This window comes from Mucilaginibacter sp. BGA-UO-ETr-C110 (assembly GCF_059567985.1).
On record NZ_JCAQPB010000002.1, the window covers coordinates 1,094,593 to 1,152,263 of the forward strand.

The window sequence follows — 57,671 nt, forward strand, 5'->3', positions numbered from 1 at the left end:
AAGCGGTTGCCCGCGGGGCCAGGGTTTTATTGGGAGGTAAACGCAAGGGGGCTTTGTTACAGCCTACCGTGATCGTGGATGTTCCGCGGGATGCACAAATGGTTGTTCAGGAATCCTTTGGACCTTTGGCACCCATTCTTACTTTTACAGATATTGATGATGCGATCTCTTTATCAAACTCTACCGCATTTGGTTTATCATCTGGTGTGGTTACTACTAATATGGATCATGCTATCCGCTTTGTGAAGGAATTAAAAGTAGGTACGGTCAATATTAATGAAGTCCCTGGTTATAGGATAGAGAGTTCGCCTTTTGGTGGTGTTAAAGACTCCGGCCTTGGAATAAAGGAAGGCGTGATAGAAGCAATTAAGTGCTTCACTACTGTAAAAACATTTTCAATGCCCTGGTAAAATCATTATGAATAACTCATCAACATACGATTTAATTGTAATTGGCTCTGGTATACTGGGTACATTTCATGCCCTGCATGCTGCACGTTTAGGGAAAAAAGTACTGCTGACCGAAAAAGATCAGTACCCGATAAGCGCAACGGTTAGAAACTTTGGCCAGGTAGTAACCTCGGGCATGTCTTCAGACTGGCTTCCTTATGCTATCAAAACCGCAGAGCTTTATAAAGAGATCCAGCAGGAATTTGATATCAGCGTGCGTAATAATGGTAGTGTTTACCTGGCGTCTGATCCGGAAGAATTGCAACTGGCACATGAATTAAAAGAGCGGATGGATACTTTTGGCTATCAGGCAGAGTTACTGTCGGCAAAAGATTGTCTTACTAAATGGCCAGCTCTGAATGATCAGTATTGTAAGGGCGGGATATTCTTTCCGCAGGAATTAAGTGTGGAGCCGGATAAGCTCATCTATCGTTTAATTAAATATGCTATAGCGAAATATCCGCAGCTCACATATAAACCAGCTACAGCTGTTGTTGATTGCGAGGTTATCGGAGATCACGTGGAAGTGACAACCTCAACAAAGCAAAAATTTACCGCTGATAAGGTTGTCATATGTAATGGTGGTGAATACAAATTGCTCTTTGCCGATCATTTTAAAAATAGCGGTATCATCTTGTGTAAATTACAAATGATGCGAACGGTTCCGATGCCGGAGGTGCAGTTAGAAGGGAATATATTAACCGGATTGTCTATCCGCAGGTACGAATCATTCCAGGAATGCCCTTCATTTGCCCAACTGACAACTCCCGAACATTATGCTGAATTAAAAAAATGGGGTGTACACATCCTGTTTAAAAAAGCTGTGGATGGATCAATCATTATTGGCGATTCGCACGAGTATGCAGATGTAAATCATTCCGACGATCTGAGTTTTGACATTAATAATCATATAAATCAATTGATGTTAAAAGAGGCCCAGAATATTGTGGGCTTTGATGTAAGCAAAATAGCATCCACATGGGCCGGTGTTTATCCTCAACATAACAGCAAACACGTGGTGGAGCTGGATATAGAAAGCCGGATACATATCCGTACGGCCATCGGTGGTAAAGGAATGACCTGCGCCGGTGGATATGCCGAAGCCAGCATACATGAAATATATCATTGATCATTAGTCAGTTTTATCGCCATCATATGAAGCAAATAAATAAGCTGCTTGCCCAATCAAAAATTTTCTTCATATGCTGGTGTATGCTGGCGGCTTTTGGCACTTATTTCTGTATGTATGCTTTCCGCAAGCCATTTACGAGTGGCACGTACACTGGTTTGGTGCTTTGGGATATAGACTATAAAGCTGTTTTGATCATCGCCCAGGTGCTGGGTTACATGGTATCAAAGTTCATTGGTATTAAGATTATCTCAGAGCTTAAAGCCTCGGGTAGGGTAAAGCTTATTATTAAACTCATTGTTTTTGCCGAACTATCCCTCATTTTATTCGGCCTGGTTCCGTATCCTTATAACTTCTCTTTTTTATTCCTGAATGGCTTACCACTGGGGATGGTATGGGGAATTGTTTTCAGTTATCTCGAAGGCCGCCGCTTTACCGAAATGCTGGCTATGGGGCTAAGCATAAGTCTTATTGTATCATCAGGTATTTTAAAAACGGTTTACTTTATGATTCATGGATGGTTGCCTTCCATTCCTGAGTTTTGGATGCCGGGTGTTATAGGTCTCATCTTTATGCCCTTATTTCTAACGTTTGTATGGATGTTATCGGTAATACCAGATCCTACGGAAACTGATAAGCTACTGCGGGTTGAACGTGTAGCCATGACCAGAGACGATAAGCGCAGTGTTTTAAAAGAGTATGGAATAGGGATAATAGGTATCGGATTGGTATATACCATATTAACCACCATGCGGGATTTTAGGGATAATTTCTCAGTAGAAATATGGAATGAAATAGACCCGCACTGGGATAAGGCTGTTTTTTCTATAACCGAAGCTATTTCCGGAGTTATTGTATTGATGGCTATCGGCTGTCTTTCATTCACCCGCAACAATATTAAAGGTTTCTGGGGGACGCAATATTTGATAGCCTTGGGTTTGTTGTTGAGTGGGGGGAGCACCTTGCTTTTTCACCTGCATATACTAAGCCCATTTTGGTGGATGCTCCTGGTAGGTATGGGCATGTTTTTAGCCTACACGCCAATTCAGGTTGTTTTGTTTGAACGGATGATCGCTTTATTTAAAGTAAAAGCTAATGCCGGATTCTTTGTTTATATATGTGATTCTGTTGGTTATTTGGGTAGCGTTGGCTTGTTGCTTTACAAAGAATTTTTCATGAAGAATTTAAGCTGGGTTAAAGTCCTTATGCAATTTAGCTATCTGCTTACCATTGTATGTATTATATTATTGGTGCTTGTAGCGATATTCTTTAACCGAAAGCTCGGCATCAAGGGTTTGGTCACCGGTGCATTGGACAAGAGCGTTTGATTTATCACAGCATTTTTTGATTTTCATACGGAGACGACATATTTCAATAAAATCGAAAGGACGTTTTATTGAAATATTCAGTTATAAATACTTTTGTATGTTTATCGTCTAAAATGATGCTATTCGGGTATAAATAGCCCTTTTCTCTTTAATACTTGAATCTGTTGAGTCGAAAGGTCATTAATGGCAATTGCATTGATGTTTCATAATAAACTACATAATCTATAGATATTATAGAATTAATTATATATTTGTCAACCACCTGTTCTTTATCAAATTTATCCAGAAAAAGCAAGGAAGAGACTTGGAATGTTTGTAACATGTAACTTCAACGCCCGATAAAAGAACTTCAATTCCTTTCAGAGATAGATATTAGTTAATACTTAAGTTGTTTTTTATTGAAAAATAAAATTGGCATATAAATTAATGTCAATTGCCTGTTATTTTCTAATCGTTTTCTAATAACTATAAAAATAATTAAAAATTAGAGTCATTTTTTGATAAGAATGTCAAATAAAAATCAATTTTAGTGTTGTATTTTCAATTATATGTCTCTATTATTTGATATAATCAGTATTCATTAATTATATTTAGCTCCATGACTCTTTATTTATCACGTCAAATGCCATTTCCTGCTGTTTATAACAGCCAAATATTCTATTCTACAGTCCCTCATTGCTGTTTTGGCCTTGTCGAATCCCGTAAATATTCTTTTTAAAAATCTTTTACTCACTTATCATAAATCCTGTAAATAAATCATCGCCTATGAAATAAACCATCATTAAGATTCAAATCTGATCAGATCAGCGTTGTTTCAAATCCCGAACCAATTAATTATTAACTATTAACGACAATTGAACAATGAATAAAAAGATACTATACTTAGTATGGGCTATTGTATTGGTATGCACTCAAGCATACGCACAAACCCGTAAAATTACAGGCCATGTTACAGATGCCGGTGATGGCTCATCTTTACCTGGCGTCTCGGTTTCAATTAAAGGCACCGCAATCGGCACTCAAACAGATGGTAATGGTAATTTTAGCATAAATATACCCGCCGGGAAACAAAGCTTAACGTTTAATTTCATAGGGTATGCTCCGCAAACGGTTACTGTAACATCAAATAAAGTTACTGTCGCTTTAACTGCAACTGCCAGCCAGCTTTCAGAAGTTGTGATATCTGGTTATTCCAAAATAAGCAAGAAAGATTATACCGGCTCTGCGGTTAAAGTAACGTCTGCACAAATTGCTAACAAGCCGGTTCAAAGTTTCGACCAAGCGTTAGCCGGGCAGGCAGCAGGTGTAAACATCATACAACCTAATGGTGTATTAAACAATCCACCCGTGTTCAGGATCCGAGGCTTCAACTCTATATCTTTAAGCTCCTATCCATTGATCATTGTTGATGGAGTCCCGGTATTTACGGGTAGTACTGGCAACAGCGCATCTAATAACCCTTTAGGTGATATTAACCCAAATGACATCGAATCGGTTGACATCTTGAAAGATGCATCAGCCACAGCTATCTACGGCTCGAGAGCGGCTAACGGCGTAGTGGTTATCACTACAAAAAAAGGCAAACTGGGTAAAACCCAGGTTAACTATGATGGCTGGGTAGGTATTAATAAGGCATTTAACCTGCCTAAATTGCTTAACGCAGATCAATATGTAGAATTAAAGAATGAAGCTCGAGCTAATGCAGGTCTTGCTCCCGGCTTTGCCATTCAAGAAGATGCTGATGGTAATGAAATTAATACAGATTGGTTTAAGGTTGTTTATCAAACCGGCTTATCGCATAACCATAACCTGAACGTTTCGGGAGCCACCGAAAAAACATCTTATTTTGTATCCAGTGGCTACAGCAATCAGGAAAGCTTTATCAAAACCAATTCATTTGAACGAAAAATCTTCAGAGGCAATCTGGATCATCATTTATCAAAGGCCATTACTATTGGTACCAACTTCAGCTATAGCAATTCTCTCAATAAAGGTCCCAACAGCGGCTCATTACCAGGGCAGGCCTATAGTACCGGAGGATTGGCCCGCTTACCATTAGTGTTAAACCCCAATGTGGCCCCCCGCAACCCTGATGGCTCTTATAATATAACCAGCACCGGCTCTTTAGGTTTAGGTGCCAACACCATCGCTAACAACTACCCCAATGCGCTTGTACTGCTTGATCTGGATAAATATACCTCGAGCAATACCAACGTAATTGGCAATTTATATGGTGAATGGCAGTTGATTAATGGACTGAAATTTAAAACGCAGTATAGCATCAACAAACTCAATACAGCTAATACTACCTTCCAGAATCCTATAGCTGGTGATGGCCAAAGCTCAAACGGATTAGCGCTGAATACGTTTCAGGAGTATAACCGCAGGGATTGGACCAACACTTTAAATTACATTGTGGATTTAGGAAAAAACCACATCAATGCCCTTGCCGGTTATGAAGAATACCATACAACAAATGTAGGTACAGGTACACAGCGGACAAACCTGGCTGATTCCTACTTTAATAGTTTCCAGGGAAATTTCCTGAATGTATTAAGCGATGCCACGACCGGAAATTTTCAGTCTGAAAATGGATTCAGATCTTTCTTCGGAACGGCGAATTATGATTTTAATAAAAAGTACCTGTTAAGCGGAACTTTCAGGCGCGATGGATTCTCCGGATTGTCAGCCAATAACAAGTATGGTAATTTTGGCGGTGGTTCTATCGGATGGAATATAGCCGAGGAGGGCTTCTTTAAAAATTCAAAGTTGGGTAGGGTTTTTGAAGATCTTAAATTGAAAGGAAGTTATGGCGTAGTAGGTAATGTGGGTGTAGGTGACTTTGCGTCTTTATCCTTATATAACTCAGGCCTATATGGCAGCGCAGGAACGATTTATTTTAACCAGGCCGGTAACTCCGATCTGAAATGGGAAACCAGTAAAAAAACGGATGTAGGTATCAGTTTCGGTTTATTTAAAGGACGTATACAGGCCGAGATTGATTACTATAACAATAGCATCAACAATCTGATCCTGAACGCGCCACAATCTCCTTCAAGAGGTATTCCAGGCAATACTATTGCCGCTAACGTGGGTTCGATGTATAATCGTGGTGTGGAGTTTAATATCACAACAAGAAATATCATTAAACACAATTTTAGCTGGACAACCAATTTTAACATTAGTACCCTCAGCAACAAAGTTACGGCGCTTGCGCAAGGCAATTCAGATATTTACGGCGTAACATCCGGATTGGAAACCGCAAGCGTTACCCGGGTAGGTTCCACACTGGGTTCTATCTTTGTTGTTCCTGTTGATGGTGTAAACCCGGCCAACGGTCAGCGCATATTTATCAACCGTTTTGGTAGGCAGGTGCAATACAACCAGGTTGGTACACCATCCAAATGGACTTATCTTGACGGCACCACGGCTCCGGCTATTGACGGCACGCTGGATGGTCGTATTGTTGGAAGATCTATCCCGACCTTTTATGGTGGTTTAAACAACACGTTTACTTACAAAAGCTTTGATCTTAATATCGGCATCACCTTCTCTGGCGGAAATAAGATCTATAACGGCACACAGGCTACACTCCGTGATCAGCGATTCTGGAACAATGAAACCGGTATATTAAGACGCTGGACTACACCAGGTCAGGTAACTGATATTCCCAAAGTAGTTTATGGTGATAACTACTCCAACGGATCGGCTATACCAAACTCATCAAACGTGCAGAATGGCTCTTACGCTAAACTTAAAAACGTTGCTTTGGGCTATAAATTCCCAACTCAACTGGTTAACCGCGCGGGTATAGCATCGGTAAGAGTATACGTACAGGCAACAAACCTGGCGGTAGTTACAGGCTATAAAGGGTCTGATCCGGAAGTTTCCTCCAACGGTAACTCCAACCTGGCACCGGGTATTGACCGTAATACCGTGCCGTCAAGCAGGATATTTACTTTCGGATTAAATGTTGGATTTTAAATTTTGATAACCATGATAACTATAAAAAAATATAAATACATCCTCAATGCAGCAGCGCTGGCATTGACCGTGTTGCTGGGTAACTCCTGCAAGAAGGATCTATTAACGCCAACACCAACTACCAGTATTATCGACTCAAAAGCATTTGAAACCCCAGCCCGGATTTTAAGCCAGGTTAATGGTTTATATGCCGGGGTTAAAAACGGACAGTTTTATGGGGGGCGGTATGTGATCTATAATGAGATCCGTGGCGAAGAGTTTATCGTAAATAAGCCCAATGGTGTTACCGGTTTAGATACCTGGAACCAGAATGTAAACTCCAACACCAATGAGGTGGTGAACCTTTGGAGCGCGGCTTACGCCGCCATTAACCGGGTTAACGTTTTTTTAGCCGGCTTGGCCGCCAACAGCACTAAAGTTGATGCAGCTACTGCCAGTCAATATGTTGGTGAGGCAGAGTTTTTAAGGGCACTTTCCTATTTTGCTTTGGTACAAACCTATGCAAAACCTTATGTTTTTGATAGTGGCGCGAGTCCGGGTCTGCCGCTACGCCTGCTGGCAGAAACAGACCTGACAGGGGCTGGAAAAAACGACCTGGCCAGGAGCACTGTGGCACAAGTATACACGCAGATATTAAAAGATCTTGACGACGCAGAAACCAAGCTTGGTGCAACCCAGGCAAATGGCGCCTTTAGGGTTTTTAAAAATACAGCCATTGCCTTAAAAACAAGAGTGTATTTAGCACAGGCTAATTATACTAAGGTACTTACAGAAACCACTAAGCTTATCAGTGCAACAGCTCCATATCAGGCCCCAGCCGGGGGCACTAAGCTGGAGGCCAGTATAGCCACGGTTTTTACCGGTTCATATACCGGTGCCGAAGCTTTATTGTTTTTACCATTTACTACCAGTGATGCGCCTGGCACTCAAAATCAGCTGGCTTATTACTTTACCTCAGGACCGGGTAATGGGGAGTATTTTTTAAATCCAACTGGTATATATGCCAACGCTGCATTGAGCGGAACAAGCTCTACTGACGCACGCAAAGGATTTATTACCAAAGTGGGAACTGTTAATTATTTAACCAAGTATAAAACAGCATCTCCTTTTACAGATTATATACCTGTATTGCGTTATAGCGAAGTGTTATTGAACGCCGCCGAAGCCTACGCCCGCACAGGTGATCTGGTAAACGCGACTGCTTTATTATACGCTGTGAGACACCGGTCAGACGCTACCTTTACCTTTGATCCGGCAGATATCAGTTCGCAAACCAGTTTAATCAATACTATACTAACTGAACGACGGATTGAACTAATTGGTGAAGGTTTCAGGTTAACAGACCTGTTTCGCACCAGCCAGGCGCTTCCTGCCAAATCAGGAGCTCAGGGAAGCTCTCCTTCAGTAGCGGTTACCGCATCCAATTACATCTGGCCAATATCAGGTGTGGAACTCCAGACCAACAAACTAATGCAACCCAATCCTTAATTAAGGAATGGGCAATTATAAAAAAGGCCAATCAGTATGATTGGCCTTTTTATTTAATCAGTATTGTCTTCGTTCGTAATTCAGGAATTAAGCGCATACATAATAATATTTACCCCGAATTTGGTATTGTCTTCGGCCATAAAACGTTTGTTTCTGAAATCGTAATCCCATTCACAGCCATAATCTTTACTGCTGTATAACACACCTATTCGTCCGTTAATTTCAATGGCTTTCAGGTAATCGTGTACAAGGTCGTCGCCCCAGCCGTTTAATTCAAAGTTAGTGGTAGGTGGCCCTTTGTCAAACGAAAAAAAAGAGTGGTATATCTTATGATTATTGGGTATTTTCTTTAACGCATTAGGGCCAAACAGGGCCGCCATCTGCGCCTCAAATGATTTGGCGAAAAGACCGTCGATATCGTGATTGCAATCATCCGCAAACACAAATCCACCGTTTTCTACATACTTTTTAAAATTGGCTCTTTCCTTAACATCAAACTGAACCAGCTTATGACCACTGAGATAACAGAAAGGTGCCGAAAATATATCGTCGCTGCTCAATGGGATCACTTTTTCATGTGGATCGATAGGAACAGTAGTGTATTCCAGCAGTGAGTTAAGCAGGTTTGAGGGCATACGCTGATCGGTATCCCAATCGCCGGAATGATAACTTAATCTTGTAAAGGTGAACTTTCCACTGAAACTCATTTTTCTGTTCAAACCCTAAAATTAACACAATATTTTATGCAAAAACTACTTTTGCTTGCATCGCTTGTAAAGTTTCGGATACTTTATTGGCTTTTTAACAAAAAAACATGGTATTTACTCAAAAGGATGATATATTGGGAGTAAATAAACATTGAAGTAATTGGAACTTACCGAAAATAACGTAAAAGCATTACTGGCAAAACTGCCCCAACTAAAAAACGAGATACAAAAAGTAATTGTTGGCCAGGATGCCATATTGGACGAATTGCTGGTGGCCTTTTTGGCCGGCGGCCATTGTTTACTGGAAGGTGTGCCGGGACTGGCCAAAACGCTTATCGTTAAAACCATGTCGCAGGCTTTACATTTGTCATTCAGGCGCATACAGTTTACCCCCGATCTGATGCCTACGGATATCATAGGCACCGAAATACTGGAAGAGGATCATGCTACCGGTAAACGTTTTTTTAAGTTTAACAAAGGGCCGCTATTTGCCAATATTATACTGGCCGACGAGATCAACCGTACGCCACCCAAAACTCAATCAGCCCTGTTGGAGGCTATGCAGGAATTTGAGGTAACCTATGGCGGGCAAACCTATCCGCTGGATAAACCCTTTTTTATACTGGCCACCCAAAACCCGATAGAACAAGCCGGCACTTATCCTTTGCCTGAGGCCCAGTTAGACCGCTTTTTGCTGCTGATAAAAATGGGCTACCCAACAGAACAAGAAGAGTTTGAGGTATTAAACCGTACCACCGGCACTCAAAAAGCCTATATTAATGCGGTTATTAACGCCGAGGATATACAGCAGGCACAGGCTTTGGTGAGGCAGGTAAATATCAATGATGACCTGATAAAATATGTTAGCCTGATGATACGGGCAACGCGGCCAGATACAAGCCAGGTTGCTTATGTTAAAGAGTGGGTACGCTGGGGAGCCGGGCCGCGGGCAGGGCAAGCCTTGATATTAACTGCCAAGGCACGGGCGCTGTTAAAAGGCCGTTATGCTGTTTTAATGGAAGATATACACGCCATGGCGCCATCAGTTTTAAGGCATCGGATACTGATGAACTTTAAAGCCGAGGCCGAGGATATAACGTCAGATAAGGTTACTGCCGAACTTATAAGAGCCATAGATAGACCAAAAACTATCTGATGATTAACCAGGTTAAGGGATTTACTGTGATTTTTTTAAAGTCGCAGATAAAATAAATCCGAGACCTCAATTCCCAAATCCGAAATAAAAACATGCTTGATCCTAAAGTATTAATGACCATTAAAGATTTGCCATTACTTGCCAAAACGGTAATTGACGGCTTTATGAATGGTTTTAATAAAAGCAAAGTAAAGGGGCCGGGACTTGAATTTAGTCAATATCGTAGTTATCAGCCTGGAGATGATCTGCGCTGGCTCGACTGGCGGATGTTTGCCCGGTCGGACAGGTATTATATTCGTGAATCGGAAATTGAAACCAGTATTTCCGTAAGGTTTTTAATTGATGCCAGCGCCTCCATGGCTCATGATGATCATGGTGTTAAAAAAATAGACTATGCCCGTTTTATGGCTGCATCACTGGCCTTTCTGGCTAATCTTCAGGGTGATTCGGTAGGGCTATATGCTTTTCAGGATGGCGGCTTATTTTCGCTGGCTTCCAAGCCCGATCCTCAGCACTTGCAGCGGTTATACTATCATCTGGAGCAGATAAAACCCATGGGGGCTTTCACGCAACCGGTTCATTATAAAGAACTGTTTGCCGGGTCGGGACGTAAAGAACTTTTGATCTTTATTACAGATATGTACCAGGTCAATGGCGAGATCAGTAAATTGCTCGATTCCTTATCAGCCCTGAAACATGAGGTGATCGTGTTTCATTTAATGGGTAAAAATGAGCTCGATTTTGATTTTGGTACCTATACCACATTAGAGGATATGGAAACAGGCGAAACTATTGATGTAAATGGGAGAGAGGCATCCGCTTATCAGAGCCGGTTAAAAGACCACCTGGATAAGGTGCGGATGGAGTTATTGGGAAAGCATATTTTTTATCGATTGATCAATACATCACAACCATTGGATGATGCGCTGCGCGATTTTTTGGTACAAAGAAATAAAACGAAGTTTTAACGCCCGTTTTGTGCCCGTAGGATGAGATTAAATAAATTATTGAAATAAATGCTGTTTTTAAATTCGATATGGCTGTTTGGTATTGCCGCGTTAACTATACCGGTAATTATACACCTGTGGAATATAAAACCGGGCAAAACTTTAAAAATTGGTAGTATCTCATTGATCAACGCCGCGGGCAAAAAAAGTAGCCGAAGCCTGAAGATCAATGACAAGCTGCTGTTTTTTGTACGTTGCCTTTTATTGACTTTATTGGCCCTGGTATTGGCTGTACCAGTTTGGCAGCGCCATGCTAATATGACCAAAGCAAAAGGCTGGCTACTGATTCCTAATGAAAATATTGCCGGGAGCTATCACAAATTTAAGCCTCTTGTTGATTCGCTAACGAGAGCTGGTTATGAGTTTCATTATTTTAACAAAGGTTTTGCAAAGGCTGATCTCTCTAAAATATTGGCTGATCCTCCAAAAACAATCCAGTCGAAAATGGTTAACTACTGGACCCTGGTAACCCAACTCAATCCATATCTCTCATCAGATATTCCTGTATACCTGGTAACGCCTAATGGCGTCAATCATTTTATGGGTAATAGGCCTCATGTCGCTTTGAATTTAAAATGGAAAACCTATACGCCAGATGATTCCACAAGCACATGGATACAGGATGCCTGGTTTGACCAGGACAACAGTGTACGTGTATTACAGGGAAACAGTAAACCATCGGGTACTTACTTTACCAATTTCACTATTAATTCGGGTAGTGAGGTCCACTCTGCTTTTGCCATAAATGTTAATAACGGCAAACCCGTTATCAGATTTAAAAGTGGTGATACCAGTCTCGTCAATATCGACACAACAACTGTACATTTTGCCATCTTTACAGATAAATATGCGGCTGACGCGGCCTACCTAAAAGCAGCCTTGCAAACAATCGCCAATTTCAGCGGGCGAAAAACCATGGTGAAACAATATAGTCAGGCCGGTCAGATACCGACTGGACAAAGCTGGGTATTCTGGCTATCAGACCAACAACCGACTATCCAAACGTTAAAAAAAAGCAGACATTTTTTTATCTATAAAACAGGCAATGTAGTAAATACCAATTCCTGGATAAAAACTACTGGCGCGTTTAATGTAACGGGGCAACCGCATCAAATCGCCTTATATCAATTGATCAGCGAACGGGCAACCGGTGATCAATTAATATGGACAGATGGCTTTGGTCGCTCGATTTTGAGCCATGAATTGCAAACTAATACCTATAATTTTTATACCCGCTTTAACCCAGCCTGGAATGATCTGGTTTGGAGCGATGACTTTCCACAATTATTATACAAACTTGTTTTTAATAATAGCAGAAAGGAAATTAACGAACGGCATGAGCGTCGGAGGATCGATCAGGAACAGCTTAGACCCTATAGGGTAGCCGAAGCACAAGCAGCCGTAAATAGCCGCCAGCTTGACACAAAAACAGATCTGTCCCGTTATTTCTGGCTGGCTTTGGTTGTGGTGTTCCTGATGGAAAGAATGCTTGCTCACCAACATAAATTAACTCCGGATAATGACTAAGCAGGAGGTCATATATAAAGTAAGGAGTATGCGCCGTTGGTATGTTGGTTACGGGCTATCTGCAGGTTTTCTTTTTGCAATTGCACTTACCATTGCTTTAGGCACGCTACTATTTTTCTTACTTTCCTGTTCTGTATCCTGGTTATGGGTTGTGTTACTTATAGCCTTTATTTTATATATCATTTATGCCCGACCGTGGAGAATAAATGAATACTCCATTTTGAACTTTCTTGATCGGCATTACCCTGAGCTGGAAGAGAGTGGCAATCTGCTATTAAAATCTGACGATGAACTTAATCTTTTGGAACGCCTGCAACAAACAAAGATCCGGGAACAGTTTGCTGCCATCCCCGTTCAGCAGAAGCAATTTTTAAAGCCCCTTAAGCAGGCTGCTTTAATTTTAATATCGGTTGCTTTGGTATGTTTTGTATTGATAAAAGTTGTGCCGCATGATCTGCACCAAATTGGTTTCACCGGTTTACATCAATCAGGTACTAAAAATACTCCTATAGAAAAGTTATTGCCCCAGATCGCTGCTGTTGAAGTAAGCATGAGTCCCCCGGCTTATACAGGTAAGCCCACACGTACCCAGGATAAATTAACCATTGATGCCGAAGAAGGAGCGGTGGTATCCTGGAAAATATCAACCAATATCCCTGTTAAGCAGTTAGCATTGCTGTTTAATGATAAGGAAATAGTTAACCTGACGGCCCTGAATCATGATAGAACTGCATGGGGAGCTCGAAAAAAAATTAGCCAGCCGGGTTTCTACCAGGTTAGCATCGACGGTAAATTTTCGGATTTGTACCAGGTGCAGGTTATTAAAGACCAGCCTCCGGTTGTCCATATCAAAACACCCAAACCGTATACCTACATAGATGCGGGCGAGGCTCAAAAGATAAATATTGATGCGGCTGTAACCGATGATTATGGGATCAATAATGCGCTGATAGTTGCCACCGTGGCTAAAGGAAGTGGCGAAGCTGTCAAATTCAAAGAATACAAATTGGATTTTTCTACATCTTTTAACGGTCATAGCCCGCAATACAATCTGCAAAAATTGATCAATCTGCCGTCCTTAAACATGGAGCCTGGCGATGAACTTTACTTTTATATACAAGCTACTGATACTCATCAGCAGCAAAGCCGTACTGATGTTTATACCGTGTCTATACAGGATACCGCCCAACTGTTAAGTATGGATGGGATACTTACCGGAACAGATCAAAAGCCGGAATTTTTCAGGAGTGAGCGGCAGATCATCCTCGATGCCGAAAAATTGCTCAAAGAAAAGGATAGCATCAGCACCGAAAAATTTAAAAGCAGGAGTAACGATCTGGGGACTGATCAAAAATTATTGCGCCTGCGTTATGGTAAATTTTTAGGCGAGGAATCAGAGAATGATATGGGAGGAAATGAGAATGATGCAGTGAGCGATATTAATAACTACGGTAATGCAGATGTGATCAAAGATAAATACACCGATAAGCACGATAATGCGGAGGATGCCGATTTTTTTGATCCGCTTCTGAAAAATCAACTCAAAGCCACATTGACCGAAATGTGGAAGGCGGAATTACAGTTGAGGTTATATAAGCCACAAAGCGCGCTGCCTTTTGCTTACAAAGCCTTGCGCTTACTCAAAGATCTGCAGCAAAAATCAAGATTATATGTAGCGAAAACAGCGTTTAATCCGCCGCCCTTAAAGTTAGAAAAACGCCTGAGCGGCGATCTTACCAAAGTAAACCAACCTATCATTAAACAGGATATAAAACCAGGTACAGATCAGTTGGTGAGTCTGCGCAAAGCGGTAGAAATATTGGAGCAATTAAAATCGGGTGGGGGACTAAGCAGTAAAGATTTACAGATACTGGCATTGACCAACCAGCAATTAAGTTTACAGGCATCGGCAGAGCCACGGATCTATCTGGCGGCATTAAGTGCGATGCGCAGAATATTATCAGACCGGAGCAATATAAAACCCGATGATATTACCAGGGTTGAAAAGGCCATTCAAAAAACACTGACACCGGCTAAAAGGATGCCTGTAGCTATGCAAAACCCGGTTGATATGGGCTTATCGCAGGAGTATTATAAAAACCTTAATCAGCTAAACAGATGAATTGGAATATCACCGTTTTAATCATCTGCTTTATCCTTTGCGCCGTTGTGGTGTGGAAGGAGGTTGTACGTTTAAACCGGGCCCGCCTCGGTTTACGGATAGTCGCGGTTATTGTGGTAGTTGTAGCTTTGGTTGGTATAGCCCTGCCATTAACTTACCAGGTCAACACAACCCAGCAAAACAAACCCGAGGTGATTTTATTAACTACCGGTTTCAACCCCGATAGCTTAAGCCGGTACAATAACAGCCGGTTGTTTACCTTAGATAACGATATCAAAAAACAATATCAGCGAGCCATCTTGTTAAATACGATAGAGGAACTGTCTACCGATTCATCAGTTACTCAATTGCGGGTATTTGGTGATGGCTTGGATGAAGATCAGTTGCAGCAACTCCATCATTTACCGGTGATTTTCCGCCCTGAGGTATTGAAGCAGGGTATTATGGCCATCGGTTGGAACGAACAGTTAAAAGCAGGAGAAGAACTCCTTGTTCAGGGTACATTTAAAAACAGCTCAGCTAATCCAATAAAATTACTTCTTTATGGATTAGGCACCGCATTAGATTCTGTCGTTATCAAACCAAAAAGTACGGCAACATTCCAGTTAAAAAATACGCCCAAAATTTCGGGGCGGGCTGTATATCATCTACTAACCATTACCGGTCGTGATACGCTTGGGAACGAAAGCCTGCCCATACAAATTGAAGCGGCAACCCCATTAAAAGTATTGATGCTGACGGCATCGCCCGATTTTGAAAACAGGTTTCTCAAAAACTGGCTCTCCGCAAACGGATACGCTGTGGCTGCAAGATCGGCCATCAGTAAGGATAAATTTAATAACGAGTTTATTAACCTGGAGCAAGTCCCGCTGGAACATCTGTCGGCTCAGGTTATGGGTAAGTTTGATGTACTTGTAGGAGATCTGTCGGTTTTAAAGTCGCTTAGTACCCAGGAAGCTGCTGTTTTAAAAACAGAAGTAAGTCAAAAGGGATTGGGAATTATTGTACGCGCAGATAGCTCTTCGGGCAATTCCTGGCTGCAGCATAATTTCCCTGTTGCGGCATTACAGGGGCAGGATACGCTTGCATCCGCTCTCCTCATCCGTGGACAAGACCAACGCCTGACCAAATTAAATCCGGGTTCATTTTATATCCGGTTTCAACAAGGAACTCAACCCCTGATACAAGACGAACATGGGCGTATATTGGTAAGCAGTACTTTAGCTGGTAACGGCAAAGTGATATATACTTCCCTGAGTAATACTTTTAACTGGATGCTGGCCGGTAATGAAAATGACTATACCGCATTATGGGCACTGCTAATTCATCAGGCTTCTCGCAAAGCTCCTATAAGGGAAAGTTGGAGTGTATCAACACTGGTACCGACGGTATTAAACCCCGTGAGTTTGCAATTGCAAGGTGCAGGTGCGAGAACTTCCATGGTCGGGCCAGTTGTTCTTGCACCGCAACAAAGTCAGCTGCTTCCGTTTGAATATCAGTATCCATACTGGCCTCAAAGGCCGGGCTGGCAATCCGTAAAAACAAATAATGGCGCGTTAAACTGGTGGTATGTTTACCGGAATAATGAATGGAAAAGTGTGCGCATATTAAAAAAGCAGTCGGATACTAAAAACTACAGCATAAATAGTCGAAATACAAATAATGTAACAAAGCAGATACAGAAAAAAGCAACAATTTCGGTATCGAAAATATATGCTTATATTTTGCTGTTGTTAGCGTGCACATTCTTGTGGTTCGAAGCCAAAGTATCAGGAATCAAGCTCTCTTCTAAAAAGAGGGTTTTAAATAATCAGAAACTTTAAAAATGAGTTCTCCGGTATCCATGCAGGAACACCAGGAGCACTAAGGAGGAATATACATTGAGAAGACGAGACTTTATTTTTTTAACAGGAATGGGAGCAGGAGCCTTAATGCTACCCGATCTGTCTGCGTTTGGTAAAACGATCGATCCGTTGCAGGCACTGGAAGGTGTTGATGCAAAGATCAAAAAAGAATTGGCTGATGTGGCTTTAAACACTGCCAAATCAAACGGGGCAACCTATGCCGATGTGCGGATAGGCCGTTACCTGAACCAGTTTGTGGTTACCCGCGAAAACAAGGTGTTGAATGTAGCCAATACCGAATCATACGGGATCGGTATCCGGGTTATTGCCAACGGTTGCTGGGGCTTTGCCGCTACCAATGATGTAACCAAAGAGGGGATGGCCAAAACCACCCTTAAAGCGGTAGCAGTAGCTAAGGCTAATGCTAAAATTGGCGGAGCGCCTGTACAATTGGCTCCTCAAAAAGGCTATGGTGAAGTGAGCTGGAAAACGCCTTTAACCAAGAATGCTTTTGAAGTTCCTATCAAAGAAAAGGTTGACCTTTTGCTAAATGCCAATGGCATAGCCATGGCAGGTGGGGCCAATTTTGTAAACTCTATTATGTTTGCCGTTAATGAGCAAAAGTATTTTGCATCAACAGATGGTTCTTATATTGATCAGGATGTGCATCGCCTTTACCCAAGCTTTACGGTTACTAAAATTGATCCTTCGGCCGGTGCTTTTGAAACCCGTCGTTCATTAAGCTCACCGGTAGGTATGGGTTATGAATACCTTGACCCTTTGGCCAGCGAAAAAGTGTTGGGAGTAACCCCTCGTTATAAAAAACGTTATGATATGCTGGAAGATATTAAGTATGCTACCCAGCAGGCAGGTGATAAATTAAAGGCCAAATCTGTTGAACCGGGTAAATACGATCTGGTACTCGACCCATCGCATTTATGGCTTACCATACATGAATCCGTTGGTCACCCAACAGAGCTCGACCGCGTTTTGGGTTACGAAGCTAACTTTGCCGGTACCAGCTTCTTAACGTTGGACAAATGGAAGTCTGGCAAGTTCAATTTTGGCAGCAAAGCCGTAAACATTGTGGGCGATAAAACCCAGGTTGGTTCTCTGGGCGCGGTAGGGTATGATGATGAAGGCGTACAATGTAAAAAATGGGATATTATTAAGGATGGCGTATTGGTAAATTATCAAGCCATCCGTGATCAGGCACATATCATCGGGCTAAACGAATCGCAAGGTTGCTGTTATTCTCAAAGCTGGCAGGATGTGCAATTCCAACGTATGCCGAACGTTTCCCTTCAGCCAGGAAAAACACCATTGAGTGTTGACGAGATGATCAAAAATGTAGAGAAGGGCGTTTATATTATCGGCGATGGCTCATTCTCTATCGATCAGCAACGTTATAATTTCCAGTTTGGCGGTCAGTTATTTTACGAGATCAAGGAAGGAAAGATTGCAGGTATGTTAAATGATGTAGCCTACCAGGCCAATACTCAGGAATTCTGGAATTCCTGCACTCAGGTTTGCGATGAGCACGACTATCGCTTAGGCGGAGCCTTTAATGATGGTAAAGGACAGCCAAGCCAATCGAGCGCGGTATCACATGGCGCGTCAACAGCATTGTTTAAAGGAGTTAATGTAATCAACACTAAAAGAAAGATCGGATAACTGAATTATGCCAATATTAACTAAAGAAGAAGCACAGACTTTATTAAAGAAAGTGCTTGCCTATTCAAAAGCCGAAGAATGTGAAGTGAGTTTAAACGGCAGCGAGGGCGGCAATATCAGATATGCATTAAACGCTGTTTCTACAGCAGGGGATATCAGCACGGTAAGTTTGGGTGTTACATCGGTTTTTGGAAAAAAAGCCGGTACAGCAACCATTGATGAGTTTGATGATGCTGCATTGGAAAGGGTGGTTCGCCGCTCTGAAGAATTGGCGCAATTAGCCCCTGCCAACCCGGAATATATGCCTATGTTAGGACCCCATGATTTTCCGGAGTCTATAACTTATAATGCCAATACAGCTGCCATGACTCCAGAGAGTCGCGCAGATATGGTAGCCAAAAGTTTATCAGTTACCAAAGAGGCCAAGCTCACAGCGGCGGGTTTCCTTGAAAACTCAACCAGTTTTAGCGCCATCATGAACTCTAAGGGATTATTCGCTTATAACAAGGGTAATGATGTCACCTTTTCGGTAACTACGCGTAATGAAGCTGGTACAGCTTCGGGCTATGCCGCCAAGGGCTTTACTGATGTAAGTAAACTGGACACCTTGGCGTCGACTAAAGTAGCTGCCGGTAAATGCCTGAGCTCGTCTGGAGCTAAAGCTTTAGAACCTGGAAAGTATACCGTGATATTGGAACCGGTTGCAGCTACCTACCTCATGGAAAATATGTTCCGCTTTGATGCCCGTAGTGCCGAGGAAGGGCGGAGCTTTTTGAGCAAAAAAGGTGGCGGTACCCGCCTGGGTGAGCAATTGGTTGACCCTAAAGTCAACATATACTCTGATCCGTTTAATACCGATCTGCCATCCTCAACCTGGAGTGGCGATGGGCTTCCCCGTGAAAAAACAATGTGGATTGACAAAGGCGTAGTAAAAAACCTAAGTTACTCCCGTTACTGGGCAGATAAAAAAGGTGTTAAACCACTACCTGGTCCCGGTAATATCATTATGGAAGGGGGTGATGCCAGCTTGGAAGATCTGATAAAAAGCACCGAAAAAGGTATATTGGTTTCGCGCCTGTGGTATATCCGTATGGTTGACCCGCAGTCATTATTACTTACCGGCCTAACCCGTGATGGTACATTTTATATTGAGAACGGCAAGATCAAGTTCCCGATCAAAAACTTCAGGTTTAACGAAAGCCCTGTAATTATGCTCAACAATCTCGAAGCACTGGGTAAACAGGAACGGAGCATCAGCGTAGAAAGCTACCGTAGCTATCTTATTCCCCCAATGAAAATCAGGGAATTTACTTTTAGCTCTCTGTCAGATGCGGTCTAAATGAGGATGCGCATAATTTAGGCTCAAGCCAGAACAATATTATGCTCCTTTTGCCTATAGCAAAAGGAGCATTTGAAAATACACTTTTAGCGATTGTGCTAATTGCCAATGGAAGGCTTATACGCTGATTTTGGCTGATCCTGCTTCCTTAACTGTATAAATCTTGCTTTTATTTCCATCCCTAACAATTATTTGCACGCTACCTTTTGGTTCTCTTTTGACCTTTAAATCAAATACCTTTCCGAATGCGTGAATATTGTTCAGGGCCATTTCATTCCAACCTTTTGGCAACCGTGGTGTGCAAGTAAAACTTCTAAACCCAGTGGGCCTGATACCAAACAAGCCTTCTGTAAATATCCGGCAATACAAGCCGCTTTCTGCTGAAAGATGTCTTTGGTTCCCTTCTGGATAGGCTTCAACAGGATAAGGAACATGTTCGCCCAAAAGCCTGCGGCGTGAATAGTAACGTAAAAAAGTCATTGCTTGTTCTGTTGCTCCTGCCTGCAGCACACCCCGAAGTGCATAAAGAGTGGAGCGGTCCCAAAAGGTATCCTGACCGGCCTGGGTAGCTAAACCATCGGCTGTCCATAGCTTTGGCGAAAATAGCGCGTCTATAGTGCCTTTGCTCCGGTCATATATACCCATAGTCAGTGGCATACAGATCCAGGCACGCAAAACATCATTGGTTTCGTAATATTTATAAGTATGAAATCCGGCTAAATCCGCTCCAAAGTATTTTTCGATGCTTTCTTTAAGTTCGGCTGCTTGCCGGGTATACAGGTCTGTTTGCTGTTTAGGCAATTGTAATTGCCGGCCAAGTAAAGCCGCAGATACCAACGCATCATAATACAGACAATTAGTAGATAGGTTGGCTTTGCCCGATGGAAACCTGCCTTCCAGTTCATCACTTTTCGACTCCACCACACCTTGCGTATTGATGTGTCTGTGGCTATACTCCAGGCACCAGGAGATAAGTGGCCACAATACTTTTGCAGAGTCGGTACTTCCATAGGTAAGTGCATACCTTGATGCGCCGTAGGCTATCATAGCCTGATCCCCGCGATCGCCGGCTCCTTTCCAAACGGTATCACCTTCGGCTACAATGGAGCTTGGCAGGGCGTTATAATCCGGGTTCATATACCGGGCAAACAGCCGGTAAGCATTCATCGCCGAAAGATTTCCAATCCTGTCGCCCGAAATGGCAAAATACGGGTTGATATATTCTGCCTGGTCATTGGCCCATATAGCGGCATAATAAGATAGACCACCGGGGCCGTGCATATACCCCCCTTTGGTTTTAAAAATACTTTCAGTAGCTCTGATCTTGGTGAAAGCAAACATCGCGTTCAGAATACTGTCTGGTGTTTGTAATTGTAAAGGTGCCTCAATTTCATTTATCCGGTTTTGACGAGCTTTTTCTTCAAATTCCGGATCAACAGGAAGGAGAGATGAGGGATGGTCAGTTGCCCGGTAACAAACGGAAAATGTATATACCTGTCCTGGTTGCAATACTCTGCTGCCGTCATTTACAGACTGCATGATAACCGTATGGGGCGCTACTTTGCTCCTGATGGTATCGGTAGTTACCTCCCGTTTCAAATGCTCCACGGAGATGGTTACCGGTTTATTGCTGATATTGGTGAATTTATATTGCTCAATGGCAAGGGGTTTATCTACAGATGGAAAAAGTGCGCGTTCTATTTTAACGGACTGAGGATCAACAAACTGTTCCTCAATACGCATAATGCCATGTTGAGTAATACTTTTTGTCAATACATTAACATTCCCTTCCGAAACATCCGGCCGCAATAGTCTGCCATCTACATACATTCTTGGTAAGGCATCATCGTTAAATGTATAACTGATATGACTTCGTGTATCATCAGGGAGCATACGAAAGGTAGGAAAAACCACCGTACGGGTAAGATGGCAAACTTTAGACGCATCTACGCTATAAGCCACCCATAACGATACCTGCTCTCCAGACATTTCTATATGATCGGCATGGGGCAGACGATCTTTAATATTCCAGGTGATGCTGCCATCCGGTTGCAAAAGCCATCTGTCATTTTGTTGAGGTAAAGATAATTGCTGAGCATAGGATAGGGGCAACTGTATAAAGAATGCTAACAGGACGGGCAAAAATTTATGCAAATAGGATTTCATTAACTGTTTTGTAAGGTGTGATGGGTGTTTTATTATTTCAAGCTGACTTTTACCTGCTGGCCAGGCTTAACAACTATTTCTACAAAAGATATTACCTTTCCCTGCGGATCTGTTTCTTGCCTAACCGTTGCTGGTTTATTATTGGCATAAGCATGGTGGTAATTGCCGTAAAACATGGCCTTCCATTTTAATTGTTGTTTTCCGCGGTTGGTCAATAAAGATTGATGAGCGTCAAGGTGTGCTACATCTACCACAGTATTCAGCACCGGCAGGTTACTGATGGAGGCATTACCTGCATCTGTTGTTTTATAAATGGTACTTACAATATGCGTACGAACATCAGGTGCAATACTCATTAGTCCCTGAACTATGCCTTCTATCACTCCAAAAGAAACCTCCGGGTATTCTCTCCTTGCAGTAGTTTCATCGGATAGATACAGGATATAATTTCTTGCTTTATCCCACGAACCTTTGTTATAAAATATCAGGGGTAGGTATGAAGTATTCTCCACGTTCCATGTTTTGGAGCTGATATGGGTTAATGTTTGTACTATACGAGCATTATTCTTCAACGCATCAAACCATAATAAAAAGGTTTCTCCCTCTTCCTTACCAAAATGGCCGTCATTACTGTAGTAGGTGTGATATAATTTATCCTTTTTATCCCACCACTGGGCTTCCAGTTGTTGCCGGTATTTTTCGGCTTTACGACTGTACAAGGCAGCTTCTTTTTGTTGGCCTTTTTCTGTTAATATAGCAGAATAGGTTAACAGCCCTCTGTATAATGCAGCTATCAGATCGACACCGGTTTTTAAATTGGCAACCCCTTCAGAGTATGAAGGTAAGCCCCGGCAGCGGTGGAAAGCGTCGCTTTCATTAAAAGGGATAGGTGCATTGGGATGGGCAGGCCTGGTTAACATCGAATCGGCCGATAACACCCAGGTATTTATATAATCTTTTACGGTTTTTTCCTGAAAGTGTACAAATGCGGGGTTGTTGATATAATATTTGTCGCCCGTCCATAAATAAAGCCGCCAGCTGGCATACAGCACATCGAAATTAGCAGGCAGGTTATACCAGAATTCATGGTCATTTCTATAGTCGTCAGTGGCTGGTTTTCCAGATTTATTGATTTCCCAGTACGAACACCAGTTTTTTGATGCTGATATATTGCTAGCGAACAATGTCAGCATGTTACGATTTTCCTGTTTTAAACCTAATATCTCGGCGCCGATACTTTGATGGGACACATCGCGCATACAAAATGCATCGCGGGGAGGGAGTGCCGATTCATACCAGGGCCCTACGGGATCATTAGGATGGCCTTTGTAGTGCAAAGCCATGCTTTTGGCCCACACAAAAGCCTGTTCCATTTTTTTATCAGACGAGGAAAATTTGACACCATTATCCTGGGCCATTGCGGCAGAAAAGGAAAGGATGGCAAGTACTGCTGCAGGAATAAATATTCTGCAGGTTAAGGAAAGGATTGTACTCATGATAAAATCAAACTATAATCTGGTCTATTCTGGTCTATTTTATAAAAATAGTTATTTTTATTTATTGTCCAAACTTATTTTGCAAGTACAAGCGGAGAAAACAAAATAAACATCAGTATCATGAGCAATAACAGTATACCACTGTAGATATGCCGGTTCTTCCATGGGTTCATATCTACCAAATTATTAAGCTTTTGCTGGTAGGGTACAGGCATGGGATAAAGTTTACCAATAACTAACATGAGCCCGCAGGTTACCACAAATAATATGGCTAAAATGTGCAGGAAGTGAATGTGAAGATCGAACACTAATTGCGTAAGCCCATAAGCGACTATAAAAAACAACAAACCTATTTTGGCAGCTAAGCCCGGTACCCGTTTAGTTACAAAACCCATGAACATGATGGTAAAAATAGGGACGTTGAAAAATCCGTTGACAATTTGTACATAGGTGTAAAAGCCATTCTTAACAAAAATAATGAATGGTGCGATGAACATAGCCGTTAAGCAAATGATGATCTCAAACCTTTTGGCTGTTTTGATCATATCTTTCTCAGCAGTTGGCTTGGAGCGTTTTTCCATCCAGGGTTTATAAATGTTCAGTACAAATAATGTACTCGAGCTGTTTAAACCTGCATTGAAAGTAGTAAGGGCCGCACCAAAAATGATAGCTGCTATATATCCGGCTATAAAAGGCGGTGATACCAAACTATCCAGCTTAGGAAATACCTCGGCCGGGTTATGTAAATGAGTAAAAATATGCACGGCAATTAAGCCAGGCACATTTAAAAGTAATGGCGATATCAGTTTGCCTAAACAGGCTACAGCAATACCTTTTTGGCAGCTTTTAAGATCTTTTGAAGCCAGCACCTGCTGAACTATATATTGCTCGGTGCCCCAATAATACAAATTCACCAGTAACATGCCGGTAAACAGGGTGCTAAAAGGTATAGGGTCTGAAGCAGAACCTATACTGTTCAGGTGATCCCGATGTACATTCAACAGGGTATGCAAACCCTCCATGAGATTGCCCTGGCCAAGATATCTAAGTCCAAAAAAAGGAAGCAGGAGTCCGCCTGCAAAGATACCCAGACCAAGCAAGGTATCAGAAATAGAAATAGCTTTTAAGCCGCCCAGCAAGGAATAAAGGCAACCAACAGTACCCATGATCCAGATAAGGATCCAGATAGTGGTCCAGTAGTCTGTTTTCCAGATCTCTGAAAAGTGAAACAACCCGTTAAAGGCTACAGCACCACTATACAATACGGAGGGTAACAAGTTGATAATATAGCTGATGAGGAAAATAAAAGAAACCAATTTTCCAATCCCCTGGCCGTATCGCGCGGTAAGGTAATCAGGCGTGGTGGCTATGCCCAGTTTAAGATACATGGGCATTAAAAATTCAGATACCAATAGCATAGCCAGTATGGAGGTCATGCCCCAGGCCATCACAGACATGTTATGCGTATAGGTGAGTTCGTTTTCACCTATAATGGTGGCTGTGTTAATATTGGTAAATAGCAAGCCTCCGCCTACCAGTAAAAAGCTCAGACTACGATCGGCCAGGAATAAACCGTTCAGGGTATTGAGCTTAGTTTTTCTTGATTTATACCAGGAAACCAGCCCCACTATGCCGGTAAAAAAAAGAAAGCTGGTTAATATGAGCCAATTCACTTTTTCATGATTTTAAATTAAGCGAATTAAAGTGTGTTCCGTTCAAATAAGATCATCGGGACGGTTAAACTGATCTTTTCTTTGTTCAATATAGCTTGTCCTGCCAGTTTACCCATGTTTGAAAAATCAGCAGAAAAAGTAGTGATACCAATGATCTCTTTAGCCGGTTCATCATTGTGAGATAGTATACCCAGGTCTTTCCCCGGTATCAGTTTTTGACTATTACAATCGCGCATGATCTGCCAAAGTGCAAAGTTGTCCAGCGTAAAATACACCTTTCCCTTTTCAATTGAACCGGGTGTGTATTCATTTACAATGCGACCTTTGATATTAAAATCTTTCAGGAATTTTTTGAATGACTTAACCATCTCTTTAGGGTCCAATGAATTGGGCGAATGATAGAATATCATTTCATCAAACTGGCTTATTTTAGGCGCTAACTGCGAAAAGATTTGATAGGATGACTGGCCAAATTCCTGGGTTATATGATTAAAATCGCCCTCCAGTGGTTCGTAACGGTCAAACATCAGGAATTTATTACGTGGAATAGTATCCAGCAATTCCTTAGTTTTTGAATGGGGGATAGGCGCAATCACATACATGCCATATTTCCCCCTGATCTGTGCGAGGATGGTTTCAAATATCTCGATATCACCATGATGAAAATAAGGGTTTAAGCGGATGTTCTGCCCCAGTTCATGACGGAAATTGCGATAGAATTGCTCTTCAAAAGTATCCAGGTTATACATGAGCAGGGCTACAGTTAAAGTTTGTTCTGTATTACCATTACCTACATAATATCCCAGCCTGTTCTTAGATTCTACAATGCCTCTGCTAATCAAATCTTTATAACCCTTGATGATCGTTTCTCTCGAAAAGCCCAACTCTTTGATTATTCTGTTCACCGATGGTAGCATTTCATCCTGCCCAATAGCTTTTTCATTGATGGCATTGATGATTCCCTGTACAAACCGGTCATGCTTTGAATAAGACGGTATATCTGTTAGTTTTTTTATTTCTTGAAAAATTCTATCCATTGCACTTGTAGATTTTAGCCAAAGTAAGAAAAAAGGCAGCAAGCCGGTTGCCCGTTTTTCCTCATTAATTTAGTTGGTTCGGTTTAAGTTTGGTAACCCCAAAAACTTTTTAAACCTTTAATTTTAACACTTTTCGGCATGAAAACAGGGTAAAAACTGATCAAAAACGCTTGAAAAACATCGATTTTAACACTTTTTAACAAATTTTAACACAGTTTTGAGCAGTTTTTGAAACTTTAAAAAGTATTAATTTATTGATTATCAAATAACTATATGCAAAACGGCCAATTTTTGTTCCTGTTTTGCCTTAACTAAACAGCCCGCTTCTCTGTTTAAAAGAGAACCGGGCTGCCTGATATATAAATATACGAAATATTTGCCCGTGTTACAATTTACCTCGTATGATTTATTCCTGTTAATATATCCAGAGGAAAGATGTTTGTGTAATGGTTACCTGGTTAAGGTAAAGGGTAGATCCACTACTTGCTGTTAAGGGTACCGTAGTGCTCTCGAACCTAAAACCATGTGCCGGCCCGCCAGGACTATAACTAAACCCGCTTACCGAAATATAATAAGTGCCGGGAAGAATAGGAAAACCAGAGCCTGGTGTACTTGTGTTATACGTTACATTACTCGGGCCAGAAAAAGTAACGATATAAGAAGAGCCCTGAGGCCTGCTTACATTGATCCCGATAGGATCCGGAGCATGATGTTTAGCTGCCGGGTGGGTACTTTTAGTCGCGTAAATGGTTTGCAAAGACAATAAAGTAATCGCGATGAATGAAACTGCAAAAAAGATTTTTTTCATGATGGTAAAATTTAAATTGGTTTGAATATTTAGGTTAAAAATAAGCTTTTATAAAATATTACTCACAGTAGCAGCTATACTCAATGGCATCTATCAGGCTGAAACCGGCTTCCAAAATTTGTTAGTTCATGAATGTGTATAGTGAATGAATTTCATTCACTATACACGTTATCCATTTAAATCAATAGCCAGGATTCTGCTTCAGGCTTTTATTCAGGTCCATCTCCGTCTGCGGAATTGGCCACAGGTAATTTTTTGCAGGATCAAACACACGGGGCGTTCCAACTTTTATGGTTGTTCCCGGGGTTAAGGTAACTGCGCCGGTTGTTTGGTTAACAGTACCAAGCAAACTGCCTGTTACCTGGCCGGTCATTACCTGTTGGCCAATTTGCCAGCGTTGTATATCAAACCAGCGAAGACCTTCTACCGCCAATTCCACTCTTCTTTCCCTGCGTACTAATGTACGGAGACTTGTCTGATCGTTGTACTTTGACTGATCTACAGCAGGCATGTTTACCCCTGGTCGTTTCCGCACCGAATTGATATCATCATATACCGTAGCATCTATTTTATTGCTTTCTATTTTAGCTTCGGCATCCATTAGTTTTATTTCGGCGTAACGTATCAGGATAACATCCATACCTACCTGGTCCAAAGTCGGGAAATCGGCAATTACCGCTGTGTATTTACGCAAGCCATAAGCCGAAGGGCTGCAATTGTTATCGCCCCAATGGTCTATTGTTTTTGGACTGCTTGAAATAGGATCATAATAAAATCCATAAGGCAATTTGCTGCTGTATTGTGTGCCGGGATAAAATACAGTGGCGCTAAGCCGGGGATCCCTGTTTTGATAAGGTTGTGTTGGATTGTAGCCTGATGCCGGATCATCAATGGTTTTACCATTGCTTGTTTCATAGGCATCTACCAGGTTTTGGGTAGGGGCGATGGAGTTATAACCACCCAATGAATTGATGGTCATGTTTCTGGCCCATCCAAAATTATTATCACTTGGTTTAAATTGCACATCCAGTATTACCTCCTGGTTATCAGCAAAAGGCTGACGGAAAAGGTTAACATAACTTGGATAGATGCTGTATGTAAACGGCGCGGTCATCAGTTTCTGGCAATCAGCTATACATTCAGGATACATCTGATTAAACAATTCAACTCTCGCTTTTAAGGCGATAGCAGCACCCTGGGTAATACGCCCAAGATCTGAGCCGGAATAGCTAACAGGCAGATTGGGGGCAATAGCGGTAAGCTCGTTTAATACAAACTTAACCACATCGGCTTTTGATGCTTGTGTTACTTTATTGGCTTCATCAGTTGTTAAATTATGTTCAACCAGTGGAACAGCACCATACAATTGGCTCAACATAAAATACTCATAGGCTCTTAAAAAACGGGCTTCGCCTATGGTCCTGGCTTTAAGCGTTGCATCCATATTGGCAGCGCCCACATTATCTAAAAACCAGTTACAGGTTTGTATACAGCTATAGTTCCATTTTGTGTATCCCGGATTGGTTGGCGTAGCGATACCTGCTGAGAGGGCCAGCCAGTTCTCCCAGGGAAACTGGTCAAAGGTGTTATCGGAATTATTATCGGCAAAAACTCCGTAATAGCCATTATTGCCGCCACCCCATTTGGAGTAACAGCCGTTGAGCGCCGCCAATACGTCACCAGATGATTTCCAGAGTACAGTATTGGTATAAGAATCTAAAGGAGCTCGGTCGAGGAAATCCTTTTTACAGCCCGATGATATCAGCGTGGCTAAAATAATTAAGGTTATGAATAGATTTTTCATTGAAGTAATTTTTTGAATAATTAAAATGTTACCTCGAGACCAAGGGTATTTGTTTTTAGCTGAGGGTATGAGCCGTAAGCGTTGTTCCCTGTATTGGTTTCGGGGTCAACCCATTTGTAAAAACTGGTGAATGTGAGGATATTCTGCCCGCTGTAATAGATCTTGACGCCCTTTACACCCAGTTTAGCGAGCGTGTTAGCGGGCAGGGTATAGCTCACTAATAAGTTTTTTAATCTTAAATAAGATGCATTACGTACCCAAAAAGATGATATAAAGCTTTGCGGGTTGTTTTGCGTATAGGTTGACCATAAACGCGGGAAAGTGGCGGAGGTATTAGTCGGCGTCCAGGCATCCAGCAAGGCTGTGGTAGGGTTGCCAATGTTGGCTTGCTGTAATGAGCCCAGTTCAAAACCCTGAACGTAGTTCTTCACACCTAATGCTCCCTGGAAAAAGCCGCTCACGTTAAATCCTTTCCAACCTGCACCCAGGGTAAAACCAAATGTAGTTTTAGGGAAAGGCGAGCCCAGGTACACCCTGTCATTACCGTCGATAACGCCATCGGGCTTGCCATTCGGGCCGCTGATATCTTTGTACATCAAATCGCCGGGGCCAATAACACCGCCGCTTTGTTTGGCGTGATCATTTACCTGTTGTTGTGTCTGGAAAATACCCTCGGCCTGGTATCCGTAAAATGCCTGGAGTGGGTAACCCACAACTCTTCCGCTTGAAATAGATCCCGTACCTGCCAGATCAGTTATTTTATTGGTAATGAATGAAGCATTAACAGCAATATTGTAGGATACATTACCAACCTTATTCCTGTATGCCACAGCGAATTCCCAACCTGAGTTACGCACTGCACCGGCATTTTGGAATGGTGTTGTAAAACCGTAAACACTACTGGCGGGCAGTTGCAATAATATATCGTTGGTGTTTTTTACAAAATAGTCGGCTGTAAAACTCAAATTGCTATTCAGGAGTTCCATATCCAAACCTACATCGGTAGTAGTGGTCTTTTCCCAGGTAATGCCTGGATTAGCGCCACTGAGTTGAGCAACACCGGGAGCAAGAGCTTGATTGAATGAATAATTTTGGTTGCCCGGTATAACCAAAATAGCCGGATACGCATTAGGGATACTAAGGCCGCCTGGACTGCCAAGCGTTTGATTACCTAACTTACCCCACGAGCCCCGCAGTTTAAGCATAGGGATGGCATTTGATAAAGAGCCGAAAAAAGATTCTTTTGAAATATTCCAGCCAGCAGAAAAGGATGGATAAAGCCCCCATCGTTGCCCTTTGGTGAATCGGGACGAACCATCATCGCGCAGGTTAGCTTCAAACAGATATTTGTCATCATAAGCGTATCTGGCGCGACCAAAATAAGATAGCAGTGCTAACTGACTGGAAGTGCCGCCATTTTGCTGGCCCAACGATGGTGCCGCGTTTATTTCTGATAGAGAACTGTTGAGGAAATTTTGCCTGTAAGCATACAGGTACCGATAGGTAGTTAATTCCTGTGAGCTACCGGCCAATATGTCGATACTATGCTTGCCAAAATGCCTGTCGTATTCCAATAATGCCTGCAGATTATAGTAATTATTGGTAGAGTTAGCATTGGCTATTGAACTTTGGCTGATAGTTGTTAAAGCTACGATTGGGTTTTTGGGATCATAATAAGTATCCGCGGGTTTAAATTCCTGGGAAGGGTTTGTATTATACCGGTAGGAGAATGATGGTTTAAAATGAAGCCCTTTGATCGGTTCCCAATCAAGCCCCGTGTTACCTGTAAAAAGAGAGTTCTGGTTATTATTATAGCCTGGTGAATTAAGCCAGGAGATCGGGTTGCCAAAAGAAAGATAGTTGTAAACCCCATTTTTGTATTGATTTACAACCGTACTGCTCATGGCAGCTGTTGTACCAATAATACCGCCTATATCTCCGCCTCCTAAACCATCCGGGGCCTGCGTAGGGGCATATAAAAATGATAGATTGGCATTCACGCTAAAGTTTTTGGTGATGGCCGAATTGATATTCATGCGGGTTGAATACCTTTTATAGTTTGATTTCTGTATGATACCGTCCTGTTGAAAATAGCCCAGGGAAAAAGCGTATTGTGTTTTATCATCTCCGCCGCTGATATTAACGGCATGGTTTTGTTGAAAACCGCTCCCTTTATACAAAAAGCTCTGCCAGTCGGTATTAGGGTGTGTATCCGGCTCAGTTTGATTTTTAAACAAGGTGATATCATTTTCTGTCCAGTAAGGGGTCTGACCTTCGTTTGCCAAAGCCTGGTTATATAAGGTGGCGGCTTGCCAGGAAGGTAAAAAATCGGGGAGATTAGTAGGTTTTTGCTTGCCCGCGTAAGCGTTATAATTTACCTGCATTCTACCGCTTTTACCCCGTTTGGTGGTAATCAGTATAACTCCGTTGGCAGCCCGGGATCCATATATCGCTGCCGAGGCCGCGTCTTTCAATACCGAAACCGATTGTACATCATTGGGGTTTACATCTGACAAATTGCCGATAATACCATCAATCACCACCATGGGAGTGCTGTTGTTCAGTGTGCCAATACCACGTATATTGATGCTCCCGGTTGAGCCTGGCTGTCCGCCGGTAGTGGTAACGGTAACGCCGGCCATGGTGCCCTGTAACGCATCGTTAAGGTTAGTAACGGGACGGTCCTGAAGTTCCTTTGCTCCAATTGCCGATACCGAGCCCGTAAGGTTTGCCTTTCTTTGAGTTCCATAGGCTACTACCACCACTTCGTTCAGGTTCCTGGCTTTTTTGTCTTCGGTCATAGTCACATTTCCATCCCAGCTGCCGGTAACCTTTACTGTCTTCTTCTCATAACCCAAAAAGGAGAACACCAGGGTAGCATTTTCGGGCGCGTTGATTTTGTAAGATCCATTGACATCGGTAGTGGTGCCTTGCGTGGTACCGACAAGACTAACGCTGACTGAGGGCATAGGCAAGCCTTGCTCATCTTTAACGTGACCCGAAATGGTTTTAAGTTGTTGGGAAAAACTTTGTTGAAAGCTCAGCAGCAAAACACAGCAAAGCATAACAAGCCCCAATTTTTTAGGTACTTTTCTTTTCATAATTGATTTTAATTTATTGGTCTGTTCTGGTCTATTCTAAAATAAAAGTAGTAACTTTTTAGATACAAACAAATTTTTTTTTACGCTTTGGAATTTTACCCGATGAATCCAACTACTGGAGCGGTATTTGATTGAATATTTAGCTGTAAAAAAATGAAGAGGGGCTTGCAGATTATATATTTTCTGAGAGAGGAGTTTTAGGGCAAGCAGAGATCATGCCATCGATATCGGTTGATATTTTAAGTATTTTATCAAACATCAAGTTAATATAACATCACCCGAAGGTTAGAAATTTGTAAGGATTTGTTGAAATGAATAAAACCTTCATTATATTAGATAAAAATTTATCACTATAACATTATGAAACCTTGTTGCTGATTTAATGAAAAGCGATATCCCGAAAACATATACAGAGTTTGAGTTCAGACGGGTATTTGAGGAATACAACCGCCAGGTTTATGCCCAGGTTTACGCTTTAGCAAAATCTCATTACGCAGCAGAGGAACTTACCCAGGAAATATTTATTAAAATTTGGCAGAACCGGGAAGCCTTAAATGGCGTAAAAAATCTGGACGGATATATCTATACCATTGCCCGTAATTATTCATTAAACTATTTAAGAAAAGCGGCCAGCGATATGCGGCTTACCAATTATTTAATGAAAGTTGCGGTGATCGGATGCAATGATACAGAATCAGCCTTGCAGGTATCCGAATATAAAAAACTGATCCATACGGCGGTGAGTAAACTATCGCCGCAACGCAGGTTGGTTTATGAACTAAGCAAAAACAACGATTTAAGTTACGACGATATCGCGTCTCAGTTAAATTTATCAAAACATACGGTCAAAAATCATTTGCTCTCCGCATTGGCCTCCATAAAAGGATACCTTACACAAAATGGTATCGATCCAACACTCATTCTTGTTTTTATACTCATCAAGTTATAATTATCAAAAAGAATACGATTTTTGATAGGATCGCTATTTTTTTAATTTCACCAAAGAGTGATTGTTGATAGGTTATATTCTGTATTTTAATGCAGGGTGGAATAACATTTTTAGAATGTTGTAATAAAAAAAATAAAATTTTCATTTTGCATTAGTCTGTTTGTGGATTTGCTGTGTCTTTAATGTAATCACACAGTTAATGATGGATCATAAGCAAAGAAAATCATATTTATTAAACCAATACATCAACAATGCCTGTACGCCGGAGGAATTTGATGAGTTGATGTTGGCGCTCAAAGCTTCTCCCAATAATAATGATTTTGATGAGGTCTTAAAACCCAATTGGGAAAGATCGGCACATTCCGAAATTGAAAGTAATTTAAACTGGACCGATATTTCTGCACGAATCAAAGAGAAAGCGCCGAAACGTTATAATACGGGCGTGTTGCTTAAATATGCTGCATGTTTTGCGCTGGCGCTCATGATCTGTACCATCAGTTTTTATAAAAAGACAGCTACCGGTACACCATATTTAACCGCTCAGTCTTTACCTGCAAAAACCAAGGTGGTCATTTTAGCCGATGGTACCCGGGTAACTTTGAATGCCAATAGTTCTTTACGTTATCCAGAAAAATTTAGTAAGGGGCAAAGAATTGTTTATTTAAAAGGTGAAGCCTATTTTGAAGTAGTACATGATACTAAAAAGCCATTTATCATTTATTCGGGCGCGTTAAGAACACAGGTTTTGGGTACATCCTTTACGGTTAGCGCCTACAACGAGCAAAAGCCTAAAAAAGTAACAGTTTTAACGGGAAAAGTTGGGGTTATTGACCAAAGTAGTAAGGCTCAGGCTATACTTACACCCGGGCTATGTGCGGTAACTGATCAAAAGAATCGAATCCTAACTGTTAGCCGGATGGCCGATCCCTATGATGCTATTGCCTGGATGGATGATAAACTGATGTTTGAAGATGCTACTCTGGCTGATGTAGCCACGGCGCTAAGTAATAAATATGCGGTGAGCGTTGAAATACCCAATAAGAGTATAGCCTCCAGACATATCACGGCTATATTCCAGAATCAAACCCTGCCCGATATTTTGGATGGTATTACCAGGCTTACACATGCCAAATACCGCGTTAATAAAAATATATACACGCTATTTCAGTAAATAAACAGAATGATAACCTTTAAAACCGATTGCCTATAGAAATATACAACGACGATATAAAAAAAGGTTGAATGTGATTCCAGCACATCCAACCCCACCGAGCTAAAGCTCAGATAATTCATAGCTCCCGTAAGGGCATTTAATCACTACAAATTTTCTTCAAATATATGACAAAAAACATATTGTCCTCTAATCGGCTGCGTAAAGCTGTCAACAGGATAGTCATAATTACAGGTTTTCTATCTATCTGTTTCTTCAAAACCAGCGCCGTCATCCATTCTGCACAGGACCTAGACACTCCAATATCGCTAAAAGTGACAAACATGCCTGTAAAAAATGTACTAAAGCAAATAAATAAAGCAATTAAGCTCAGTTTTGTTTTTAGTAACGAAATAGTTACAGACCAAACAGTAACTATTGATGTAAAAAACGAAAAACTGAGCACGGTATTGTTCAGGATATTTGATCCCTTGGGTATGTATTATCAATTATCTGGTAATATGATCCTGATTGAAAAGAAACAGACCACTGCTATATCAGCAATGCAAAAAACGTTAGCCTTACAGATAACGGGCAGGGTTACTGATAACACAGGTGCGTTGCCAGGGGTAACTGTAAGAATTAAAGGAGCCGCGATCGCAACCAGTACAGGCACTGATGGCAGGTACAGTATTAGTGTACCTGACGGTAATACTGTACTCGTATTTTCATCAATAGGGTACCTGACCCAGGAAGTCGTGGTGGGTAATCGTAAAACTATCGATGTTAGGTTACAGGAAGAATCCAATAAACTAAACGAAGTAGTAGTTACCGCCTTGGGTATATCGCGTCAGCGTAAGGCCCTGGCTTATTCTGTTACCGAGGTAAAAGGAGATGAATTTACGCAGGCTCGTGAAAACAACGTAGCTAACGCGCTTACCGGTAAAGTTGCCGGTGTAAACGCCACCGGATTATCAACTGGTCCGGGCGGATCAAGCCGGGTTATTATCCGTGGTAACGGCTCCCTGTCTGGTGGTAATCAACCACTGTATGTAATTAACGGTATGCCGCTTGAAAACTCGGTACCAGGTGGTAGCGCCACAACAAATGGCAGCGCCGGTAACGTTGACCGCGGTGATGGTATCGCCGGTATCAATCCGGATGATATTGAATCTATCAGCGTACTTAAAGGTGGTACAGCAGCAGCGCTTTATGGTGCAAGGGCTGCTAACGGTGTTATATTGATCACCACCAAAAAAGGTCGTGCGCAAAAAGGAATCGGTGTTGATTACAATTCATCCTACACGATGGAAACACCGGCTGTTTTCCCTGATTGGCAATATGAATATGGCCAGGGAGATAATGGTGTTAAACCAACAACACAAGGCGAGGCTATACAAACAGGTCGCCGGTCTTTCGGTGCCAAAATTGATGGTTCTCCTTACGTTGCGGCCGATGGCCTCACGCATCCTTATAGTGCTCAGCGGGATAATATCAAAAACTTTTATCAAACAGGTAATACACTTACCAATACCCTGGCTTTTACAGGTGGCAATGAAGCCGTTACCTATCGCTTTTCGGCCTCCGACCTGAATAGTAAAAGTATTTTACCCAACACCAACTATAATCGTAAAACAGGCAACCTGAGTGTTAACGGTAAATTAGGTAAACGAATTAATATAGAAGCCCTGGCACAGTATAATGTGGAGAAAGCTAACAACAGAACCACAGCGGGTGATGCTTTAGGCAATCCTAACTGGACGCCGTATATGATTGCCAATACTGCCGATATCAGGTGGCTAAAACCAGGTTATGATGCCAATGGTAATGAGATTGCCTGGAACGATGCTTCTATTGCCAGCAATAGTTACTTTGTAGCCAACAAATTCAAAGAAAATGATTCCAAAGATCGTTTTATTGGCCAGGCCGGTATTACCTATGAGATAGTTAAAAATCTATCATTAAAAGGAGTTGTAAGTCGCGATTTTTATTATTACAACTATAAATATATATTGCCAACCGGAACATTGTATGTACCAAACGGTCAGTATAATGAACTAAAAGTTGATGCTTCGGAAACCAACGGTTTATTAACGCTTAACTATAATGGTAAAGTAACCAATGATTTTGCTTTAACCGCTTTTGTTGGCGCTAACCAGCAGCGGTCTGTTTATAATGAAAGCAATATCACGGGGAGCAATTACATTATCCCTTATTTCTACAGCTCAACCAACCTTTCAACCATTTCTACAACGCCAAAAAATAATAAAACGGCTATCAATTCATTGATGGGCTCGGCAGATATTGGGTATAAGAATTTTGCTTACTTAACCGTTACCGGTCGCCAGGATTGGTTCTCTACCTTAAGCCCAAAAAACAACAGTCTCTTTTATCCTTCTGTAGGTGGTAGTTTTGTACTTTCCGAGGCGTTTAAATTACCACAAGTAATAAACTACGCCAAGTTAAGGGCCTCATTTGCACAGGTAGGTGGTGGTGCGCCAGATCCATACCAGATCAACCAGGCATTTATCATGGTGCCAAGTTCGGGGCAGCCAATACAAAATGTTTCCAGTACAACTATTTCCAATTCAAACCTTCGCCCTTATACATCCACTACAACAGAGGCAGGTATCGAGGCCAAATTGTTTAACAGTCGTTTAAGTTTCGACGTAACCCTGTACGATCGTAAAACTACAAATGATATCGTTTCTACAGCTATATCCGGAACCACAGGCTACAACAACGTAGTTTTAAATGTAGGCGAACTAAGCAATAAGGGTATCGAGGTATTGTTAAGCGGGACTCCGGTAAAAACAGGTAATTTTAGCTGGAATACCAGTTATAACTTTGCCTATAATAAAAATGAAGTGGTAAGGCTGGCCGCCGGGCTCGATCAGATCCAGATGGCTTCGTCTGTTAATGGCTGGGCGTATATCAACAATATTGTTGGCCAGTCATACGGTTCAATAGTAGGTACCCGTATCCTGAAGAATGCCGCCGGTCAAACCGTATTTAATGCCACCACAGGTTTACCAGTTGCAACGGGTTTACAAACATTAGGTAAAGGTGTAGCCCCAATAACCATGGGCTGGTCAAATGATTTTCGTTACAAGAGATTCTCCTTAAATGTATTGGTTGACGGCAAATTCGGTAATAAGATATTCTCCTTGATGGAGGTTTATGGTACCCGCTTAGGTTTAATGAAAACAACCTTGCCGGGCAGGGAAAATGGCTTACAGTTGAGTGGTGTCGACCAGGCCGGTAATCCATATTCCAGAACGGTGCCCATATCAAATCTGCGCAGCTACTATGATAACTACAAATCCTATTCGGAGCTGTTTTTGCACGATGGCGGTTTTGTAAAACTTCGTCAGGTTATATTCAGCTACAATATCCCTGCTGATCTCCTGAAAGCTATCAATGTACAAAACGCCTCTATCTCATTTGTCGCGCGTAACCTGCTTACCATTTATAAGCAGACAGACAATTTCGATCCGGAGTCAAGCTTTACCAACGGTTCAAGTCAGGGTTTTGAATCTTTCGGATTACCCAGAACAAGAAGCTATGGATTAAACCTAATGGTTAAATTTTAATTCAGAAAACCACCATCATGAAAAAATATTTTATCCCCAAATTGATAGTCTTACTATTGATAGCGTGTATCGGCCTGCAAGGGTGCGACAAAAACTTTGAGGCGATCAATACCAACCCCAACTCATCTGCTAACCCTACACCGGCTTTTGTATTTACCAAGGCCGTGCTGGATGGAGCAGGAGATGTGCAGGTACTGCTTCAGGGTACCATGCAATATACCACCAGCTATAATGATGTGGCAGGTTTTGGCGCAAAGTATGTGCTGAGCCAAAGTTCACAATCATGGGTAGTGTTTAACACCGCCTATCCAAAAGAGATCAATGAGGTCTCCCAGGTAATTACCTCAGTTAAAGCGAATCCAGATCAGGTTAATTTGTTGGCAGCAGCCCGGATATGGCGCGCTTACTGCTTTAGCCGCATCACTGATCTGTATGGGGATATTCCATATTCTCAGGCAGGCAAGGGATATACCGATGCGATTTATATGCCGGTGTATGACGAACAAAAAAATATCTATGCCGATATGTTAAAGGAACTGGACGAGGCAGCTGCCTCGTTTAATGCCGCTAAACCAACATTTGGCGCTGCCGATCTGATCTATGCCGGCGATGTAAATAAATGGAAAAAGTTTGCCTACTCACTGATGCTGCGCTGTGCCATGCGCATGACCAAAGTAGATATTGCCGGTGCCGAAACCTGGGCAAAAAAGGCTATCGCGGGTGGGGTGATCACTGCTGATGCAGATGTTGCCAAAGTAAGCGGTTATGTTTCTGCCGGTCAGGATATTAACAAAAACCCCCTTGCCCTCAATATGCTCAATGCCGATTTTATAGGCGCAAATGGTACAACCAATCCGGAAGGCGGCAAATATCAGGATGTGTTTATTAACTATTTAAAAACCAATAATGACCCCCGCCTGGCGGCCGTTTCTGTGGTTTGGTTAAATAAAGTTGCAGATACCACAGCAGCCATACAAAAAGGCATGTCATCAAGCCTGAGCGCTAAACCTGCTGATGCTGTTTTTGTAACCTATTCTGAGCCCAACCCCAATACTATTTTACAACTAAATAGTCCTTACCTGTTACTTACCAATGCCGAAACCAACTTTTTGCTGGCCGAAGCCGCGTTACGTGGTTGGTACACCGCATCAAGCACGAGCACTTTGTATGAGAATGGCATCAGCGCGTCTATGCGTCAATGGGCATTGTTTGGCTCACAGGGTGTTATCAGTAGCAACCAGATCCAAACGTACCTGAGCTATCACCGATTGAATACCACAGGCTCATTCAACGCGCAACTGGAGCAGATCTATACGCAATTCTGGGTTGGGGTATTTCCTAACTCACAGGAAGTGTTTGCGAGCTACAGGCGTACGGGTTACCCGGCATTAGTACCTAATAACTATGTGGGTAATGCTACAGGAGGCAAAATATTCAGGCGGATGCTGTATCCAACTACCGAGCAAAATTTAAATAAAGCTAATTATAATGCGGCCATTGCCCGGCAGGGTCCCGATGATTTCCTGACCCGCATGTGGTGGGATCGTCCTTAATACCCGGCATCATTTACAATTTTAAATTATACATAACCTAAAAAACAACATAATCATGGAAAGAAGATCGATCTTAAAAAAACTGCTGGCTTCGGCGGCTGGCATTTCAATATTTGGCTTTGCAAAAGCCGGTGTTGTAAGCAATGACGAAAAAGAAGTAAACAATATTACCAAACACCAGGATGTACCCTTGTTTTCGGGCTCAACCAAATTGGGTAATATGATTTTTGTAGCTGGTAAGGGCGCCCATGTGGAACCCTTCGAGATCAAGGCGCATACCGAAATTGTATTGCAGGAGTTGGAAAAAGAATTGAAAAAAGCAGGCTCATCAATGGAAAAGGTACTAAAAGTCACCGTTTTTCTGAATGACATTGCCGATTACCAGGGCATGAATGATGTGTACAAGGGCAGGTTTGGTAAAAATCCGCCGGTACGCACCACCGTAGCCGTGGCCAAAGGTGGTGTACCTGGAAACTCCCTGGTTGAAATGGATTGTATCGCTTACATATAGAAAATTATACAGATTTATATGAAACGCAGAGATATATTGAAAGGCCTTACTATACTTCCCTTAACCAGCGGATTGATAGGTAAAGCAGCTTCTTTACATACCCTTACTACACCAAAACCCGCGCCTAAACGCGACTTTTTTAAGGAACTTGATGTTACCCCGGTTATAAACGCCGGGGTAACCATGACCTTTTTATCAGGTTCGCTGATGTTGCCTGAGGTGCTGGAGGCCATTAACTCAACCTCGCATGATTTTGCCAACATGTACGAGCTGCAGGATAAGGTAGGAGGTAAGATAGCAGAGATGCTGCATGTAGAAGCCGCCATGGTAACCTCAGGTGCTTCGTGTGCCATAGTTTTAGGTACAGCGGCAGCTATAACAGGCATCAACCAGGAAAAAATAAAGCAGTTGCCCAATTTACCGGGACCCAGACCTGAAGTTATTATGCAGAAAACGCATCGCTACTTATTTGACCAGGCGGTAAGTACTACAGGCGCCAAAATTATTGAGGTTGATGGACCTGAGGGTATGGAAAATGCTATCAACAGCAATACGGTGATGGCCCTGTTTTTTAATGCCAGCGAAAAGAAAAGCAGCATTACACATGATGAGTTTGTAAAGATCGCTAAGAAGCATAGCATTCCTACATTTATTGATGCCGCGGCAGACGTGCCGCCGGTAGAGAACCTGTTTAAGTTTCAAAAAATGGGCTTCGATCTGATAACTTTTTCGGGTGGTAAAATGATCCACGGGCCTCAAAGCGCCGGTTTATTATTTGGCCGGAAAGATATGATCACCGCAGCACGACTTAATCATAGCCCCAACGAAGCGCCGATCGGCAGACCTATGAAGGTAAATAAGGAGGAAATGTTTGGCATGTACGCAGCTTTAAAGGCCTATCTGGAAAAAGACCATCATAAAGAATGGGACGACTGGCTGCAACGAGCGAAGCGTATAGGTAACACGCTGGAAACAGTTTCGACCGTGAAAACCGAGGTAGTTGTAAACCCCGGGCCGGCCAATGCTTTTCCAAGCTTAAATGTTACCTGGGATCAAACCAAAATAAAAACTAACCCGAAGGATGTACTCGTCGCCCTCAAAAGCGGTACGCCAAGTATAGTTGCCAACAGGCATGAAGACGCGTTGATCATTGGAGTGGTGCTGTTACGGCCCGACCAGATCGATGTAGTTGCCAGTCGTGTAAAGGCCATTTTACAACAGGCGGTTTAAGCTGATTTACATTTATTTATTGCTTTACAGCGTAGGTTTTTTACGCTGACAGGATAACTATTACCCCAGGTTTCCTGCATTAATTGAATTAAAAATGATTTGAAATGCAAAAGAAAATATTCCTGGTAATAGCAGCCATAGGCTTGGCTATTACAACATTAAAAGCACAATCCTATAATGTGGTTATTAAAGGAGGCCATGTTATGGATCCGAAAAATAACATCGATACCGAAATGGATATAGCCATAAAAGATGGGAAGATAGCGCTGGTTGCTAAAAGTATAGATCCAAAGCTAGGCTTACAGGTTGTGGATGCTAAAGGTTTGTATGTTACGCCTGGCCTCATCGATATCCATACCCATAATTTTTATGGTACCGAGCCCGATCATCAATATGAGAATGGTAATCTGGCTTTGCCGCCTGATGGTTTTACATTCCGCAATGGAGTTACTACTGTGGTCGACGCAGGCAGCTCGGGTTGGCGTACTTTTCCTACGTTTAAGGCCCAAACCATTGATCAATCGCAAACGCGGGTACTGGCCTTTATTAATATTGTAGGCGAAGGTATGCGGGGAGGCTATGAACAAAACTCCAACGATATGGATGCGAAGATGGCGGCGCTCGTAGCCCGTCGATACAGGAACTTCGTAGTTGGGTTTAAAGTGGCGCACTATGAAGGGCATGAATGGATTGCGGTTGATCATGCCGTTGAGGCCGGCAATATGGCTGGCGGCCTGCCGGTGATGATAGATTTTGGAGGTAGTAATCCGCCACTGTCTATCGAGGAGTTGTTTATGAAGCATTTGCGTCCCGGTGATATTTTTACGCACTGTTTCGGACAATTAGATAACAGAGAGTACATTGTTGACCTGGCTACCCAAAAAATAAAACCTTTTGTATGGGAAGCACGCAAGCGGGGGATTTATTTCGATGTAGGTTATGGAGGTATTAGTTTTGCCTTTTCTCAGGCTATTCCAGCCTTAAAAGATGGCTTTTCTCCCAACTCCATCAGTACGGATATTCATACAGGAAGTATGAATAACGCTATGAAAGATATGCTGACTACCATGTCAAAATTTCTGAATATAGGTATGGACCTGTATGAAGTTATAAGAGTAAGTACCTCGAACCCGGCAAAAGAAATTAAACATGAAGAGTTAGGGAACCTTTCAGTTGGTTCAGACGCGGATGTGGCCATTTTAAGCATACGGAAGGGTAAGTTCGGTTTGTTTGATTATACGGGTTTTAAAATAGCCGCCGATAAGAAACTGGAATGCGAAATGACCATCAGGGCAGGTAAAATAGTGTATGATCTGAACGGTATTGCTGTACCCATCGTTCCACCAAGAATAAACACTAAGATTATAGCCAGTACTAAATAGCCACTTATAACCCATATAAATCAAATGAGAAGAATCTTTAAAATCAGCCTGTTGTTTATGCTATTTTATAGCCATAGTCGGGCGCAAACCATATCAAAAGAACAACTGATATTTTATACATCGGAGTGGAAAGGGGAGCGCTTTGACGATGGCAGGCCCAAAATACCTGACGACCTGTTGGAACGAGCCAGGCACATTGGCATTGAAGAAGCCTGGACGGTATTACGGAATGAAGGCTATAATAATCAGTTTGAGAGCAACTGGAAACTGGTGAATGATGATATACCCGTAATTGGCAGGGTAGTAACAGCGATGTTTATGCCCAGCAGGCCCGACTTAGAAAAAAACATTAAGGCACGTGGCGCAAAGGAGGGTAGAAAAGGTAATACCAATGCCTGGCCCATTGATGTGCTAAAAAAAGGCGATGTTTATGTAGCTGATGGTTTTGGAAAAATAAAAGGAGGGACATTAATAGGCGATAACCTGGGTAATTCCATCTTCAATAAATCGGGTAACGGGGTGATCTTTGATGGTTCAGCGCGTGATCTGCAGGGTTTGAAAGGTATTGCTGGGTTCAACGCCTTTGTGCGTGACTTTGATCCGTCATACCTCGAAGAGATGGTATTGATGGGGCTGAATACGCCGATCAGGATTGGGCACGCCATCGTAATGCCGGGCGATCTGGTTATTTCTGAAAAGGAGGGGGTACTGTTTATCCCTGCTCATTTAGCCGAAAAAGTGGTTGCTACCGCCGAGTTTATTGCCCTTCGTGACGAATTTGGACATGCCATGCTTAAGTCGGGTATGTACAGTACCGGTGAAATTGATAGCCAGTGGACACCCGCTATCCGAGAAACGTTTTTGAAATGGCTTGATCAAAGCAACAGCAAAGTGAAAATGACACGCGCTCAGTTGGATGCCTTTATGGAAAAAAGAACCTGGTAGTTATACATTCTTAAACTGTAACAAATGAATATTTATAAAATATTGGCAGGATTATCAGTGATATGCCTGCTCATTGCAGCTATCTGTTTTTACCGTGGAGGTATTGAACAAGCCGGGCCATTCCTGATCGCGTTTTTTGTAACGCTGGCCATTTCCTTTCGCGGGTTTAAATTGCTTAAGGGATTTTCTTACACATTGATCATCTTTGCCGCGGTTACCACGGCTTTATATTATCCGCAGTATTTTATCCAGGTAAACGGTATCAAATTAGCCATACTCATTACGCCACTAATACAGTTGATCATGTTTGGTATGGGCACATCCATGAGCATCAAAGATTTTGCCGGGGTGATAAAAATGCCGAAGGGGGTATTTATTGGGGTGTTCAGCCATTTTTTGATCATGCCCACGCTGGGTTTTACCTTAGCCAAACTGAGTGGCTTCCCGCCCGAAATTGCTGCGGGTATCATCCTGATCGGTTGTTCGCCAAACGGTATGGCCTCCAATGTAATATCATATCTGGCAAAAGCCAATCTGGCTTTATCCATCACTATTACGGCCGTTTCAACTATGCTTGCGCCCATTTTTACGCCCTTGTTGATGAAGTTTCTTGGAGGTACCTTTATTCAGATAGATATGCTGAAAATGATGTGGGACATTATCAAAATGGTAATATTACCAATAGGGGCAGGCATTGTGTTTAACAGGTACCTGCTTAAAAGAGCAAAATGGCTGGAGACGGCTATGCCGATTGTATCGATGTTTGGTATCGCGTTTATCATCGTGATCATTACAGCAGCTGGCAGGAGTAGCCTGCTCAATATCGGTTTTATGCTGGTTTTGCTGGTGCTGATTCATAACCTCATGGGCTATACCCTGGGCTATTGGGCCGGCCGCTTGTTTAAAATGGATGAACGCGACTGCCGCACAATGGCTATAGAGGTGGGGATGCAAAATGGTGGCCTGGCATCAGGTTTAGCAAAAGAGATGGGTAAAATTGCTACCGTTGGTTTAGCTCCAGCCGTGTTTGGCCCTTTGATGAATATCACGGGCTCTTTACTGGCCAATTACTGGCACCGTAAACCGATCTTAAAGCCAGGAATTAAAGAGACAGCAGTGATTACCTGAATAGAGTAGTATAAAGCTATTTTCTGAAATTAATACTTTAAAGCGGAATTAGTTAACTCTGATTTTCTTCTGTATTTGGAAGGGGTAAGACCTGTAACTGATTTGAAAAACTTATTAAAGTTGGTTAGGTTGTTATACCCACTTTCGTAACATACATCTGCTATGGAATACGCTTTATTTTGAATGAGCTTACATGCGTGGCCTATACGAAGTTCATTAAGGAATTGTGTAAAAGACTTTTGCGTACGGCTTTTGAAAAAGCGGCAAAATGCATTCGGGGTCATATTACAGAGATCGGCAACTTCCTGAAGATTTATATCACGATAGAAATTTTGCATCAGAAACTGATACACTTTATTGATCCGGTCAGTATCTTTTTCGTCATAAAGATTTTTAAAAGAAACACTTGCAAGTTGCCGACATTCTGTTGAGTGAGATAGGATGTCGATAACTTCCAGGAAATTGATGATTTTTGTTAAACCTTCTTCTCCAGATATAGCTGAAAGAATCTGGGATACTTTTTGGTGGGTAGAGCCATAAAAAGCCAATCCTCTTGCCGCTTTTTTAATTAATTCCTGTATTGGGGCTAAAATGTTATGCTCATCTGTAAGGTTTAACGGAAGATCTGCCGGGAAATAAATTACTGTAGCCTTAACCCGATGTCCTTTCTGTTTTCGATAGTATATTTCGTCATTTTGCCAGATATGTGGAAGCTCAGGTCCCATTAAAATAAGATCTCCATCTTCAAAATTGCCAATACTGTCTCCAACTATTCGTTTACCAAAACTTTTTTCGACCCATACCAGCTCACATAGATGATGAAAATGGAAAGGTTCATCAAGAAAGAACTTATCTACTTTTTTGATGTGAATTTTTTTTGAATGCGATAACCCCACATCTATTAATTGAGCTTTCATGTTTTAATGATTCTTACTTTATTCGGTAACTTTTTTATAAAAATGATAAAATAGTTTAAGTGTAATGTGCGCATATTGTATACGCTGTTTGAAAAAAACATTTTAATACAATTTATATGGGCTTAAAACTATAAGTGTTAAGATGTTACATTGTAACTATAAGTAAATTATTCGTTTTTTATAAATAAATGTATAAAAATGGTAAAATAGTTTATAAAGTAAATAACTAAGTGTTAGAAAACCAGGATTGTCGGTTTTAATTTGCGCTATCAAAAAAGCCACTATTACAGATATCGTAAATTAATATAAATAAATGGACAACAGGCAGATAGAAAATAGAATATGGCAAACAGACGATGAGTTATTCGGCATCGTAAAAAAAGAATTATACACTGCTGTAGTAGGTGATATTATGGATAAACTGGGCTGGCTCCATCAGTTTCTGCCACCACAGATAAAACCGCTGAAACAAGATACTTTTTTGGTAGGCCGTGCAATGACAGTGCTTGAAGCTGATGTATTTGGTGAAGAAGCCAATCAAAATCCGATCTTAAAAAAGCCATTCGGACTAATGTTGGAGGCTTTAGATGATCTGAAGAAAAATGAGGTATACATCTGCACTGGAGCCTCTCCAACCTACGCTTTATGGGGCGAATTGATGAGCACCAGGGCAATTAAATTGGGTGCTGCCGGTGCCGTGGTGGATGGCTATTCAAGAGATACAAAGGGAATATTAGATCTGAATTTCCCGACTTTCTCCTACGGGTGTTATGCGCAAGACCAGGCCCCGCGCGGTAAGGTGATAGATTTCAGGGTGCCTTTAGAAATAAAAGGCGTAAAAATAAATTCCGGCGATATTGTTTTAGGCGATATTGATGGTGTTTGCATAGTGCCACAGGAAATTGAAGAAGAGGTATTCAAATTTGCCATCGAAAAGGCCAGAGGCGAGAAGATGGTGCAGAGAAAAATTGAAGAGGGTATGAGTGCAAAGGAGGCGTTTGAGAAATATGGGATTATGTAGTTACTGGTGAAATAATATGATCTGTAATCAAAACAATTAATCACAATGAAAATCTATAATATAGTGAGTTTTATTATTCTCCTGATTTGTACTCCATTTTTTGTTTCTGCACAAAATGAGTTGAGTAAAACAATTGATAATTACCGTTTGGAAATACCAAGATTATCTCCTATTCCTGAAGCAGTGTCAAACACGGCCATCGAAAAATTCTCTTTAAACGGAAAATGGAATTTTAGGATCAACGATCAAAATGCGAAACATCAGATCATGGTACCCGGTGAATGGGAAATGCAGGGTTTCAGGGTGAATGAAGGAGAAACGGCCATTTATAGCAGGGACCTGAACATTCCCGGCGACTGGAAGGATAAGCGGGTAAAGCTCCGGTTTGAGGGTGTGAGCTCACATGCTATAATCAGGGTTAATGGCACCAAGGTTGCCGAACATGAAGGAAGCTTTGTTCCGTTTGAAGCCGATATCACGACTGCGTTAAATAATGACAGGAATGTTTTACAGGTAGATGTGCAGGCATTAACCATAAGCGATTTCCTGGCGTGTACCTCACAATACGCGGCACATACCGTTGGAGGTATTCTTAGAAATGTTACCTTATTTGCCTTACCATCTGTGAATATTTCAAATGAAAATATTACTACCCGGTTTGATAAGGAATTCAAAAATGCCAGTCTGAACATCCGATACTCGTTGGAAAATGAATCGTCGGTAGTAAATAAGGTGCAATTAAAATTCCGTTTACTGGACAAAAACGGGCATCTTGTGAAGGAACAGCAATCTGCTGTTATTACATCATCAGCAAATAAGTCAAGTAATGCAGATTTGACTATAAAAGTTAATAACCCTTCGCAATGGAACCCGGAGTCGCCTTATCTCTATTCTCTTTTAACAGAGTTATATGCTAATGGAAAGCTATTGCAGGTTAACCGGCAGCATATAGGTTTCAGACAAGTACAGGTTAACGGAAATGTGCTTTTGGTGAACGGTAAACCTGTAAAATTGCATGGGGTAAACCGCCATTCTATTTATCCATTAACCGGCAGGGTTGTTGAACCGGAAATGGATAAAAAAGACGCTGAACTATTCCGCGAAGCAAATTGCAATTATATCCGCACCTCTCATTATCCGCCTACCGAAGCTTTTTTAAATGCCTGCGATTCATTAGGGTTATTTGTTGAAAGCGAATCTTCTCTTTGCTGGATAGATCACGGTGCCGCTCCGATCTGGGGAAGATGGGACTACCGGGATCCAAAATTCCTGCCATACATGGTGCAGGCAAATGTAGAGAAAGTGATGGCTCAGCGCAATCACCCATCTGTCATTATCTGGTCATTAGGAAATGAATCAGTATGGAGCCCGTTATGGGCCAAGGTAAACGATGTAGTAAAACAATTGGATCCGTCGCGCCCGACCACTTTTCATGATCAATGCTGGGGTGACTATAATAATGCTCATAGCAAGGCGGATATCGCGGTATATCATTATCCTGGTATTAATGGCCCCGCTGCATGTGATACCATGAAACGACCGGTTCTTTTTGGCGAATATGCGCACGTATCCTGCTATAACCGGAGGGAATTGCTTACCGACCCGGGCGTACGCAGCAGTTATGGCAAACCATTGGAGACGATGTATGATTCTATGTATTATCACAAGGGCTGCCTTGGTGGTGCCATTTGGAGTGGCATTGATGATACTTTCCATATGCCCGACGGGCGGATTATTGGTTATGGTCCCTGGGGCCCAATAGATGGCTGGCGCCGACCCAAGCCAGAATACTTTGGGATGAAAAAGGCTTATTCACCGATAAAAATAAAACGCATTGATTGGCCTGCCGAAGGCAAAAAGTATATTGAATTAAGCGTAGAGAACCGCTACGATTTCACGTCATTAAAAGATGTGAATATCACGGCAACTGTAAACGGGATTTCGCAAACGGTAAAGGCGAACATTGCACCCAGGAGCACCGGCGTTATAAGAATTGCTGCTCATGACGTCAAAACATTAGGACTTACTTTTAAAGATCCCCGGGGCTTTATTGCTGATGAAGAAAAATTTGAAACAGCTATTGATATACTCGTACCAGCTAATCAAAATGTTGAGGTATCATGCACAGAAAACGAAGCCACTTATAAAGTGAAACAAGGGCTTATACAATTCATTATTAGTAAAAACACAGGTATAATCATCTCGGCACGAAAAGGTGATACAGAGATCTTAAAACAAGGCCCGGTATTTAGCATGGTACCTATGAATAAAGAGGACGGCGGGAAACCAAATGTGGCAGGAGAAACCTATCAGAATAATATTTACCCGCTTAAAAACTATCCTTTGTATACCTTATTTGCCCGTGATATTGTAGTGCAAAAGGTTGATTCAGGATTGAAATTCTCTATGGATATTACTTACACTGATTGTAAGGGTAAACAAACCTATTTGTTTACAAACGATGGAAAGCTAGTAACTGAATATGAAGTTCAATATACTAAAGCCGATATATCACCTTATCAATACGGGTTGATGCTGCAATTGCCAAAATCATTTGATCGACTCAATTGGAAACGAAAAGCAGAATTTACCGCTTACCCGGCAAATGATATAGGGCGCCCGGAAGGCATGGCCACATTGAATGCAAAGCATGCTTATGCCGCGGAAGAATGGGGTGTAGTACCAAAAAGTGACTGGAAGGATGATGCAAATGATCTGGGTAGTAACGATTTCAGGTCAACTAAACGTTATATTCAAAACGTATCGTTGCAAAATAACAACGGAGATGTGGTTAAGGTGTTTTCAGATGGAACACAAGCTTCCCGGAGCTGGTTGCAGGACGAGTACATGAACTGGCTGATAGCAGATTATTGCAACAATGGATCTGAACCATTTTATGGCTCCCCGCACTCGGCCGGTAGAATTAAAATAAAAGATAATGTTTTAAAAGGGAAATTAATACTGATATTGAAATAGGTAAAGAAGTAGTATAAGAAGGAAAATGAAGATCACAGAAGTAAAAGTTTGGCTGGTTGAAGGTATTAAATACAACTGGACATTATTAAAAATATACACCGATACCGGGCATACCGGTGTGGGTGAAGCTACCAACTGGCCGGGTAGCCCGATTGTTTACAATGCAGCAAAACATGTTGGCGAACGTATTATCGGGCTTGACCCAATGCGGACGGACTTCATCTGGACAAAACTTTATCGTGATCTTAACTGGATAGGACCTTACGGAGCCAGCATGTGTGCTATCAGCGGTATTGACATGGCCTTGCTTGATCTGAAAGGAAAGGTACTGGGAACGCCCTGCTATGAATTGTTAGGCGGAGCATTCAGAAAAAATATTCTGTTATATGCCAATTATTGGTTCACCGCTGGAGGTCATAATGCCGATGATTATGCGGCACAGGCAAAAAAGGTAAAGGAAGCAGGTTTTACAGGGTTGAAATTTGATCCCTTTGCACATACCAATTACTTATATGGCGAATACCTGTCAAGCAACCTTACGCTTACCGCCGGGCAACAGGATCTGGCATTTGATGTAAGTAAAGCTGTTCGTGATGCCGTGGGGCCTGATTTTGATATTATGATTGAAACGCATGCCATGCTCAATTATCGCGTCGCTGTAAAAATGGCACAACGATTGGCTGAGCTGGATATTACCTGGTACGAAGAACCGGCGGGCCCTGAAAGTGCGGATACTTTAAGGGCTATGCGTGAACGGATCCCATCTAATGTATCTATTTGTGTTGGCGAACGGCATTACACCCGTCATGGCATCAGGCCTGTATTGGAAAAAAATATTTGCGATATCATGATGCCCGATATTACCCGTTGTGGCGGCCCATCAGAGATGAAACGGATGGCTACCATGATGGAGGCATATAATGTTTTGCTGGCGCCGCATAATCCAAACGGACCCTTATCAACCTTAGCGTCTGCCCATGTGTGTGCTTCAGTTCCGAATTTTTTCAGGCAGGAATTTATGTTCAACGATGTTCCATGGAGAGATACAGTGATCACTCATCCTATTAAAGATATGGTAAAAGATGGGCACTTGCAGCTGAGTGATCGTCCGGGTTTAGGAGTCGATTTAGTGGAAGAGGAAATGGAAAAGTATCCGGGTGTAATACAACCAAGAGCTGGGTTTTATGTGTAATAAAAAGGTATAATATGTTTCAGATTGATCTTGCCGGAAAAATAGCGTTGATAACAGGTGTTTCATCTGGTATAGGGGCAGATATTGCAACGATGTTTGCAAAAGCAGGGGCAAATGTCTCGGGTTGCGATTTGTCTCATGAGGATAATGAATTTGTTGATCATATAAAACAAAAAGGTGTGGAAGCATTATACACCAAATGTGATGTAACCAAAGCAGATGATTTAAATCACTTCATAGATAATACAATAGAAAAATTTGGCGGGATTGATATTCTGGTATCAAATGCCGGGCAGAATTTTTTTCAGGGAGCTGAGAAATGTGATGAAGAAAACTGGAGCCAAAATATTGATCTGAATCTGGCGTCACACTGGCAGCTCGCAAAATTGTGTAAACCACACCTGGAAAAAGCAAACGGTGTCATTATCATCATGACCTCTAATCATGCCTATCAAACCATATCTGGATGTTTTCCTTATAACGTGACTAAAACGGCATTAACTGGGTTGGTTAGGAGTTTGGCGATAGAGTGGGGGCCTGCTATCCGAACGATCGGCCTGGCACCGGGTTTTATCGATACCCCAGGGAACCAGCAATGGTTTAACTCCTTTCCTGATCCTGAAAAAGAACGGGAAAGAACCATTAATCTGCATCCGGTAAAAAGAATAGGAACTACGGAAGAGATAGGGGCATGGTGTGTTTTTATGGCGAGTAATTATGCCGCTTTTGCTTCAGGAACCACTTATGTAATTGATGGTGGCAGAAGCGCCTTAATGCAGGATAGTTAAGCTGCTTTTTTTTAAACGACGAATGAAACAAATGTTGACTATTTATCCCATAGCATGAAAACCTGGAACGCGGAGATACTTTATAAAACGAACTTAACCCTTGGTGAAGGGGCACACTGGCATTCCGGTTGGCAGCGGTTTCTATATGTGGATATTGAAGGGCGAAAAGTTGGATGTATTGACCCGGTAACCAAAGAAGTAAAGGAGCAAAATGTAGGTAAACGGGTAGGAACAGTTGTGCCAGCAGCCAATGGCCATTTGATAGTTGCGCTACAGGGCTCTATAGAAGAGCTGGATTTTGAATCCGGGGAGTTAAGAAAATTAGTGTCTGTTGAAACCGATAAACCCGGTAATAGATCCAATGACGGTAAATGTGACTCAGCTGGGAGGTTATGGGTAGGTACCATGCATATTGATGCCAAATTACATGAAGGCGCTTTATACAGGTTTGACGGTGAACTCCAAAAAATGCTGAGCAATACCAGTATATCGAATGGAATTTGTTGGTCGGCCGATCATCGTAAAATGTATTATATAGATTCATCCGACTATCATATTAAAGTATTTGATTTTGATGTGGTTTCGGGAACTATTTCAAATGGCCGCATTATTATAGAAATAGAAGAACCGGGTTGGACTCCTGATGGTATGTGCATAGATGAGGATGGAATGCTATGGGTAGCTATTTGGGGTGGTGGTTGCGTAAATCGTTATAACCCCGATACCGGTGTTCTCATCGGTCAAGTGCTATTGTCTGCTCCCCATGTTACCTCCTGCGCTTTTGGAGGAAACGATATGAAAACGTTAATGATTACAACAGCAAGAGCTGATTTGAATGCTGAGCAATTGCAGCAGTTCCCATGGAGTGGCTCCTTATTTTATATTGATACGGATGTAAGAGGTGCTGAAGTGAATAGTTTTGGCGGCCAGAGAGGTTGAAATAAATGCTCAAATATAGTGGAATACTTTGCTGTCGGGCTCTGCGCGGTATGTGTTGGTAGGTTTCCATAAAACATAGACCTTTTCCAGTAAATAAACCCTTCATGTTAATCAAATTATATGAATAGGGTAAAATATGGTTATAACTCACCAAATTTCGAGTAGGATACACAACCAGTCATTTATAGATTTGATCCCAACCAATAATTACAACCGGATAGCTGGACAGGAACCATTCCCCAAGACATATTTAAATGATCGGCACTATGATTTTGATGAAAAGACTATTATATATCATTATACTTTCGGGTTTACTGCCATTTAAGCTGCAAGCACAAAAAATTGTTATTGGAACCAAATCATTTGCCATTGTTTACCAGCCGGATGCAGATAGGCATTTGCAGCAAATTTATCTGGGAAAAAAATTATCAGATACTGCTGGGTACAGAAATATCAATGCGGCCCTGAACCCTGCTTATGCAACCGGTGGTTCAACGTATCTTAACGAGCCTGCTTTGGCAGTGAAACATGCCGATGGTAACATGTCCCTTGTTTTGGATTATGTCTCGTCGAAAACCAGCAACGAGAACAGTAATGTTGTATATACAGAGATTAATTTAAAAGACCCTCAATATCCGTTTTTCGTAACGCTGCATTACCGGGCCTATCAAACCCCAAATATCATTGAAACATGGACCAGCATCCATCATGCTGAAAAGTCGGATGTGATGCTTAACCGGTATGCATCGGCTTTTATAAATATTCCTTCACAACAAAATTACCTTACTCATTTTTATGGAGAGTACAACTACGAAATGCAAATGCATAAATTCCAACTCGCACCTGGAATATTCAGCATTCAGTCAAAACTTGGGGTAAGAACAGCTTGCAATTATAACCCTTCCTTTCTGATATCACCCAACAATGATGTTACCGAAAACACAGGAGAGGTTTTTGCGGGAACTCTCGCCTACAGTGGCAATTTTGATATCCAGTTTGAATCATTAAAACTGAATGTGGATATGGGCAATTCATTAAAAATTATCCCGGGCATCAACGCTTATACATCAAGCTATTCGTTAAAGCCCAAAGAGAACTTTGAAACACCACATTTTATATTCACCTATACTACCAATGGTGAAGGGCAAGTAAGTCGTAATTTTCATAACTGGGCCATTAATTACGGTATTTGGAATGGACATCAAAAGCGGCAAACCTTACTGAATAACTGGGAAGCCACTTATTTTACTTTTAATCAGGATACGCTGGTGAATTTATTCGACGGAGCCAAAAAACTGGGTGTCGATATGTTTTTGCTTGACGATGGATGGTTTGCCAATAAATATCCACGCGATAATTCGCGGGCGGGCTTAGGTGATTGGGAAGCGAACAAGAAAAAGCTGCCCAATGGTATTGGTTACCTGGTCAAGGAGGCAACGGCCAAAGGACTGAACTTTGGGATATGGATTGAGCCCGAAATGGTTAACCCTAAAAGTGAGCTATATGAAAAACACCCCGATTGGGTATTAAAGGCGCCAAACCGCCCAGAACATCTGTACCGTACGCAGTTGGTGCTCGATCTTACCAATCCGGCCGTTCAGGATTTTGTATTTGGCGTTATTGATAAACTGATGAAGGAGTCGCCCGGGATATCTTATATGAAGTGGGATTGTAACCGCTCGATGGACAATGCCTACAGTCCTTATCTTGGAAAAAATCAAGATGCCATGTACGTGCGCTATACACAAGGATTTTATAAAGTACTTGATCGGGTGCGTACAAAGTATCCGAACCTGGATATGATGTTGTGTGCCAGCGGTGGGGGCCGGGTTGAATATGGAGGATTAAAGTATTTCCAGGAATTCTGGCCAAGTGACAATACTTACCCGATGGACAGGATAAAGATTCAATGGGGATACTCTTATTTCTATCCTGCGCTTGCTATCTGTGCACATGTTACAGCTGCAGGAAGTGAATCCCTGAAGTACAAATTGGATGTAGCCATGTCATGTAAGCTAGGGTTTGATGTTATGGTTAAAAAAATGACGGAGGGCGAAATTGCCTTGAGCCGCACGGTGACTGATAATTATAAACGCCTACAAAATGTGATCAATTATGGCGATCTGTATCGGCTTGTATCGCCATACAAAACGAATTTCGCTTCATTAATGTACGTAGATAGCACAAGAAATAAGGCGATTGTTTTTGCCTATAATCTTGAAAGCATTGAAGCTGATACTTATCCTGAATTAAAACTGAATGGCCTTGACCCCAATAAGAAATACAGGATTACTGAAATAAATTTGAATAACGGGTCCAAGTCGGTGTTTCCTGAAAATGGTCAGGTATTCAGCGGTGAAACGTTAATGGAGCAGGGACTGAAATGGTACCTAAAACGAGCACGTACCAGTTCGGTATTGGAACTGGAGGCTATTTAAAGGCTAAAAGTTACCACTTACCATTGCTTCTGAAAATGTTATTTATTATTGACCTTTGCCCACTCTTTTAATTGATCTATGGCATTGGCCAACACACCGGCTGATCCTTTAAAAGAGGCGGATCCATTTGGTTTACCGTCAACGCTATACCATTCGTAAAAGCCCTTGTCTCTAATGGTTCTGTTGATCATCGGTTGTAATTCTTCATAAGCCTGTTCAATAAAGCCGTACTTGATAAGCTGCTGTGTCATCCGTGCACCAAACCAGGTCCAATCACCACCATTTTGGTAAACGTATGGTTTGGATGATGTGGAGCCTTTATAAATTCCTTCGGGATAGATCGGAAATAGCGTTAATCCAATGGATGGTGCACCAGACAATTTTACATTGCGTAACATATCCTGATTTACAAGCTGGATCTCATTCTTTGATAAAATTCCTGCTTCAATGGCTATAGCCGTACCTCCATGAAAATAAATCCTATCTTCATGAAAATTTGCCGGAAAAGGCGATTTGTCAAGATATAGGTGTGGAATGAATTTATGTTTTTTCGAGTTCCACAAATATTTCCTGATCGAATTAATTGTAGTCGCTTTTAGCTGCTGCCAATTATGTCGCTCCTGTTCCTGATCATAAAAACCGATCATATCATTCAGGGCTATTACCAACATGGCATTATCATATATATCAATTGCCCAATGGGTATTTTTATCGATATCCACCACGGCTCCACCTTCAATTTGTACATCCCCCCAATCTTGGGTAGTAGCTCCTGTTAATAAATGATATTTATTCGAATAGCGGTTCTTTAGTAAATAGGCTATCGAAAGCTCCAGTCGTTGCAGTGCTGTTTTACCCGCAATCATTTCCTTTAGGATCGATCTGTCGCCGGTAACACGGATATACTTGGCAATGGCTTGTATCAGCGAAGTCTCCTGGTCTGTTTCTACCGTATTTTTAAAACCGACATGAGTGCTGTCATAAGCCGAGGTGTAAATGTTCGGATCATTCCAGGTTACATGTCCCTTTAATACATATCCATCTACAATTTCGCCATTAGGTTGCTGTAGCCGCAGAAAAGTGAGCAGGTTAGTTCGAATACTGTCGTGGTTGTAAACTTTGCATGAAGTTTCAATAAAGGTATTAAAATCACGTATCCATACCTGTGGGTAACCATCACCGGCGTTAAACCCTTTGCTTAAAAGGGTTGTGGCTTTGTTATACACGGTATCAAGCCTTTTATCTGCCATAATTTGTGCAGCCAATTTCCGATCTTGCTGTGTATACCCCCGCATAGAAATACTAATCACCAAAGAAATAGCAATAAAAATAGTTTTCATGTACTGTGTCTATAATTTTTTAAAGAGTTGCAAAGAAAACAATAATCTGTAATTTTTTATTCTGCTATTAGCTCCATCCTGCCGGGGTAAAAGTTTTATTCCAATTACAAAACCGCCGCAAGCCGCAGCCTGTTCCGTATTGCTGCGTACCATTTCATGTACTGCGCTTATTGGGGAAATATTATTTTGAAAAGCGGTTTCTACCGAGCCTACGCTCATCAGTTCCTAAGTACCGACAGACGGTGGCCTGTAGACTTCCCATTGCAAAATGTCCTTTTGCAACCGGCTGATGATATTTTTTTTCGTACTGGTCATACCATTAAATTTGGGATTATAAATACATGCTAAAAATATTAGTATTTTATATGGGGAATTACAAAATAATTTTCACCTTTGTTTTATCAAGAGGAAAAATATGGAATTGATCAGAGAAGCTAAGGCATGGATCAAGCGTAAAGGCGGTCCTGATGAGGTCGTGCTGGTAGTGCCGGATACAGAAAATAAAGGACTGGTAATGAGCTATGAATTATATAGCGCTTTTGATGAAAATTCGGATTACCTGGGCAGGATACTATTCGATATGGAAGGCTACTGGATCTATGACGGAGAAACACTGGCCATCGCAGAGCAGGAGCAAGTGGCAAGGTTTATCATGAATTACGTGGAAACTATTTAGAAGGAGAGGGGGAGGAATTGATATGGAACAATTGAGCGTTTTTGCAGAAGCGGTCAGAGCAAAGGATTGCCAATAGAATTATTGGAATACACGCCGGATTTATTCAACCCCAACAGAATGCGATCATTTAATAAAAAAAGTTTATACAAGAAATACCATGATCGCATCAAGCGTTTCAAAGGGAAACCAAAATGTCGGCAGGTATGCCGGCTTGCTTCAGGTATCCTGATGCAAACTGCAAAGGCCGGCAATTACAGCCATTTGCTAAACCAATCCAGTGTCATTTTAAAATGTTCGGGTGTGGAGGTATGGAATAGTTTTGGGGCTATATCACGGCTGATTTTGTTGGTCGCATTTTTGGAGGCGTAAGCCTGCATAGCCGATGCATAAGCGATGTTTGCGCCGGGCAGCGGACAATTTGGATCGTTTTCGGTACCGACAACTAGCAGGGCCCGTGGCGCCATCAGCCGCAGTAATGACGGGCAGTCGAATTCATCGGTAATATGAGGCAGCAATTTATCCCATACCGCCTTTACGTTTCGTTTGTTTAAAGCCGAATCGCCCAGGTCTTTAGCGGCCTGTAGATGTGTACCCTGGATCGTACCGGCACGTCCCTGCCATTTATCATTAGCTAAGGACCATTTAAAGCTTTGTACTGAAATATCCAGCACGATCACTTTGATCCGCTGATCTGCCGAAGCGGCAAGCCATGTTTCGATACCACCCATGGAGATACCGCCCATGCCCAGGCGATTGGGGTCGACATCGGGCCTGCTGATCAGATAATCTGTCACCCGCCATAGGTCAAACGCAGTGTCGAACAAAAAGGGGTGGGTTTGATGGACTTTGTCTTTATTTTCCCAGGCAGCGGTTGCGGCAGCCGTATATTCCATTGAGCCATGCGCACCCCCGGCAATCCGTTCACCATGAAAGCGGGCGTCAATAGAAACGCCCATAATACCTCTTTTAACCAGTTGGTACAGGATCTTTTTGTTATCCTCTTTTTTGCCGCCCGTGCCATGTAAAAAAATAACAGCGGGGTATGATCTGGCTCCCGTAGTCGGTTTATAAATCAAGATGGGCACCCGTTCGTTCTTTTCGCTG

At 42.0% G+C, this 57,671-nt stretch carries 39 protein-coding genes (2 of these 39 only partly in view); 28 read left to right on the plus strand and 11 right to left on the minus strand.

Annotated features, from left to right (window positions below; all coding sequences use genetic code 11):
* The 5 genes from phnY to AC57BQ_RS05940 all read left to right on the plus strand — a co-directional run.
* Nucleotides 1-410: the 3' portion of a phosphonoacetaldehyde dehydrogenase gene (gene phnY, locus AC57BQ_RS05920; RefSeq protein ID WP_496405388.1), read on the plus strand. 1,039 nt of this gene lie to the left of the window's left edge; only the last 410 of its 1,449 coding nucleotides appear in the window; its start codon lies beyond the left edge, outside the window; its stop codon occupies nt 408-410.
* Nucleotides 411-417: 7 nt separating this feature from the next.
* On the plus strand, nt 418-1,578 hold the full coding sequence (locus AC57BQ_RS05925) for a TIGR03364 family FAD-dependent oxidoreductase (RefSeq protein WP_496405389.1): 1,161 nt from the start codon (nt 418-420) through the stop codon (nt 1,576-1,578).
* A 26-nt stretch (nt 1,579-1,604) separates the two neighbouring features.
* Nucleotides 1,605-2,906, plus strand: coding sequence for a DUF5690 family protein (locus AC57BQ_RS05930; protein ID WP_496405390.1), 1,302 nt, complete (start codon nt 1,605-1,607; stop codon nt 2,904-2,906).
* Between the two features lie 861 nt (nt 2,907-3,767).
* Nucleotides 3,768-6,890, plus strand: coding sequence for a SusC/RagA family TonB-linked outer membrane protein (locus AC57BQ_RS05935; protein WP_496405391.1), 3,123 nt, complete (start codon nt 3,768-3,770; stop codon nt 6,888-6,890).
* Nucleotides 6,891-6,902: 12 nt separating this feature from the next.
* The gene (locus AC57BQ_RS05940) at nt 6,903-8,378 is read left to right on the plus strand and encodes a RagB/SusD family nutrient uptake outer membrane protein (RefSeq protein WP_496405392.1); all 1,476 of its coding nucleotides are present in this window, start codon (nt 6,903-6,905) and stop codon (nt 8,376-8,378) included.
* A gap of 80 nt (nt 8,379-8,458) precedes the next feature.
* Here AC57BQ_RS05940 and AC57BQ_RS05945 read toward each other — a convergent pair whose 3' ends face one another.
* On the minus strand, nt 8,459-9,085 hold the full coding sequence (locus tag AC57BQ_RS05945; RefSeq protein WP_496405393.1) for a DUF4159 domain-containing protein: 627 nt from the start codon (nt 9,083-9,085) through the stop codon (nt 8,459-8,461).
* Nucleotides 9,086-9,245: 160 nt separating this feature from the next.
* Here AC57BQ_RS05945 and AC57BQ_RS05950 point away from each other — a divergent pair, with 160 nt between their 5' ends.
* The 7 genes from AC57BQ_RS05950 (at nt 9,246) to AC57BQ_RS05980 (ending at nt 19,754) form a co-directional block, all read left to right on the plus strand.
* The gene (locus AC57BQ_RS05950) at nt 9,246-10,241 is read left to right on the plus strand and encodes an AAA family ATPase (RefSeq protein WP_496405394.1); all 996 of its coding nucleotides are present in this window, start codon (nt 9,246-9,248) and stop codon (nt 10,239-10,241) included.
* Between the two features lie 92 nt (nt 10,242-10,333).
* Entirely contained in the window at nt 10,334-11,209 is an 876-nt protein-coding gene (locus AC57BQ_RS05955; RefSeq protein WP_496405395.1) for a DUF58 domain-containing protein, read from the plus strand.
* A 48-nt stretch (nt 11,210-11,257) separates the two neighbouring features.
* On the plus strand, nt 11,258-12,775 hold the full coding sequence (locus tag AC57BQ_RS05960) for a BatA domain-containing protein (protein ID WP_496405396.1): 1,518 nt from the start codon (nt 11,258-11,260) through the stop codon (nt 12,773-12,775).
* Nucleotides 12,768-14,897 carry a hypothetical protein gene (locus tag AC57BQ_RS05965; RefSeq protein ID WP_496405397.1) on the plus strand — a complete coding sequence of 710 codons (2,130 nt, stop codon included), beginning with the start codon at nt 12,768-12,770 and terminating at the stop codon, nt 14,895-14,897. The genes AC57BQ_RS05960 and AC57BQ_RS05965 overlap by 8 nt, the downstream gene beginning before the upstream one ends.
* Entirely contained in the window at nt 14,894-16,720 is a 1,827-nt protein-coding gene (locus AC57BQ_RS05970; RefSeq protein ID WP_496405398.1) for a hypothetical protein, read from the plus strand. Before AC57BQ_RS05965 ends, AC57BQ_RS05970 begins: the two co-directional genes overlap by 4 nt.
* 90 nt (nt 16,721-16,810) lie before the next feature.
* Nucleotides 16,811-18,415 carry a TldD/PmbA family protein gene (locus AC57BQ_RS05975; RefSeq protein WP_496405399.1) on the plus strand — a complete coding sequence of 535 codons (1,605 nt, stop codon included), beginning with the start codon at nt 16,811-16,813 and terminating at the stop codon, nt 18,413-18,415.
* Nucleotides 18,416-18,422: 7 nt separating this feature from the next.
* Nucleotides 18,423-19,754, plus strand: a complete 1,332-nt coding sequence (locus AC57BQ_RS05980; RefSeq protein ID WP_496405400.1) for a TldD/PmbA family protein — start codon at nt 18,423-18,425, stop codon at nt 19,752-19,754.
* A gap of 117 nt (nt 19,755-19,871) precedes the next feature.
* Here AC57BQ_RS05980 and AC57BQ_RS05985 read toward each other — a convergent pair whose 3' ends face one another.
* The 7 genes from AC57BQ_RS05985 to AC57BQ_RS06015 form a co-directional block, all read right to left on the minus strand.
* The gene (locus AC57BQ_RS05985; protein ID WP_496405401.1) at nt 19,872-21,920 is read right to left on the minus strand and encodes a hypothetical protein; all 2,049 of its coding nucleotides are present in this window, start codon (nt 21,918-21,920) and stop codon (nt 19,872-19,874) included.
* 32 nt (nt 21,921-21,952) lie between these two features.
* Nucleotides 21,953-23,416 (minus strand): trehalase family glycosidase, encoded by a 1,464-nt coding sequence (locus AC57BQ_RS05990; RefSeq protein WP_496405402.1) that lies wholly within the window; start codon nt 23,414-23,416, stop codon nt 21,953-21,955.
* Between the two features lie 74 nt (nt 23,417-23,490).
* Nucleotides 23,491-25,089, minus strand: coding sequence for a solute:sodium symporter family transporter (locus AC57BQ_RS05995; RefSeq protein ID WP_496405403.1), 1,599 nt, complete (start codon nt 25,087-25,089; stop codon nt 23,491-23,493).
* Between the two features lie 26 nt (nt 25,090-25,115).
* On the minus strand, nt 25,116-26,126 hold the full coding sequence (locus AC57BQ_RS06000; protein WP_496405404.1) for a GntR family transcriptional regulator: 1,011 nt from the start codon (nt 26,124-26,126) through the stop codon (nt 25,116-25,118).
* Nucleotides 26,127-26,541: 415 nt separating this feature from the next.
* Complete coding sequence (locus AC57BQ_RS06005) at nt 26,542-26,934, minus strand: hypothetical protein (RefSeq protein WP_496405405.1); 393 nt, start codon at nt 26,932-26,934, stop codon at nt 26,542-26,544.
* Between the two features lie 181 nt (nt 26,935-27,115).
* Nucleotides 27,116-28,738 carry a RagB/SusD family nutrient uptake outer membrane protein gene (locus AC57BQ_RS06010; protein ID WP_496405406.1) on the minus strand — a complete coding sequence of 541 codons (1,623 nt, stop codon included), beginning with the start codon at nt 28,736-28,738 and terminating at the stop codon, nt 27,116-27,118.
* A gap of 20 nt (nt 28,739-28,758) precedes the next feature.
* Nucleotides 28,759-31,839 (minus strand): SusC/RagA family TonB-linked outer membrane protein, encoded by a 3,081-nt coding sequence (locus AC57BQ_RS06015; protein WP_496405407.1) that lies wholly within the window; start codon nt 31,837-31,839, stop codon nt 28,759-28,761.
* A 382-nt stretch (nt 31,840-32,221) separates the two neighbouring features.
* Here AC57BQ_RS06015 and AC57BQ_RS06020 point away from each other — a divergent pair, with 382 nt between their 5' ends.
* The 9 genes from AC57BQ_RS06020 to AC57BQ_RS06060 all read left to right on the plus strand — a co-directional run bounded on the left by AC57BQ_RS06020 (nt 32,222) and on the right by AC57BQ_RS06060 (nt 44,280).
* Entirely contained in the window at nt 32,222-32,788 is a 567-nt protein-coding gene (locus AC57BQ_RS06020) for an RNA polymerase sigma factor (RefSeq protein ID WP_496405408.1), read from the plus strand.
* Nucleotides 32,789-32,987: 199 nt separating this feature from the next.
* A complete protein-coding gene (locus AC57BQ_RS06025; RefSeq protein ID WP_496405409.1) occupies nt 32,988-33,959 on the plus strand; it encodes a FecR family protein in 972 nt (323 codons plus the stop codon).
* 323 nt (nt 33,960-34,282) lie between these two features.
* Nucleotides 34,283-37,531 carry a SusC/RagA family TonB-linked outer membrane protein gene (locus tag AC57BQ_RS06030; RefSeq protein WP_496405410.1) on the plus strand — a complete coding sequence of 1,083 codons (3,249 nt, stop codon included), beginning with the start codon at nt 34,283-34,285 and terminating at the stop codon, nt 37,529-37,531.
* A gap of 17 nt (nt 37,532-37,548) precedes the next feature.
* Nucleotides 37,549-39,084 (plus strand): SusD/RagB family nutrient-binding outer membrane lipoprotein, encoded by a 1,536-nt coding sequence (locus AC57BQ_RS06035; protein WP_496405411.1) that lies wholly within the window; start codon nt 37,549-37,551, stop codon nt 39,082-39,084.
* A gap of 55 nt (nt 39,085-39,139) precedes the next feature.
* The gene (locus AC57BQ_RS06040) at nt 39,140-39,595 is read left to right on the plus strand and encodes a RidA family protein (RefSeq protein ID WP_496405412.1); all 456 of its coding nucleotides are present in this window, start codon (nt 39,140-39,142) and stop codon (nt 39,593-39,595) included.
* Between the two features lie 18 nt (nt 39,596-39,613).
* Nucleotides 39,614-40,825: an aminotransferase class V-fold PLP-dependent enzyme gene (locus AC57BQ_RS06045; RefSeq protein ID WP_496405413.1), complete on the plus strand. Its 1,212-nt coding sequence runs from the start codon at nt 39,614-39,616 to the stop codon at nt 40,823-40,825.
* Between the two features lie 104 nt (nt 40,826-40,929).
* Complete coding sequence (locus AC57BQ_RS06050) at nt 40,930-42,207, plus strand: amidohydrolase/deacetylase family metallohydrolase (protein WP_496405414.1); 1,278 nt, start codon at nt 40,930-40,932, stop codon at nt 42,205-42,207.
* Between the two features lie 24 nt (nt 42,208-42,231).
* Nucleotides 42,232-43,152, plus strand: a complete 921-nt coding sequence (locus tag AC57BQ_RS06055; protein WP_496405415.1) for an RraA family protein — start codon at nt 42,232-42,234, stop codon at nt 43,150-43,152.
* 24 nt (nt 43,153-43,176) lie between these two features.
* Complete coding sequence (locus AC57BQ_RS06060; protein ID WP_496405416.1) at nt 43,177-44,280, plus strand: bile acid:sodium symporter family protein; 1,104 nt, start codon at nt 43,177-43,179, stop codon at nt 44,278-44,280.
* 29 nt (nt 44,281-44,309) lie between these two features.
* On the opposite strand, the gene AC57BQ_RS06065 is transcribed toward AC57BQ_RS06060, so the two are convergent.
* Nucleotides 44,310-45,197 (minus strand): helix-turn-helix domain-containing protein, encoded by an 888-nt coding sequence (locus AC57BQ_RS06065; RefSeq protein WP_496405417.1) that lies wholly within the window; start codon nt 45,195-45,197, stop codon nt 44,310-44,312.
* 313 nt (nt 45,198-45,510) lie between these two features.
* Between AC57BQ_RS06065 and AC57BQ_RS06070 the strand changes: the two genes are divergently transcribed.
* The 6 genes from AC57BQ_RS06070 (at nt 45,511) to AC57BQ_RS06095 (ending at nt 54,551) form a co-directional block, all read left to right on the plus strand.
* Complete coding sequence (locus AC57BQ_RS06070) at nt 45,511-46,218, plus strand: RraA family protein (RefSeq protein ID WP_496405418.1); 708 nt, start codon at nt 45,511-45,513, stop codon at nt 46,216-46,218.
* Between the two features lie 45 nt (nt 46,219-46,263).
* On the plus strand, nt 46,264-49,194 hold the full coding sequence (locus tag AC57BQ_RS06075) for a glycoside hydrolase family 2 protein (RefSeq protein ID WP_496405419.1): 2,931 nt from the start codon (nt 46,264-46,266) through the stop codon (nt 49,192-49,194).
* 25 nt (nt 49,195-49,219) lie between these two features.
* Nucleotides 49,220-50,386 (plus strand): mandelate racemase/muconate lactonizing enzyme family protein, encoded by a 1,167-nt coding sequence (locus AC57BQ_RS06080; RefSeq protein ID WP_496405420.1) that lies wholly within the window; start codon nt 49,220-49,222, stop codon nt 50,384-50,386.
* A gap of 14 nt (nt 50,387-50,400) precedes the next feature.
* Nucleotides 50,401-51,174 (plus strand): SDR family NAD(P)-dependent oxidoreductase, encoded by a 774-nt coding sequence (locus AC57BQ_RS06085; protein ID WP_496405421.1) that lies wholly within the window; start codon nt 50,401-50,403, stop codon nt 51,172-51,174.
* Between the two features lie 54 nt (nt 51,175-51,228).
* Nucleotides 51,229-52,113, plus strand: a complete 885-nt coding sequence (locus tag AC57BQ_RS06090; protein WP_496405422.1) for an SMP-30/gluconolactonase/LRE family protein — start codon at nt 51,229-51,231, stop codon at nt 52,111-52,113.
* Nucleotides 52,114-52,388: 275 nt separating this feature from the next.
* Nucleotides 52,389-54,551, plus strand: a complete 2,163-nt coding sequence (locus AC57BQ_RS06095; RefSeq protein ID WP_496405423.1) for an alpha-galactosidase — start codon at nt 52,389-52,391, stop codon at nt 54,549-54,551.
* Nucleotides 54,552-54,589: 38 nt separating this feature from the next.
* Here the strand turns inward: AC57BQ_RS06095 and AC57BQ_RS06100 are convergent, their stop codons facing one another.
* Complete coding sequence (locus AC57BQ_RS06100) at nt 54,590-55,891, minus strand: glucosidase family protein (protein WP_496405424.1); 1,302 nt, start codon at nt 55,889-55,891, stop codon at nt 54,590-54,592.
* A gap of 415 nt (nt 55,892-56,306) precedes the next feature.
* Here AC57BQ_RS06100 and AC57BQ_RS06105 point away from each other — a divergent pair, with 415 nt between their 5' ends.
* Nucleotides 56,307-56,567, plus strand: coding sequence for a hypothetical protein (locus AC57BQ_RS06105; RefSeq protein ID WP_496405425.1), 261 nt, complete (start codon nt 56,307-56,309; stop codon nt 56,565-56,567).
* 251 nt (nt 56,568-56,818) lie between these two features.
* Here AC57BQ_RS06105 and AC57BQ_RS06110 read toward each other — a convergent pair whose 3' ends face one another.
* On the minus strand, nt 56,819-57,671 hold the 3' portion of the coding sequence (locus AC57BQ_RS06110) for an alpha/beta hydrolase family protein (RefSeq protein WP_496405426.1). Its footprint extends 206 nt past the window's final position; only the last 853 of its 1,059 coding nucleotides appear in the window; its start codon lies beyond the right edge, outside the window; the stop codon is at nt 56,819-56,821.

Coding starts and splice junctions, on each gene's coding strand:
- AC57BQ_RS05925 (WP_496405389.1), top strand. CDS start 418: ATGAATAACTCATCAACATACGATTTAATTGTAATTGGCTCTGGTATA.
- AC57BQ_RS05930 (WP_496405390.1), top strand. CDS start 1,605: ATGAAGCAAATAAATAAGCTGCTTGCCCAATCAAAAATTTTCTTCATA.
- AC57BQ_RS05935 (WP_496405391.1), top strand. CDS start 3,768: ATGAATAAAAAGATACTATACTTAGTATGGGCTATTGTATTGGTATGC.
- AC57BQ_RS05940 (WP_496405392.1), top strand. CDS start 6,903: ATGATAACTATAAAAAAATATAAATACATCCTCAATGCAGCAGCGCTG.
- AC57BQ_RS05945 (WP_496405393.1), bottom strand. CDS start 9,085: ATGAGTTTCAGTGGAAAGTTCACCTTTACAAGATTAAGTTATCATTCC.
- AC57BQ_RS05955 (WP_496405395.1), top strand. CDS start 10,334: ATGCTTGATCCTAAAGTATTAATGACCATTAAAGATTTGCCATTACTT.
- AC57BQ_RS05960 (WP_496405396.1), top strand. CDS start 11,258: ATGCTGTTTTTAAATTCGATATGGCTGTTTGGTATTGCCGCGTTAACT.
- AC57BQ_RS05965 (WP_496405397.1), top strand. CDS start 12,768: ATGACTAAGCAGGAGGTCATATATAAAGTAAGGAGTATGCGCCGTTGG.
- AC57BQ_RS05970 (WP_496405398.1), top strand. CDS start 14,894: ATGAATTGGAATATCACCGTTTTAATCATCTGCTTTATCCTTTGCGCC.
- AC57BQ_RS05975 (WP_496405399.1), top strand. CDS start 16,811: ATGGGAGCAGGAGCCTTAATGCTACCCGATCTGTCTGCGTTTGGTAAA.
- AC57BQ_RS05980 (WP_496405400.1), top strand. CDS start 18,423: ATGCCAATATTAACTAAAGAAGAAGCACAGACTTTATTAAAGAAAGTG.
- AC57BQ_RS05985 (WP_496405401.1), bottom strand. CDS start 21,920: ATGAAATCCTATTTGCATAAATTTTTGCCCGTCCTGTTAGCATTCTTT.
- AC57BQ_RS05990 (WP_496405402.1), bottom strand. CDS start 23,416: ATGAGTACAATCCTTTCCTTAACCTGCAGAATATTTATTCCTGCAGCA.
- AC57BQ_RS06000 (WP_496405404.1), bottom strand. CDS start 26,126: ATGGATAGAATTTTTCAAGAAATAAAAAAACTAACAGATATACCGTCT.
- AC57BQ_RS06005 (WP_496405405.1), bottom strand. CDS start 26,934: ATGAAAAAAATCTTTTTTGCAGTTTCATTCATCGCGATTACTTTATTG.
- AC57BQ_RS06010 (WP_496405406.1), bottom strand. CDS start 28,738: ATGAAAAATCTATTCATAACCTTAATTATTTTAGCCACGCTGATATCA.
- AC57BQ_RS06015 (WP_496405407.1), bottom strand. CDS start 31,839: ATGAAAAGAAAAGTACCTAAAAAATTGGGGCTTGTTATGCTTTGCTGT.
- AC57BQ_RS06020 (WP_496405408.1), top strand. CDS start 32,222: ATGAAAAGCGATATCCCGAAAACATATACAGAGTTTGAGTTCAGACGG.
- AC57BQ_RS06025 (WP_496405409.1), top strand. CDS start 32,988: ATGATGGATCATAAGCAAAGAAAATCATATTTATTAAACCAATACATC.
- AC57BQ_RS06030 (WP_496405410.1), top strand. CDS start 34,283: ATGCCTGTAAAAAATGTACTAAAGCAAATAAATAAAGCAATTAAGCTC.
- AC57BQ_RS06035 (WP_496405411.1), top strand. CDS start 37,549: ATGAAAAAATATTTTATCCCCAAATTGATAGTCTTACTATTGATAGCG.
- AC57BQ_RS06040 (WP_496405412.1), top strand. CDS start 39,140: ATGGAAAGAAGATCGATCTTAAAAAAACTGCTGGCTTCGGCGGCTGGC.
- AC57BQ_RS06045 (WP_496405413.1), top strand. CDS start 39,614: ATGAAACGCAGAGATATATTGAAAGGCCTTACTATACTTCCCTTAACC.
- AC57BQ_RS06050 (WP_496405414.1), top strand. CDS start 40,930: ATGCAAAAGAAAATATTCCTGGTAATAGCAGCCATAGGCTTGGCTATT.
- AC57BQ_RS06055 (WP_496405415.1), top strand. CDS start 42,232: ATGAGAAGAATCTTTAAAATCAGCCTGTTGTTTATGCTATTTTATAGC.
- AC57BQ_RS06060 (WP_496405416.1), top strand. CDS start 43,177: ATGAATATTTATAAAATATTGGCAGGATTATCAGTGATATGCCTGCTC.
- AC57BQ_RS06065 (WP_496405417.1), bottom strand. CDS start 45,197: ATGAAAGCTCAATTAATAGATGTGGGGTTATCGCATTCAAAAAAAATT.
- AC57BQ_RS06070 (WP_496405418.1), top strand. CDS start 45,511: ATGGACAACAGGCAGATAGAAAATAGAATATGGCAAACAGACGATGAG.
- AC57BQ_RS06075 (WP_496405419.1), top strand. CDS start 46,264: ATGAAAATCTATAATATAGTGAGTTTTATTATTCTCCTGATTTGTACT.
- AC57BQ_RS06080 (WP_496405420.1), top strand. CDS start 49,220: ATGAAGATCACAGAAGTAAAAGTTTGGCTGGTTGAAGGTATTAAATAC.
- AC57BQ_RS06085 (WP_496405421.1), top strand. CDS start 50,401: ATGTTTCAGATTGATCTTGCCGGAAAAATAGCGTTGATAACAGGTGTT.
- AC57BQ_RS06090 (WP_496405422.1), top strand. CDS start 51,229: ATGAAAACCTGGAACGCGGAGATACTTTATAAAACGAACTTAACCCTT.
- AC57BQ_RS06095 (WP_496405423.1), top strand. CDS start 52,389: ATGAAAAGACTATTATATATCATTATACTTTCGGGTTTACTGCCATTT.
- AC57BQ_RS06100 (WP_496405424.1), bottom strand. CDS start 55,891: ATGAAAACTATTTTTATTGCTATTTCTTTGGTGATTAGTATTTCTATG.
- AC57BQ_RS06105 (WP_496405425.1), top strand. CDS start 56,307: ATGGAATTGATCAGAGAAGCTAAGGCATGGATCAAGCGTAAAGGCGGT.